At 64.9% G+C, this 41,700-nt stretch carries 63 protein-coding genes and 1 pseudogene (1 of these 64 running past the window's edge); 55 read left to right on the forward strand and 9 right to left on the reverse strand.

Annotation, left to right across the window (positions count from 1 at the left end; all coding sequences use genetic code 11):
* The 8 genes in view from AMO33_RS28995 to AMO33_RS29020 are tightly spaced (at most 15 nt apart) and all read left to right on the forward strand, a layout consistent with a single transcriptional unit that may run on beyond the window.
* A protein-coding gene (locus AMO33_RS28995; protein WP_060594974.1) for a cutinase family protein crosses the window boundary here: on the forward strand, positions 1-301 show its end. It extends 683 nt beyond the left edge of the window; 301 of the gene's 984 nt are visible here — the last part of the coding sequence; its start codon lies beyond the left edge, outside the window; the stop codon is at positions 299-301.
* Positions 298-465, forward strand: coding sequence for a hypothetical protein (locus tag AMO33_RS31890; protein WP_157838415.1), 168 nt, complete (start codon positions 298-300; stop codon positions 463-465). The genes AMO33_RS28995 and AMO33_RS31890 overlap by 4 nt, the downstream gene beginning before the upstream one ends.
* Complete coding sequence (locus AMO33_RS29000) at positions 465-707, forward strand: glutaredoxin family protein (protein WP_060594975.1); 243 nt, start codon at positions 465-467, stop codon at positions 705-707. The genes AMO33_RS31890 and AMO33_RS29000 overlap by 1 nt, the downstream gene beginning before the upstream one ends.
* The gene (locus tag AMO33_RS29005) at positions 704-943 is read left to right on the forward strand and encodes a hypothetical protein (protein ID WP_060594976.1); all 240 of its coding nucleotides are present in this window, start codon (positions 704-706) and stop codon (positions 941-943) included. The genes AMO33_RS29000 and AMO33_RS29005 overlap by 4 nt, the downstream gene beginning before the upstream one ends.
* Before the next feature lie 14 nt (positions 944-957).
* Complete coding sequence (locus AMO33_RS29010) at positions 958-1,179, forward strand: hypothetical protein (protein ID WP_060594977.1); 222 nt, start codon at positions 958-960, stop codon at positions 1,177-1,179.
* Positions 1,163-1,441: a DUF7213 family protein gene (locus AMO33_RS29015; protein WP_011210472.1), complete on the forward strand. Its 279-nt coding sequence runs from the start codon at positions 1,163-1,165 to the stop codon at positions 1,439-1,441. The genes AMO33_RS29010 and AMO33_RS29015 overlap by 17 nt, the downstream gene beginning before the upstream one ends.
* Before the next feature lie 15 nt (positions 1,442-1,456).
* A complete protein-coding gene (locus AMO33_RS31895) occupies positions 1,457-1,615 on the forward strand; it encodes a hypothetical protein (protein WP_159005536.1) in 159 nt (52 codons plus the stop codon).
* Between the two features lies 1 nt (position 1,616).
* On the forward strand, positions 1,617-1,859 hold the full coding sequence (locus AMO33_RS29020; protein ID WP_060594978.1) for a DUF7427 family protein: 243 nt from the start codon (positions 1,617-1,619) through the stop codon (positions 1,857-1,859).
* On the opposite strand, the gene AMO33_RS31900 is transcribed toward AMO33_RS29020, so the two are convergent.
* Positions 1,828-2,058, reverse strand: a complete 231-nt coding sequence (locus tag AMO33_RS31900) for a hypothetical protein (protein WP_159033828.1) — start codon at positions 2,056-2,058, stop codon at positions 1,828-1,830. The genes AMO33_RS29020 and AMO33_RS31900 overlap by 32 nt on opposite strands.
* Positions 2,059-2,183: 125 nt before the next feature.
* Here AMO33_RS31900 and AMO33_RS29025 point away from each other — a divergent pair, with 125 nt between their 5' ends.
* Positions 2,184-2,666 (forward strand): helix-turn-helix domain-containing protein, encoded by a 483-nt coding sequence (locus AMO33_RS29025; protein ID WP_060594979.1) that lies wholly within the window; start codon positions 2,184-2,186, stop codon positions 2,664-2,666.
* The gene (locus AMO33_RS29030; RefSeq protein ID WP_240327350.1) at positions 2,663-3,955 is read left to right on the forward strand and encodes a PBSX family phage terminase large subunit; all 1,293 of its coding nucleotides are present in this window, start codon (positions 2,663-2,665) and stop codon (positions 3,953-3,955) included. Before AMO33_RS29025 ends, AMO33_RS29030 begins: the two co-directional genes overlap by 4 nt.
* 61 nt (positions 3,956-4,016) lie before the next feature.
* Here AMO33_RS29030 and AMO33_RS31905 read toward each other — a convergent pair whose 3' ends face one another.
* Positions 4,017-4,211, reverse strand: coding sequence for a hypothetical protein (locus AMO33_RS31905; RefSeq protein ID WP_139337619.1), 195 nt, complete (start codon positions 4,209-4,211; stop codon positions 4,017-4,019).
* A gap of 44 nt (positions 4,212-4,255) precedes the next feature.
* On the opposite strand from AMO33_RS31905, the gene AMO33_RS29035 reads away from it, so the two are divergent.
* From AMO33_RS29035 to AMO33_RS33050, 16 genes are all read left to right on the forward strand, one after another.
* Positions 4,256-5,377: a hypothetical protein gene (locus tag AMO33_RS29035; RefSeq protein ID WP_060594980.1), complete on the forward strand. Its 1,122-nt coding sequence runs from the start codon at positions 4,256-4,258 to the stop codon at positions 5,375-5,377.
* Positions 5,378-5,456: 79 nt separating this feature from the next.
* Positions 5,457-6,995 (forward strand): phage portal protein, encoded by a 1,539-nt coding sequence (locus AMO33_RS29040; RefSeq protein ID WP_082668835.1) that lies wholly within the window; start codon positions 5,457-5,459, stop codon positions 6,993-6,995.
* Positions 6,996-7,019: 24 nt separating this feature from the next.
* Positions 7,020-8,792 carry a phage minor capsid protein gene (locus AMO33_RS29045; RefSeq protein WP_060594982.1) on the forward strand — a complete coding sequence of 591 codons (1,773 nt, stop codon included), beginning with the start codon at positions 7,020-7,022 and terminating at the stop codon, positions 8,790-8,792.
* Positions 8,789-9,073 carry a hypothetical protein gene (locus tag AMO33_RS29050; protein ID WP_060594983.1) on the forward strand — a complete coding sequence of 95 codons (285 nt, stop codon included), beginning with the start codon at positions 8,789-8,791 and terminating at the stop codon, positions 9,071-9,073. The genes AMO33_RS29045 and AMO33_RS29050 overlap by 4 nt, the downstream gene beginning before the upstream one ends.
* A gap of 147 nt (positions 9,074-9,220) precedes the next feature.
* Complete coding sequence (locus AMO33_RS29055; RefSeq protein WP_139337620.1) at positions 9,221-9,961, forward strand: hypothetical protein; 741 nt, start codon at positions 9,221-9,223, stop codon at positions 9,959-9,961.
* Positions 9,962-9,980: 19 nt separating this feature from the next.
* Entirely contained in the window at positions 9,981-10,901 is a 921-nt protein-coding gene (locus AMO33_RS29060; protein ID WP_060594985.1) for a P22 phage major capsid protein family protein, read from the forward strand.
* A 96-nt stretch (positions 10,902-10,997) separates the two neighbouring features.
* On the forward strand, positions 10,998-11,195 hold the full coding sequence (locus AMO33_RS29065) for a hypothetical protein (protein WP_139337621.1): 198 nt from the start codon (positions 10,998-11,000) through the stop codon (positions 11,193-11,195).
* Positions 11,195-11,614, forward strand: coding sequence for a head-tail connector protein (locus AMO33_RS29070; protein ID WP_060594987.1), 420 nt, complete (start codon positions 11,195-11,197; stop codon positions 11,612-11,614). The genes AMO33_RS29065 and AMO33_RS29070 overlap by 1 nt, the downstream gene beginning before the upstream one ends.
* A complete protein-coding gene (locus AMO33_RS29075) occupies positions 11,608-11,985 on the forward strand; it encodes a hypothetical protein (protein ID WP_060594988.1) in 378 nt (125 codons plus the stop codon). The genes AMO33_RS29070 and AMO33_RS29075 overlap by 7 nt, the downstream gene beginning before the upstream one ends.
* Positions 11,966-12,265, forward strand: a complete 300-nt coding sequence (locus AMO33_RS29080) for a hypothetical protein (RefSeq protein WP_060594989.1) — start codon at positions 11,966-11,968, stop codon at positions 12,263-12,265. The genes AMO33_RS29075 and AMO33_RS29080 overlap by 20 nt, the downstream gene beginning before the upstream one ends.
* Positions 12,266-12,270: 5 nt before the next feature.
* Positions 12,271-12,648 carry a phage tail termination protein gene (locus AMO33_RS29085; RefSeq protein WP_060594990.1) on the forward strand — a complete coding sequence of 126 codons (378 nt, stop codon included), beginning with the start codon at positions 12,271-12,273 and terminating at the stop codon, positions 12,646-12,648.
* 80 nt (positions 12,649-12,728) lie between these two features.
* Positions 12,729-13,649 carry an IPT/TIG domain-containing protein gene (locus tag AMO33_RS29090; RefSeq protein ID WP_060594991.1) on the forward strand — a complete coding sequence of 307 codons (921 nt, stop codon included), beginning with the start codon at positions 12,729-12,731 and terminating at the stop codon, positions 13,647-13,649.
* Positions 13,650-13,745: 96 nt separating this feature from the next.
* Entirely contained in the window at positions 13,746-14,012 is a 267-nt protein-coding gene (locus tag AMO33_RS29095) for a hypothetical protein (RefSeq protein ID WP_060594992.1), read from the forward strand.
* 26 nt (positions 14,013-14,038) lie between these two features.
* Positions 14,039-14,416: a hypothetical protein gene (locus tag AMO33_RS29100; protein ID WP_060594993.1), complete on the forward strand. Its 378-nt coding sequence runs from the start codon at positions 14,039-14,041 to the stop codon at positions 14,414-14,416.
* Positions 14,417-14,583: 167 nt separating this feature from the next.
* On the forward strand, positions 14,584-14,862 hold the full coding sequence (locus AMO33_RS31910; protein WP_139337622.1) for a hypothetical protein: 279 nt from the start codon (positions 14,584-14,586) through the stop codon (positions 14,860-14,862).
* 85 nt (positions 14,863-14,947) lie between these two features.
* Positions 14,948-15,406 (forward strand): DUF2510 domain-containing protein, encoded by a 459-nt coding sequence (locus AMO33_RS33050; RefSeq protein ID WP_082668836.1) that lies wholly within the window; start codon positions 14,948-14,950, stop codon positions 15,404-15,406.
* 2 nt (positions 15,407-15,408) lie between these two features.
* Here AMO33_RS33050 and AMO33_RS29105 read toward each other — a convergent pair whose 3' ends face one another.
* From AMO33_RS29105 to AMO33_RS29115, 3 genes are all read right to left on the reverse strand, one after another.
* On the reverse strand, positions 15,409-15,786 hold the full coding sequence (locus tag AMO33_RS29105; protein WP_060594994.1) for a hypothetical protein: 378 nt from the start codon (positions 15,784-15,786) through the stop codon (positions 15,409-15,411).
* Positions 15,787-15,854: 68 nt separating this feature from the next.
* Entirely contained in the window at positions 15,855-16,616 is a 762-nt protein-coding gene (locus AMO33_RS29110; RefSeq protein ID WP_060594995.1) for a phage antirepressor, read from the reverse strand.
* 123 nt (positions 16,617-16,739) lie between these two features.
* Positions 16,740-17,021 carry a hypothetical protein gene (locus tag AMO33_RS29115; RefSeq protein ID WP_205317781.1) on the reverse strand — a complete coding sequence of 94 codons (282 nt, stop codon included), beginning with the start codon at positions 17,019-17,021 and terminating at the stop codon, positions 16,740-16,742.
* A gap of 282 nt (positions 17,022-17,303) precedes the next feature.
* Here AMO33_RS29115 and AMO33_RS29120 point away from each other — a divergent pair, with 282 nt between their 5' ends.
* The 5 genes from AMO33_RS29120 (at position 17,304) to AMO33_RS29140 (ending at position 26,186) form a co-directional block, all read left to right on the forward strand.
* The gene (locus AMO33_RS29120) at positions 17,304-17,696 is read left to right on the forward strand and encodes a DUF6941 family protein (protein WP_060594996.1); all 393 of its coding nucleotides are present in this window, start codon (positions 17,304-17,306) and stop codon (positions 17,694-17,696) included.
* Positions 17,697-17,940: 244 nt separating this feature from the next.
* Complete coding sequence (locus tag AMO33_RS29125) at positions 17,941-18,276, forward strand: DUF2283 domain-containing protein (RefSeq protein WP_076574217.1); 336 nt, start codon at positions 17,941-17,943, stop codon at positions 18,274-18,276.
* Between the two features lie 166 nt (positions 18,277-18,442).
* Positions 18,443-23,527, forward strand: coding sequence for a transglycosylase SLT domain-containing protein (locus tag AMO33_RS29130; RefSeq protein WP_060594998.1), 5,085 nt, complete (start codon positions 18,443-18,445; stop codon positions 23,525-23,527).
* Positions 23,528-23,535: 8 nt separating this feature from the next.
* Positions 23,536-24,462: a phage tail family protein gene (locus tag AMO33_RS29135; protein WP_098701638.1), complete on the forward strand. Its 927-nt coding sequence runs from the start codon at positions 23,536-23,538 to the stop codon at positions 24,460-24,462.
* Positions 24,459-26,186, forward strand: a complete 1,728-nt coding sequence (locus AMO33_RS29140) for a Gp37-like protein (RefSeq protein ID WP_076574225.1) — start codon at positions 24,459-24,461, stop codon at positions 26,184-26,186. Before AMO33_RS29135 ends, AMO33_RS29140 begins: the two co-directional genes overlap by 4 nt.
* Before the next feature lie 9 nt (positions 26,187-26,195).
* Here the strand turns inward: AMO33_RS29140 and AMO33_RS30780 are convergent, their stop codons facing one another.
* Complete coding sequence (locus tag AMO33_RS30780; protein WP_076574219.1) at positions 26,196-26,840, reverse strand: NUMOD4 domain-containing protein; 645 nt, start codon at positions 26,838-26,840, stop codon at positions 26,196-26,198.
* A 26-nt stretch (positions 26,841-26,866) separates the two neighbouring features.
* Between AMO33_RS30780 and AMO33_RS30785 the strand changes: the two genes are divergently transcribed.
* The 22 genes and pseudogenes from AMO33_RS30785 (at position 26,867) to AMO33_RS29240 (ending at position 39,129) form a co-directional block, all read left to right on the forward strand.
* A complete protein-coding gene (locus AMO33_RS30785; RefSeq protein ID WP_076574221.1) occupies positions 26,867-27,577 on the forward strand; it encodes a phage gene 29 protein family protein in 711 nt (236 codons plus the stop codon).
* Positions 27,577-28,647 carry an N-acetylmuramoyl-L-alanine amidase gene (locus AMO33_RS29155; RefSeq protein ID WP_060595002.1) on the forward strand — a complete coding sequence of 357 codons (1,071 nt, stop codon included), beginning with the start codon at positions 27,577-27,579 and terminating at the stop codon, positions 28,645-28,647. Before AMO33_RS30785 ends, AMO33_RS29155 begins: the two co-directional genes overlap by 1 nt.
* A gap of 31 nt (positions 28,648-28,678) precedes the next feature.
* A complete protein-coding gene (locus AMO33_RS29160; protein ID WP_011210441.1) occupies positions 28,679-29,020 on the forward strand; it encodes a phage holin in 342 nt (113 codons plus the stop codon).
* A 6-nt stretch (positions 29,021-29,026) separates the two neighbouring features.
* Positions 29,027-29,392: a hypothetical protein gene (locus tag AMO33_RS29165; protein WP_060595003.1), complete on the forward strand. Its 366-nt coding sequence runs from the start codon at positions 29,027-29,029 to the stop codon at positions 29,390-29,392.
* Between the two features lie 25 nt (positions 29,393-29,417).
* The gene (locus tag AMO33_RS31915; RefSeq protein WP_139337623.1) at positions 29,418-30,275 is read left to right on the forward strand and encodes a hypothetical protein; all 858 of its coding nucleotides are present in this window, start codon (positions 29,418-29,420) and stop codon (positions 30,273-30,275) included.
* A complete protein-coding gene (locus AMO33_RS29175) occupies positions 30,275-30,718 on the forward strand; it encodes a hypothetical protein (protein ID WP_060595005.1) in 444 nt (147 codons plus the stop codon). The genes AMO33_RS31915 and AMO33_RS29175 overlap by 1 nt, the downstream gene beginning before the upstream one ends.
* Positions 30,719-30,773: 55 nt before the next feature.
* Positions 30,774-31,058 (forward strand): LtfC-like domain-containing protein, encoded by a 285-nt coding sequence (locus AMO33_RS29180; protein WP_060595006.1) that lies wholly within the window; start codon positions 30,774-30,776, stop codon positions 31,056-31,058.
* 50 nt (positions 31,059-31,108) lie between these two features.
* Positions 31,109-31,462, forward strand: a complete 354-nt coding sequence (locus tag AMO33_RS29185; protein ID WP_060595007.1) for a phage tail fiber protein — start codon at positions 31,109-31,111, stop codon at positions 31,460-31,462.
* Positions 31,463-31,754: 292 nt separating this feature from the next.
* Positions 31,755-32,378: a hypothetical protein gene (locus AMO33_RS29190; protein ID WP_139337624.1), complete on the forward strand. Its 624-nt coding sequence runs from the start codon at positions 31,755-31,757 to the stop codon at positions 32,376-32,378.
* Between the two features lie 210 nt (positions 32,379-32,588).
* A complete protein-coding gene (locus tag AMO33_RS29195) occupies positions 32,589-32,924 on the forward strand; it encodes a hypothetical protein (RefSeq protein ID WP_060595009.1) in 336 nt (111 codons plus the stop codon).
* An 84-nt stretch (positions 32,925-33,008) separates the two neighbouring features.
* Positions 33,009-33,662 carry a hypothetical protein gene (locus AMO33_RS29200; RefSeq protein WP_060595010.1) on the forward strand — a complete coding sequence of 218 codons (654 nt, stop codon included), beginning with the start codon at positions 33,009-33,011 and terminating at the stop codon, positions 33,660-33,662.
* Positions 33,655-34,209: a hypothetical protein gene (locus tag AMO33_RS29205; protein ID WP_060595011.1), complete on the forward strand. Its 555-nt coding sequence runs from the start codon at positions 33,655-33,657 to the stop codon at positions 34,207-34,209. Before AMO33_RS29200 ends, AMO33_RS29205 begins: the two co-directional genes overlap by 8 nt.
* A complete protein-coding gene (locus AMO33_RS29210; protein WP_139337554.1) occupies positions 34,202-34,684 on the forward strand; it encodes a hypothetical protein in 483 nt (160 codons plus the stop codon). Before AMO33_RS29205 ends, AMO33_RS29210 begins: the two co-directional genes overlap by 8 nt.
* Positions 34,684-36,045: a DUF6745 domain-containing protein gene (locus tag AMO33_RS31920; protein WP_060595012.1), complete on the forward strand. Its 1,362-nt coding sequence runs from the start codon at positions 34,684-34,686 to the stop codon at positions 36,043-36,045. The genes AMO33_RS29210 and AMO33_RS31920 overlap by 1 nt, the downstream gene beginning before the upstream one ends.
* Positions 36,042-36,515: a hypothetical protein gene (locus tag AMO33_RS29220; protein WP_060595013.1), complete on the forward strand. Its 474-nt coding sequence runs from the start codon at positions 36,042-36,044 to the stop codon at positions 36,513-36,515. Before AMO33_RS31920 ends, AMO33_RS29220 begins: the two co-directional genes overlap by 4 nt.
* Complete coding sequence (locus AMO33_RS29225; protein WP_060595014.1) at positions 36,515-37,447, forward strand: hypothetical protein; 933 nt, start codon at positions 36,515-36,517, stop codon at positions 37,445-37,447. The genes AMO33_RS29220 and AMO33_RS29225 overlap by 1 nt, the downstream gene beginning before the upstream one ends.
* Positions 37,444-37,611 carry a hypothetical protein gene (locus AMO33_RS31925; RefSeq protein WP_159033829.1) on the forward strand — a complete coding sequence of 56 codons (168 nt, stop codon included), beginning with the start codon at positions 37,444-37,446 and terminating at the stop codon, positions 37,609-37,611. The genes AMO33_RS29225 and AMO33_RS31925 overlap by 4 nt, the downstream gene beginning before the upstream one ends.
* Entirely contained in the window at positions 37,608-38,033 is a 426-nt protein-coding gene (locus tag AMO33_RS29230; RefSeq protein ID WP_060595015.1) for a hypothetical protein, read from the forward strand. The genes AMO33_RS31925 and AMO33_RS29230 overlap by 4 nt, the downstream gene beginning before the upstream one ends.
* Positions 38,030-38,341, forward strand: coding sequence for a glutaredoxin family protein (locus tag AMO33_RS29235; RefSeq protein WP_060595016.1), 312 nt, complete (start codon positions 38,030-38,032; stop codon positions 38,339-38,341). The genes AMO33_RS29230 and AMO33_RS29235 overlap by 4 nt, the downstream gene beginning before the upstream one ends.
* Positions 38,342-38,431: 90 nt before the next feature.
* Positions 38,432-38,635, forward strand: a pseudogene (locus AMO33_RS33055) (hypothetical protein); the annotation flags it as partial.
* Positions 38,622-38,738 (forward strand): DUF4326 domain-containing protein, encoded by a 117-nt coding sequence (locus AMO33_RS32765; RefSeq protein ID WP_373862109.1) that lies wholly within the window; start codon positions 38,622-38,624, stop codon positions 38,736-38,738. The pseudogene AMO33_RS33055 and the gene AMO33_RS32765, both read left to right, overlap by 14 nt.
* Positions 38,739-38,790: 52 nt before the next feature.
* Positions 38,791-39,129, forward strand: coding sequence for a hypothetical protein (locus AMO33_RS29240; RefSeq protein WP_139337555.1), 339 nt, complete (start codon positions 38,791-38,793; stop codon positions 39,127-39,129).
* Positions 39,130-39,276: 147 nt separating this feature from the next.
* On the opposite strand, the gene AMO33_RS31930 is transcribed toward AMO33_RS29240, so the two are convergent.
* Genes AMO33_RS31930 through AMO33_RS33060 form a run of 3 tightly spaced genes read right to left on the reverse strand, consistent with a single transcriptional unit; the run spans position 39,277 to position 39,889 of the window.
* On the reverse strand, positions 39,277-39,453 hold the full coding sequence (locus AMO33_RS31930; protein WP_159033830.1) for a hypothetical protein: 177 nt from the start codon (positions 39,451-39,453) through the stop codon (positions 39,277-39,279).
* The gene (locus tag AMO33_RS29245; RefSeq protein ID WP_060595018.1) at positions 39,450-39,650 is read right to left on the reverse strand and encodes a hypothetical protein; all 201 of its coding nucleotides are present in this window, start codon (positions 39,648-39,650) and stop codon (positions 39,450-39,452) included. Before AMO33_RS29245 ends, AMO33_RS31930 begins: the two co-directional genes overlap by 4 nt.
* Positions 39,647-39,889: a helix-turn-helix domain-containing protein gene (locus AMO33_RS33060; protein ID WP_363187820.1), complete on the reverse strand. Its 243-nt coding sequence runs from the start codon at positions 39,887-39,889 to the stop codon at positions 39,647-39,649. Before AMO33_RS33060 ends, AMO33_RS29245 begins: the two co-directional genes overlap by 4 nt.
* Before the next feature lie 601 nt (positions 39,890-40,490).
* On the opposite strand from AMO33_RS33060, the gene AMO33_RS29255 reads away from it, so the two are divergent.
* Together AMO33_RS29255 and AMO33_RS29260 are read left to right on the forward strand one after the other, a co-directional pair.
* On the forward strand, positions 40,491-41,006 hold the full coding sequence (locus tag AMO33_RS29255) for a DUF6879 family protein (protein ID WP_261307348.1): 516 nt from the start codon (positions 40,491-40,493) through the stop codon (positions 41,004-41,006).
* Positions 41,003-41,641, forward strand: a complete 639-nt coding sequence (locus tag AMO33_RS29260) for a Scr1 family TA system antitoxin-like transcriptional regulator (RefSeq protein ID WP_159033831.1) — start codon at positions 41,003-41,005, stop codon at positions 41,639-41,641. Before AMO33_RS29255 ends, AMO33_RS29260 begins: the two co-directional genes overlap by 4 nt.
* The last annotated feature ends 59 nt before the right edge of the window (positions 41,642-41,700 follow it).

Consider the following 41,700-nt stretch of genomic DNA (forward strand, 5'->3'; position numbering starts at 1 on the left):
GTCCCCGAACCCGAACATCCCCCAGAACACGCCCACGGGACTGCCTCCGATCGAAGAGCCGTTGCCGCTGCCGACGTGGGAGCCGGGTCCGCTGCCGTCCATCCAGGACGTCAACCCGATCATCGATGCGTTCACGCCGGAGCCGTACGCGCCGACCCCGATCCGTGACTATGTGCCCGAGTGGGTGGAGCCGGCGCTTCCGCCGGAGGTGCTGGACCACGTGCCCGGCCCGATCGAGTCATACATTCCCGTCTTGCCGCCGCTTCCACCCTTGCCTGATCTTGGAGTCCGCTTTCCATGAGCTTTGACCTCGCCATTGCCGAAATCGGCCTGTTCAGGGCGCAACGCCGTCTCGCTGCCGCCGGAACCGATGCCGAAAGGGATGCCGGCCGACGCGATATCGCGGATGCGTGCGATTCCCTGGCGGAGGCACAGCGACGGTACGCCGAGGCGGGCCGCGGTTGATGGAGATCAAGGTCTACACCCGTCCGAACTGTCAGCCATGCAAGGCGACGAAGAAGAAGCTCGACCAGCTCGGCGCGGTCTACACCCTCGTCGACGTCACCGAAGATGCGGAGGCACGCGACGCGATCCGCGCACTCGGCTACAAGCAGGCACCCGTGGTCGTCGCCGGTGACCAGCATTGGTCCGGGTTCTCACCCGACAACCTCAAATGGGCGGCGGCGGTGCAGAAGGGCGTGGCGTGATCTCGCAGTGGTGGTCTTTCGCGCTGACCATGATCGGCGTGACCGGGTTGGTTTGCGTCTACCGCTACCCGAAGTCGCTGCTCGGCCCCGGCATCGGTCTCGCCGTACAAGCCCTGTGGATCGCCTACGCCGTCTCCACCCAGCAGTGGTGGTTCCTGCTGTCGGCGTTCACATATGGCGCCGCGAACCTGTACGGAATCCGCTCGCGTCGGAAGTCGGAAGCGCAACAGCACTAGCGACAGGGGCGCGCATGACGCAACAGAAACCCTGGGCGATCAGGCAACTCACCGCAGACGAAGTTCACGGCTGGCCATTGGGTGACCTGATCCACCACGAGGCCGTCGATTGCGTCTGCGGCCCTGAGCGGCACGCCATCACCAACCGCGCTACGGGACGTATTGACGGCTGGCTGATCAGGCACCACAGCCTCGACGGCCGCGAACAGGAGACATCGGATGCCGAGGACGCCTGACCAGGTCGCCGCCGACGACGCCCTCACCGAGGCAATCGACACCGTATGGCGCATCTACAGCGAAGACGACGACCCCGGGCTCCTGCTCGACTACGTCGTTGTCGCTACTCGACGCGGCATCGACGACGATGGCGACACCTGGACATCAGTCGGATCGTTCACCCGCGACGACAGCGTCCCCACACACGTCCAAATGGGACTCCTGCAACACCGGCTCACCCGCCTCAAGCAGAGCCTCGCAGAAAACGACGACGAAGCCTGACCACGGGAGGCCCTGATGAAGTTCCGCCTGAAACTGGGCCCATTCGAACTGTCCATCGACACACCCGAACCCGTGCAGGTGTCACCAACCGACCTGGTCACCGCTCTGTGGTCGGCGCAAACCCAGATGATGGGCGACATCGTGCTGGTACGTGAGGACGAAGCCGAGGACTGACATGGACGGCTACCGGTCCCGGCTCCGCGGCGGCCCCACCTGGCTCGCCCTCCTCACCGTCGTCACCATCTACGAAATCGCCGCCCCCGCAGACGAACTGCTCACCGCAGCCTGCGCCCGCGGCATCACCAAACACCCGGTCCTCACCCGTGCAGCGATCATCACCACCGCAGCACACCTCCTCGGCGCCATCCCTCGCCGACTGGACCCGTTCACGCAGGTGTCGAACCTGCTGCGCCGCTGACCCGCTTGAACAATTTGATCACCCCAGTACGGGACAACCGCAACGCGCCCGCCAACTGCTCCCACGTCGGACGACGCCCCTCCCGGGACCGCAACTCGACCAGCAGAACATCCCGCGCACGCGTGTAGTGGTCGATCTGATCCGCGTAATGCGCCAGCAACGCCAACTGGTCATCCATACCAGCCAGCATACCGAGCATGCACCGCATTCAACAGTGTGCACCCTCGACAACACACTTCACCGGCTTGCCCAGGTGGCAGCCGCCCCACCCCCAACAGATCGCGACCGGCCAGGTGTCGCCGCGCATCCTGGAGGTACGCCAGCATGGCACGCAAACACACACTCTCCCCGGAACAGCGCGCGGGAACCCAAGAACGCCGCAACCGGGCACTCGAACTCCGGCTATCGGGCATCTCGCAAGCCGACATCGCCGAACAGATGGGGGTCAGCCGCACCACCGTCTCCAAATGGATCAGCCACGCCATCCGCGACATCACCCGCGAGAACGCCGAAGAGTACATAGAGATCCAACAGCAGCGGTTCGACGCGATGCTGGCGGGCATCTGGAACGACGCCACACACGGCGACACGTGGAAGATCGACCGCGCGCTCGCGATCGAAGACCAGCGAGCCAAACTCCTCGGCCTGTACAAACACGCCGAGTTGAAGGTAGTCGCAGACGCCAAGGGCAACGTCAGCGAAGAATCCAAGTCGATGGTTGGCCAGCTTGTCGAAGCACTGCACACGGCATACACCCTCGACAAGAACGCTGAGAACAGCGACGAAGACGACGGGGGCGACGAGTGACCCTCGACACGGGAAACCTGTCGATGTCGCGCAAGCAGATCGCCTCCATCGTCGAATGCGAACAAGCCGCGATCAACATCTGGAACGGCGCGATCCGCTCAGGCAAGTCGATCGCCAGCATCGTCGCGTTCTTCATCGGCGTTGCCAAAGCCCCTGAGGACGCCATGCTCGTCATCATCGGCCGAACGTTGCAGACGATCGAGCGCAACATTCTCGAACCGATGCAGAAGAAGTCGCTGTTCGGGCCGCTGGCGAAGGAAATCCACCACACCAGAGGCTCGTCCACGGCCGTCATCCTCGGCCGCATCGTTCACTTGATCGGCGCCAACGACGAATCAGCGGAATCCAAGATCCGCGGCTCCACCATCTACCTCGCCCTCGTCGACGAAGCCACACTGCTGCCGGAGAACTTCTGGACCCAGCTTCAGGGCCGCCTTTCAGAACCTGGCGCGCGCTGCCTGGCGACGACCAACCCCGACAATCCCGAGCACTATCTGAAGAAGAAGTTTATCGACCGCGTCGGCGAAGAGGGCATGGATGTCCAGGTCTGGAACTTCTACATGGAGGACAACCCGCAACTGTCAGCGAAGTACATCGCACGCAAGAAGGCCGAGTTCACCGGCGTCTTCTACAAGCGGTTCATCCTGGGGGAGTGGGTGGCCGCCGAGGGCGCGGTGTTCGACATGTTCGACCGCGAAACCCATGTGATTCCGTGGGAAGAACTGCCGGACATGCGGTGGATCCTCGGTGTCGGGATCGACCACGGCACCACCAACCCCACCCATGCTGTCATGGTCGGGCACGGGGTTGACGACGTTTTGTATGTGATGGACGAGTGGCGGTACAAGGCCGACTCGGAGGCGGCGCGCTGGTCCAACGTCGAACTGTCGAAGGGTGTCCGCGCGTGGATCGACAGCGCACACCATCCCAGCGACGACCCCGACAACCCACCGAAACTGACCGCACCTGTTTTCGTGGACTCCTCGGCACTGGATTTCCGGGTCCAGCTCAAGCAAGACGGCCTGACCAACGCGAAAGCGAACAAGGACGTCACCTACGGGATTCGGACGATGGTTGCGCTCATGGGTGCGGGCAAGCTCAAGTTCACCGACCGATGCCCAGAACTTCTCAAAGAGATCCCCGCCTATGTGTGGGATGAGAAGGCCAGCGCGGAAGGCAAGGACCAGGTCGTGAAGCTGAACGACCACGGTATCGACGCTCTTCGCTATCTGATCGTCACTGCTGAACGGAAGTGGCGCCGCTACATCAAACTCGCGGACGCGGCATAAAACCCCTGGTTGCATAGCAGCGATACCATAGTTTTGATCACAAACTATGGAGGCCGGAATGTCATTCGCAGACGAAGTAGCTGCTTTCGAAAAGCCGCGCCCGCCCTGCAAAACAGGGGAATGGCTCAGCGAACTCGACAAACGTGACGCCGCCGCATTCACCGAGTTCCTGGAACGAGGCGGCGCCGTCGCAGACCTCCACACCATCGCGGTCCGCAACGGCTGCCCCGCACGCGAAACCCAGTTCCGTCGCCACTGCCGCCGCCGCTGCTCCTGCTACCCCCGACAGGAGAAAACCGCGTGAGCCTCGCCGACGACCTCTCCAAACAGCCCACCGCGCAAGAGGTCGAATACCGGCCCCGCACCGAGTTCGACGGCCAACAGGGCTACGTCCAGACAGGCGCACTGGCCCAACCGCCCACCTCCTACACCGACCTGCTCGAACAGTTCGGCTACAACCCCGATGAGGTGCAGATCGTCGGCCACCCGCGTGTATCCCGCTGGCAGGGGTTCAACGGCGAATGGCTAGCCGCCTACCGGTTCCACATCGCCCCCAAAACCGCGCCGTCCAACCTCGACGAACTCATCAACCGAGTCAACGAGCACCAACCGCACAACCCAGTCGGCGGCGGCCCACACTTCTTCGTCTACCAAGCCGGAGACCTCCAACTAGGCAAACGCTCCCGCGACGGAAGCACCGAACAGATCGTCGCCCGCTACCTCGACAGTGTCGACGCAGCGGTCACCGAGTTCGGGCATCTGACCCGCCACGGTATCGAGGGCGTCCAAATCTCCATGCCAGGAGACTGCATCGAAGGCTCGGTGTCGCAGAACTCGAAGAACCTGTGGCTGACCCAGGAAACCGTGACCGAGCAAGTCCGGATCCTGCGCCGCCTCATGCTCCACACCGTCGAACAGTTCGCGCCACTGACCAACAAGGTGTATTTGGACGTCGTCAACGGCAACCACGACGAGCACTCCCGCGCCCAGAACTTCTACCCCGGCGACGGATGGGCCACCGAAGCCGCGATCGCGGTATCGGACGCCCTCGAAATGAACCCTGCCGCGTTCGGGCACGTCGAAGTGCGGGTGCCGAACAAGTGGAACGGCAGCATGACCGTCCCCGTCGGCTCCACCACCGTCACCGTCGTCCACGGCCACCAATGGCGCATCGGACAAGGCTTCAAATGGTGGCAGGAACAGTGCTTCGGCAACCAAAACCCCGCCGGCGCACAAGTATTGCAGCACGGACACCAGCACTCCTGGGAGGTCCAGACCAGCGCTCAACGGATCCGCATCTCCTCCTCGACGTTCGATTGCGGATCCGACTGGTACCGCGACGCCCACGGCCAAGACGCCAAACGCGGCGGCCTGACCTACCTACTCCGCGACGGCGAAGTCTCCCGAATGAGCCTCGTCTGATGCGCGGACCCCGAACTTCATAGCGCCACCGGTAGCGGGCGCTTCCCGAGACATTCCCCCTTGGAGGCGCACCGTGCCGATGCCTGACTTTCACGGCGATTGGCCGCCCGAACCGTTCGACATCGCCCAAGACGCCTACGGCGTCTTCAGCGCATGGTGGTCCGGCGACACCGACGTGCTCCAGGCCGTCTACTCCGGACAACACCAACTCCCCGCCCCCCGCACCTCGCAGCTGCGCGGAGGAGTGATCGGCCGCCTGGCACGGTTCTGGTGGGGCCGCCCCGTCCTTCAGGACTCGAAACGCCTGCACGTCCCTGCCGCAGCCGACGTCGCCACCACTTCCGCAGACCTCCTGTTCGGGCAGCCGCCGTCCTGGCTTCTCACCGAAGGCGACGCCACCAATCTGAAGGACGCGCAAGCCCGGTTGAACGAACTGCTGGACGGCGCTGACACCGTCGCCACCCTGCTGGAAGGCGCGGAAGTCCAAGCCGCACTAGGTGGGGTGTTCCTGCGCCTGTGGTGGGACAAATCGTCCACCGACAAGGTGATGCTGTCCGCGGTCGGCCCCGACGCCGCCATCCCGCAATGGCGATACGGCCAGCTCGCTGCCGTCACCTTCTGGACGATCGTCGCCAAGGACAAGCACGGCACCTGGCGACACCTGGAGCACCACGAACCCGGCCGCATCGAACACGCCCTCTACCTCGGCGACGGCGACAACATCGGACGCCGCATGCCCCTGGACTCGCTGGATTCAATGACGTGGGCGGCGGAACTGGTCGACGAAAACTCGTCTGTCGCAACCGGGGTGGAGGGCCTGACCGCAGCGTACGTGCCGAACGTGCGGCCCGCCCGCCGCTGGCGCAACGTACCGCAACTGTCCGCGCTCGGCCGCTCCGACTTCGAAGGCGTCGAACCACTCTTCGACGCCCTCGACGAAGCATGGTCGTCGTGGATGCGGGACCTCGACCTCGCCAAGGCCCGCCTGTTCGTCGCCCAAGAACTTCTTGAAGACAACGGACCCGGCAAGGGCGCCTCCTGGGACCCGGAACAGCAGATCTTCACACCCGTCCCGTCGGACAGCATGTCTGTCAACGACGACACCGGCGCCCGATTGGTGCAGGCGCAGCAGTTCGCGATCCGGGTCGAGGAACACGCGAAGACGTGCGAGCGGCTGGTCAAGGAGATCCTGCGCGCGTGCGGCTACTCGGTCGGCGATTTCGACGACAGCGGCACCGGCACGATGACCGCCACCGAAGTGTCCGCGCGCAAGGACAAAAGCAACACCACCCGGGCGCGGAAGATCTTGTACTGGCAGTCGGCGTTGCAGCCGCTCGCACGCACGATGCTCGAACTCGACCGCATCGTCTACAACCGGCCTGACTACGGGTTGAAAGCCGACCCGGAAATGAAGTTCCCGGTCCGCGTCGACCAAGACCCTATCGCCCTGTCCACTGCGATGGCGAATCTCAAGACAGCGCAGCTGATCTCAACCGAGACCGCGGTGCGGGAACTCCACCCCAACTGGTCCAACCCCGAAGTCGCCGAAGAAGTCGCCCGGATCCTCAAGGAGAACACCTACGAGGTCCCTGACCCCGACCGGCCAGGTCGAGCCTGACGCGGAGGTGAAGGAGGCAGCCTGATGCCTCTCACCCCCTCCTATGGCGACCGCCGCGCCGGACCGGTCGTGCGCCTCTACCGGCGCACCGAACGGAAACTGCTGGAACTGCTGGCGAAAACCCTCGCACCGGGCATCGGGCACCTCGCGATCTGGGCACGACGCCTCCTCATGCGATTGGGCAAGTTCCGCCGCGACGTCGACACCATCATCACCGCCACCGACCGTGAACTACCTGCACGATTGACGACGGCGTTGACCGGTGCCTGGCGGGACGGCGCCACCGCAGCACGCAGCGACCTACCCGGCCGCCACAACCCGCCCGACGAACGGCAGCTACGACGCCTGATCGACGACACTCTGGCCACCGTCCGCGCAACCCACGACCATGTGCCGCGGGTTCTGGAATCGGTGTACCGGCGCACCGTCTACGACGCCCTCCAAGCCGAACAGGCCGGACAAACCGGTGGCCCGGTCGACAGGGCTCGTGTCGTGCAACGCGCCCTGCACGCCTTCGCCCGCCAGGGCATCACCGGGTTCATCGACGCACGTGGACGCCGATACGACCTCGTCTCCTACGTCGAAGTCACCGTCCGATCCGCGATCACCCGCGCCGAAGTCGACGCCTACTGCGCCCAAGCCCAAGCCGACGGCCACGACCTGGTAATCGTCTCCGACGTCAGCGGCGCCTGCGAACGATGCCGCCCATTCGAGGGACAAGTGCTGTCGATCTCCGGCACCACGGTCGGCGCCGTATCACGCGCTGCCAGCAACGGGCGGCCCGTCGCTGTCACCGTGCTGTGCTCGATCGCGGAAGCGCGAGCCCGCGGCCTATGGCATCCCGGCTGCCGCCACACCCTCAGTGTGTGGACACCCGACGACCCTGCCCCGCCCGCAGCGGTGCGTGTCCCCGACGAGGTACGTCAGGCTCGCCGCAGACAGCGGGCGGTCGTCCGCCGGGAGCGGCAGCGGCAGCGGGTCGCGGTGGTCGATTCCGCGATGCGGAACGGTGAAGCCCCCGCGATGGCACGGCAGGGCTCGGGCGAGGACCGACCGAACCGCGACAACCTCCCCGAAGACATCCCGCCGTCACCGTTCGACGACGCGACCAGCCCCGCCGAGGTCGCCGCGATCCTCGAACAGTTGCATCCGGTACGCGTCGAAGGTTTCGACCGACCGGGTGTCTCGCTCACGGTCGCGCAAGAGTACGCACGCGCAGTGCACGACATGATGACCCGCTACCCGCAGATGCAACCGAACGTCATCGCCATCGGCGAGGTTCGCGACCCTCGCGCCCACCGGATCAACGCTCGAACCCCGAGCCGCCGATCCCGCGATGGCGGCGACTGGTACGTCGAACAGCTGCTGATGAACGAGATGTTCGCCGGCGACTATGAGGGTTGGCGCACCTCAGCAGCCCAGGATGTAGCCAGCGGCTTCCATCCGCCCGGGTTCGACCGCCGTCCCGTCTACGCGACGATCGTGCACGAGTTCGGGCACGTCCTCGATGTTGCCGGTAACCACGGGGCCCGCGCCGAAGTGGCCCGGACCCTCGACCGCTACTACCAACAGAACTACCCGCTCCAGCCAGGCGAGAAGCCCCAGGACTGGATGCGGAAATTCAACATCTGGCTGCACCAACTCAGCGAGTACTGCTTCAAGGAAGAAGGCGGGCTGGAACTTCGTGAGGCACTGGCCGAGTCGTTTGCCGAAGTGGAGATCCGCGGCGAAGATGCGTGTGAGCCTGCGAAGGTCCTGTACCAGTTGCTACTCGACAAGGCCAGGAGGCCACAGTGACTCGCCCGACCCGCCCGCTGACCACAGCGGAGAAGCGGCAGCTGTTCGAAGCGGCCCTTCGTGAAGCGGTCGATCGAGGCGTCGTCTACAGCCACAACGGTGTCGACGACGACGTGGATGAGGCGCTGATGGCGATCGCATCCGCCTACCCGCATGTGACCCCTGACCTGATCGACGCGGCTGAACAAGCTTTTGCCGGGCAGCTCGATGGGTCGAACGCCGCGCGCGCCGAGCAGGAAATGCGACGACGATTCGGGATCACCACCGACGACGACGCCTAACCCTATAGTCTTCTCCGCCTTCTGACGCGGAGCCCCAACCCCCACCCTTTAACTCTCGGTTAAAGGTTCTGGGGGTTTCGTCATTTCACCACCCTTTCTGGCCAGGTCGCCGAACGGGTGATTTTCGCGTGTCCAGGAGGCACATTCATGGCCGACGAAGCCACCCACCAGGAAACAACTGAAAACGCTCCGGTTGAGGCTGTTGAAACCGTCGAGGTGGAAACGGTCGAGACTGCGGAAGTCGGTGCCGATGTACAGGGCACCGAATCCGAACCCGCGGCTGATTCCCTCACCGAGGACAAGCCTGCCGAGAAAACCTATGACGAGAAGTACGTCAAGAAACTGCGCGACGAAGCCGCAGCCGCCCGCATCAAGGGCAAAGAAGCAGCGGAACAGGCCGCCCGCGAGGCAGCCGAGAAAGCGCAGCGGGAGCTGTCCGAGCAGATCGGGCGCGCGCTCGGCCTGATCAAGGACGACACCCCACCCGACCCCGCGGAGCTGCTGAAGCAGGCACAGGAACGCGAACAGGCGCTGGCCGCCGAACGCGACGCCGCAGCCGAAAAGCTCCGCAACTATGCACGCAAAGACGCACTCACCGCCGCCGCCTCCAAAGTCGACGGCGACCTGGCGTCTCTCCTCGATTCCCGCTCGGTAAACGCGGCAATCGAATCTCTCGACACTGACGCCGACGATTTCGCTGCCCAGGTGGAAGCGATCGTTTCTGCGGCGGTCGAAAACAACCCGAAGCTGAAGAAGGCGACCGACCGGGTGTCGGCTCCTCGTAGCGGCGGTGACCTGTCCGGCGGCAACGCGGCCCCCAACCCCGCAGCCGAAAAGGACATCGACTACTACCGGCGCACTTTCCGCGGAAACCGCGACAGCGCCTAACGCATTCAAGGAGCCATAAATGGCTAACACTCTGCTCACCCCCAGCGTCATCGCGAAGAAGGCGCTGGCAAACCTGTACGAAAACCTGTGCATGGTCCCGCTCGTCTACACCGATGTTTCCTCGGAGTGGGGCGGCCAGAAGATCGGCTCGACGGTCACCATCCGCAAGCCGGCCACCTTCACCGCACAGACCTTCAACCCGGCCTCGCCGTCGATCACCGTCCAGAACGCGACCGAGACCAGCGTGGCCGTCACCCTCGACAAGCACCGCGACGTCTCCTTCGCGATCACCGCCCAGGACCTCACCCTGCGCCTGGAGGACTTCGACGAGCAGTTCCTGATGCCCGCCTGCGAGGCGCTGGCCCAGGAAGTCGACCGCGCCATCATCGCCCAGGCCAAGGCCGATTTCACCGCCGTCGCCGGCACCGGCACCGGTTTCGAGTGGAACAAGCCCGAAGTGCTCATCGAAGCGGACCGGTTGCTGAACATCCAGAAGGTCCCGACCTCGGAGCGTTCGGCGGTTGTGGGTCCGACCGCGCGGGCGGGCTGGCTGAACAGCGACATCATCAAGCACGCCGACAAGTCCGGTTCGACCGCCGCGCTGCGTGAGGGCTCCATCGGCCGCAACCTGTTCGGTTTCGACGCCTACATGACCCAGAACATCGTGCAGCCCGCCAGCTCCCCGGCCTCGGGTCAGCCGACGACCGAGGTCGGTTTGGCGTTCCACCGGACCGCGCTCGCGCTGGCCTCGGCGCCGCTGGCCCTGCCCCGCTCCAACACCTGGGGCGCGATGGAGTCCTACAAGGGCCTGGCCCTGCGCGTCGTGCAGGACTACGACATGAACCTGAAGTCCGACGTCATCAGCGTCGACATCCTGTTCGGCACCAAGACCCTCGACGCCAACCGCGGCGTGCTGCTGCGCGGCGAACTGGCTGCCTGATCCGCCTCCGCCGCCACCGGGCCACCACACTCAGGTGTGGTGGCCCGACGGCGGTCGACTCTTTGGAGAGTTCTAGTGCCCCACTTCTACAAGTATTTGGGCGATGACCAAGACCTGCTGATCGAGTCCGACGAGCCGCGCCCCGACCTGCTGGAGTGGGCGTACTGGGCCGAGATCAGCGAAACCGACGCCCGCAAGGCCACACCCCAGCCGGAGAAGCCTGCGGAGCCGGTCAAGAAGACGGCCCCGCGTAAGACCGCTCCTCGCAAGGCCGCGGAGGGCGGGGACGAATAATGCTCGTCTACGCCGCCCCCGAAGACCTCGCAGACGGCTGGCTCACCGACCTCCCCGACAACACGACCGCGACACAGCTCATCCGGTACGCCTCGCAACTGGTCAGGGAAGCAACCCGCCTCGACCTCTACGACACCTACCCGTCCGGGCTGCCAGTCGACCTCGACATCGCCGAGGCGATGCGGGAGGCAACCTGCGCCCAGGCGGCGATGTGGCATCTCGCCGGCATCAACCCCGCCGCAGGAACAGTAGGCCGGGAGTTGGCGGTGGCGTCGCAAACCGCAGACGGCGGCAGCGTCGCCTACGGCGACACCATCACCGGCGCCGAGGTCGAACGGTCCCTGTCCACACTGTCGGGGATGGCGTTGCGGATCCTGCGTAATGCGGGGCTGGCGTCGACGAGGCCGTGCACATGGTGAACTACCGGCCGCCCACCTACCCGCACGGTGTGATGTTGACCGTCGTCCGACGCGGAAACACCAACGCCCGCAACTGGGAAGGCGACTACACCAACCCCGCCGAGGCCACACACCAGATCGGGCCGTGCGACCTCAAATGGTCCACCGACAGCGAGGACAACAGCAAGGGCGAGCAGCTGATGCTGTCCGCGCGGGTGACCGCGCCCCACGGCGCCGACGTCTTGGCCTCCGACCGGATTCGCCTACCGGACGGGAGAGAGTTCGTCATCGACGGGCAGGTGCGAGAAACCCCGAATCCCTTCACCGGCTGGTCCACCGGCGTCCGATTCACCATCGCAAAGGACGGCAGCAGTGGAGTACGACGGCAGTGACTTCGACCTCGACAGGACATTCCTGCGCGAGTCGCCTGAGCTGACCGAATTCGTTCACGAGATCGCCGAACAAGGCGCCGATCGGTGGGCGGAGCGCAGCCGGTGGCGTACCGGATTCAACGCAACCCACGTGGAGGCGCTGTCCGGCCCTGGTGAGGACGGCGTCATCGAAGGCGTCACCTACGCCGAAGGGTATTACGCCCGCTTCCGCGAACACGGCACCCGCTGGAACCGGCCCGAGCATGTGATGCACGACTTCATCAAAGACGTGGAGGGGTAGAGCCGATGCCGCTGCCCCCCTACCCCGAGTTCGACGAAGTCATGCGGGCACTGCTCAGCGACATCGCCCCCGTCGTGACGTTCGAATCCGACCAGATCGAACCGCCATACATCTACGTCACTCGCGTCGGCGGGCGCGAAGACGGCGTCGCAGACAACCCCGTCATCGACGTCGAATACGTCGCCGCCACCCGCGCCGAATCCAAGCAGTTGAAAACCGCCGGGCAGGAACGCATCCGCAACGCAGGCAACACAGCCCCCGGCGGGTTCCTGATCGACGTCGCTGAGGAAACCTCCGGCGGCCAGTACATCCCGCCGCAGAACAGGGAACTGCGCGGCGTGACCGCCACCGTGCGCCTCTCCTACCGCAGGCCCCGCGCCTAGCCCTTCACAACCTTCTTCACACCGCCCGCACCGCTCACGGTGACCGGGCTTCTGGGTGTGCCCAACACAAGGAAAACCACATGCCCGCTGCAACTTTCGAGCAGGTCGCGGACTGGAAGCCGTCGCTGATCCGGCGCCCCAACAAGGGCTTCGTCCTCATCGGCGACATGAGCGCGACCATCCCCGCCGCATTCACCTCCGGCGTCTCCGCCGAATTCCAGGACCTCGGCTCGGCCGGCTTCGAAAGCCTCGGCCTGACCGCCAAGGACGCCCCGCCCACCTTCCGCCCCGAGGTCGAGTCCTCGGATGTCGAGGCGTGGGGCGCACTGGAGCCGCCCCGCACCGACATCATCTCCCGCAAGATGAGCGTGTCGACCACCCTGTTGCAGACCCAGCGCCGCAGCCTGGAACTGTACTCGGGCCTGGACCTGTCCACCGTGACCGCTGATGCGACCACGAAGGAAATCCAGTGGAACGACCCGACCGCCCCCGAGACCCGCTACCACCGACTGATCTTCGGAATGGTCGACGGGTCGGGCGCCGACCAGATCTGGATCCTGCGGATCCTGCCGCGCGCCACCGTCACCGAGATCGGTGAGCAGTCGTGGAGCCAGGACGGCTCCCTGTCCTACAACGTCACCTGGTCGGCGAAGATCGATGAGACTCTCGGCTACTCGCTGAAGAACGTCCTCTGCGGTCCGGGCGTCGGCCCGCTGCTCGACGAGATGGGCTTCGAAGCCGTCGCCGCCGTCCCGACCATCTCCTCGCACCTGCCCGCCGGCACGCTCGCCGCGGCCGGTGGCGAATCGGTGGCTCTGCTGGGCCAGCACTTCACCGGCACCAGCGCGGTCACCGTGGGCGGCACCGCCGCGACCGATTACACCGTCGTCGACGACGGCACGCTGGCGATCACCACCCCGGCCAAGACCGCGGGAAGCCACAACATCGTCGTCACCAACGCGACCGGCCCGTCGACCCCCTACCCGGTCACCTACGCCTGACCTCAGGCACCCATGCTGCCGCCCCGCGCGTGATTCCTGGCCGCGCGCGGGGCAGGCACCCCCGTCCTCCCGCCAGGCCCGAGCCAGGAGACACACATGGCTTTCGAACCGATCCGCATGGTCGCCCCCGACGGCCGCACCTTCCTCGCCGGCTCCCCGACCGAGCGTGAACAGCTGCTCAGCAAGGGCTACAAGCTCGCCACCGACCGGGAAAAGCCGTTCGTTTTGTTCAAGGACGGCGAGCACCAGGACCACGTCCACTACGCGCCCGAGAGCGACAACCCTCCCGCGCCAATGCCTGAACCGGCCAAGCCCGCGCTCAAGTTGGCGGCATCCAAGGCCGCCCCCAAGACCGACAAGTAACACCCCCTCTGCCAGGAGAAACGATCATGCCTGCCCCCAAGAAGACCGCCACCGTTGCCCCGGCCAAGAGCCGGTGGGCACAGCTGCGCGACGAAGCCCGCGCCAAGCAGGGCAAGGTCACCCCGTACCTGTTCGACGGCACCGAACCTCCCACCCCGATCTACCCGCCGACCACCGTCGAGCAGGTGACCGCGATGGCCCAGGTCGTCGACAGCAACGGTGACTTCGACGCCGCGAACATTCGCCGCCTGTTCGAGATCATCTGCGGTGACGCCTTCCCCGCCGTGTGGAGCATCGTCCGGGGCGAACCGTTCGACGTCCTGTTCATGCTGGTCGACGACATGAACTCCCACTTCTCCGGCGTCCCCGGTGCAAAGGCCGGTGATCTGCCGGGGGGCGCCTAGCCCTCGTACTCCTCATCGAGGACTACGGGGAAGAGATCGAATACGACCTCCAGCATGTGCTGGGGGTCGACCTCGGCGACTACTTCCGCGGCGACCGACCATGGCCGCAGCTGTATCGGTTCTTGCGGCGGCTCCCGTCCCACGGCTGCTACCACTCAGCGCTCGCCATGAACGAGGAGTTGGGCCGTGAACTGGCCAAACAACCGTTACCGGAGGAGATACCTCCGCCTAGCCCGCTCGGATACACCCTCGAAGCACTACTTCTACTGCGCGTCATCGACCTACTCAAGGAACAGATGCGCGCCTACGCCGCCGGACTCGGCGGCAAACTACCGCCCCCGTTCCCGCCCGAACGACGCCCGATGACCGCCGAACAGCGGATCCGAGACGAGCAAGAAACCCAGAACGTAGTCTCAGCACTCCGCGCGATGGGCATCAGAAGCTAGGGATACAACTCCGATCGGTAGTAACATCTGGCTGGTCGTCACTCGACAACGTCGGTGACACCCACACCAGCCAGGGGGAACCCCGATGACCTACCAGCCACCACAAGGACCGCCGCCGCCCGGGCAGTATCCCCCGCCCGCGCCCGGCCCAGGTAACCCGACGGGGTACCAGCCACCGAGGCCCGGGCTACCGCTTGGCACTCCGATCAATGGCCGCTATCGAACGAACACGAGCATCGGTGATGAGTGGTGGTTCACCCCGCTGCTTGGGGTCGTAGCCATTGTGTTTGTCGTCCTGTGGGCCAATGCCAACGACGTCAGTGGCGGAGGCGTGCTGCTCCTCCTGCTGCTAGCCGCGATCTTTGTGGGTCTCCCGTTCCTGGTCGTACGAGCGCTATGGAGGGTCGGGGAGAAGCGTCCATCGCCCCCGCCGACACCAACACCCCTCTCGCCCCCGCCCGGGTTCTATTCCTCACCAGACGGTGTCACACGCTGGTGGGATGGAACGCGATGGACGGACATCGTTCAGCCACCGCGCTCCTAGCATCACCGCCGAGTCGCTATGTCCACTCCGGAGGGCGTCGAGATGACAGCCTCCCAGTACCTACCGACCCGCTGGCTCCACCGTTCGGTCCACCCGCTTCTGTTGTGCTCTAGGTGCGGGTGATTGATCCACGCATCAACGCTTCGCGCGCGGATCAACTCAAGATCGGATGCGCTGAGATCCGGTCCACCGAAAGGCCACACATCAATCCGTGCGGTCAGCGCGTGCACTGTGATCCGCCCGATATCCTTCCACACGAAGCCGTCATCACTGATCCAGAACGTAACGTCTCTGTCGGCCGGATGGAACGCCGCCATTTCGAGGTCGATGATGCGCCGCAACATCTCATCGAGGTCACACACAACGAACTCCTCAAGCATGAGAAAGCCCCGCGCGACAGCACGACCCGCCACGCGGGGCCTTGAGAGGGTGAGAGAAGGAGACGGGGCTACGCGGCGGGCGCGGGAGGGGTGGCTTCTTTGATCCGCTTGCGAATCAGTTCCACGCCTCGCGGGAGCACGTCAACGGTGTAATGGGTGCAGGTGCCCCACGTGTGCTTGACGAGGGTTTCGCGGGCGCGGAAGTGGTGCGCATGCTCGGCGTAGTGGTCGTACTGGATGTCCCCACACTCGGCGTGCTTGGTGAACAGCAGTCCTTCTTCGACGAGGAACCGCCGCAGGTCGCGTTCCTTCATCCCGAACAGCTTCGCAACCTCACGCACGAGACGCGCGCCACCCTGAGCGACCAGGAATGTGTCCGCGAGATCGGCTTTGGGCTCCAGCTTGGCCACTCTCTCGGTCAACTGCGCCAAGCGGCGGGCCGACACCTCCAGCGCCCGATGGATCAGCTCGTCCTCGGTGAGCGCGGGCTGAACCGAGTAGCCGCCCGTCTTGCGGATCGACGGCAATACCTCAGAGGTGATCCAACGGCGGAAGGCCGCCGCCTCCGGCTTGTCCGACCGGATGACGACCTCGTACATGCCGGACTCGGAGACGATCGTCATCTGCTGCGGTCCGCCCGCGGTTTGAAGGGTGTGCGTCTGACGCACACCCTCATCCAGCCGGGCGGCGACGCGGCCCACAGCCGCGATCTCCAGCACCTTGCACAGATCCGCGAGCACGAACCACGGCTCGCCGTGGATGAGCAGAGTGCGTACGTCGGCGTTGTCGTACTGGAACAGGACGACTTCAGACGTGTTAGCCTGTTTCATGCCGAATCTCCGTTCGGTAGAAGTGGCGACGCCCTGCTCGGCCAAGAGTTGAAGGGCGCCGCCACTGTTCTGCAAGTGGACTACTTGCAGACTACGGCAACGCCTCGAACGGATGCAAGTACTCTACTTGCTTTGGTTCTTCTTCTTGACGATCTGGTACAGGACGTTGCGATGCACCTCCGCCGCCTCTGCGATCGCATCGCGGGGAACGCCGGCCATCATCGCCTTCGCGACTGCCACCCGACGTAACGCCGAATCCTCATCAGCCTTCGCCCTCGACTCCTTCGCTCGCCGCGTCGCATCGCGCACAGCAGCTAGCAATCGCTCGGCCTCCTCTGCGTCAACGTCCATAACGGCAATCATCTCAGACCCTTCGTGTCGACCGTGTTCAACGGCGTCGACCATAGCATGCACACTAAACCACTGCATAGAGACTACGGCGCTTGAGGCGGGAGTCGACCATTCGGTCAGAGCCCATCCGACCGGGCGGCCGCGGCGAGTCGCCCCCTGCCCTTGCACTTGGTTCTCTAGCGGCGTAGAAGCGTCGCTTCGCTGAGGGTCGATGAGAGCGGGCAGGGACGCGGCCGGGGCGCAACACGTGGACGGTGTCGCAATCGTCCTGCGCCATCTTTGGCATCTGCCTGAGTTGGAGCGGCCTGCGTCCGACTGCGATGTAGGGTACCCAGCATGGCTGAGCTGGATTACGCGTTCGTAGCAGACTTCGCGACCGTTGAAGGTGGCAAGTTGACCGCGGTCGGTGCCAGCTACACGATGGTTGCCGTATCCACTTTCCCTGTTCAGCATGCGTTTGCAGTGGCAGGGCGGGTACGCGCGCCAGAAGAGACCGAAACGATCGAAGTGTCGATCACGGTCAAGCCTCCGCGCGAAGCGCCGGAAGTCATCATGCGGGGGACATTGCTATCGCACCGGAACCACGTAACGGTGTACGACGGGAAGATCGGCATCGTATTCGCCGCCCAGAACGTCATCCAGCTCACAGGCCCTGGCCTAGTTGAAGTCTTCGTCGATGTGGACGGCCAGCGTGAGCGGCGGCTGGCGTTCGAGGTGCTCAAGTCGTGATGCGGGTCATATATACCAGGCACGCAACCTCTCAGATGCGGCGCCGAAGCATCACGAAGGTAGATGTAGAGACTGCGCTCTCGAACTGCACCATGCATAGACCTGGTGATCAGGACGGAATCTGCCATCATGGTTACGGGGCCGACGGTCGAGAGCTGAAGGTCTGGACCCTGCCGACCCCAGTACCGCTCGACCACACTGACAAACTCGTCGTCAAGTCAGCGGCTTGGAAGGGAACCACAACATGAGCACGTCCTACCCAGTGAAGGTAACCGTTGACCACGATGCAGGCGCTGCGTACGTGGAGTTTAGTGATCGTAAGGTGGCAAACACCATCGAGGTGACCCCGGACATCCAGGTGGACGTCGACGACATGAACATGGTAGTCGGAATCGAGCTGCTGAGTCTGACCGCTAACATCCCCATCACCGAACTCACCCGACGCTTCCACTTCCACTCAGAGATTCCGGAAAGGCTGCTGCGGCAGATCCGCCCCTCGGTGGGATCCTTCGCCGCAGCGTTCAGCGCCGAGCCAGGGGCAAGCTCAGCAACCATGGGGCAGATCCAGCCGATCGGTTAGCTCCCGCGCCCTCACGGGGCGCTAGCCTCCCACAAACACAACACACCAAGCGAAGGCCGGACCTGATTCAGGTTCGGCCTTCGTCGTGTCCGCGTGACCACGCCGCGGACCCATCTTCCAACGCGCGCACTCGCGCGCCTCCCACACCTTCATAGGCGGTGCCCGCATGGCGAACTGGCCGAGCTATAGCGCTGGGTCGGCGCGGCTGACGCTGCGCCCTCAACTGGCAGCGACCTTCAAAGCCGACGTCAAGACACTGCTGAAGCCGATCAACGAGTCGCTGACGGTCACGGTGAAACCGCAGTTGATGCGGGGTTTCAAGACTGACCTTCGGGAGAAGGTGAAGGCCGGCTCTCTCGGTGTCCGGATGGATGTCGAGGCGCGTGCGACCTTGGCGAAGGGGTTCCGCGCTGATCTGCGGACGAAGGTCAACGCAGCTGCGAAGGGCGTTGACGTGAAGGTCGGCGTGAACGTCGACACTAGCAACATCCGCTCGAAGATCCGGGGTTCGACTACCGGCATCAGGGCTATCAAGGTCCCGGTTGACGTTGATCTTGCCCGCGCTACTTCTCAGTTGGAGGCGTTTCGTGCGGCGCAGGCCGCGGTCCCGTTGACGATGAACGTGAACGTCGACACTGCTGCGGCGGTTGCCCAGCTGATGGCGCTCCGTTCGCTTGCGTCGGCTGTGGGGCAGGAGACTTCCGGTATTGGTGCGGGCGCGGTCGCAAGCGCGCGCCGTCGTCTCACCGGCGGGATCTTCACCCGGCCTATCCGTGCGATCCGCTTGCAGATCGAGATCGACCGGGCCAGCGTCGCACGCGCAGAAGCAGAAGTCGCCAACATCCGAGCACGACTCGAACAGGCACAGCGCAGCCACGGCGACGCCGTGGACCGTGCCCGCCTCGCCGAGGAGAGGTATCAAGAGGTACTTGCGAGGGCGTCGGCGACGGAATCCCAGCGCATGGCTGCTCTCCAAAGGCGAAACCGAGCGCTGAGAGATCAGGCAGACGCTCTCGGCCGCGTGTCCGGGCTGATGAACCAGCAGCGAGAAGCCGACGACAGGCTAGACCGGGCGCGGAGCGATCGGAACTCGTTCAGCCGCTTGTTCTCAGCGGGTATGTCGGGTCTCAACAGCGCGATCCTCGACGCCGCTCGCAACATGCTCTCGTTGAGCAACCTGACGAGCCTTGCCACCGTTGGTTTGGTCGCGCTGGCTGCCGTGTCTTTGGTGCCACTGCTTAGCCAACTGACTCAGGCGGCCGGTGTGATCGCACTGCTGCCTGCTGGTCTCTCCGCTGCGGTTGCCGCAGTCGCGACACTGGTCATCGGATTCCAGGGCGTCGGCGACGCGTTCTCTGCCGCTGGCAAAGCTGCTGATTCCGCAGCCAAGGACGCTGAGTCGCGAGCGAAGAACATCGCCAACGCGCAGAAACAGCAGGCATCAGCCGCGAAGCAAGTGGAGCAGGCGAACCGTGGGATCGTCTCTGCCGAGCGGGGCGTGAAGAACGCCCAGGCCGCTACCTTGAAGGCACAGAAGGACCTCAATCGGGCGCGCAAGCAGGCAAAAGAAGATCTCGAAGACATCAATCGGGAACTCGGGCGGACCGCGTTGACGGAAGAGGCTGCCGCGCTGGCTGTTGCGTCCGCGCAGCAGCGCCTGTGGGAGACCTTCTCGGATCCGAACAGCACGGCGATAGATCGAGCCCAGGCGCAGCACGATGTCAAGCAGGCCCTCGCCGATCAGCAGGACACCATCCGCGAAAACCAGCGACTCGCCGAGAAGGCTGCCGAGGCCAACGCTCTCGGGGTTGAGGGGAGCGACCAAGTTGTTGCGGCGAAGGAAGCTGTAGCGGCGGCAGCTGACGCTGAGATGGATGCACAGCAGGCGCTGGCCGACGCGTACACGACGCTCGCGGACGCGCAAGCGACCTATGCGGAAGCATCTCAGGCTGTCACAGATGCGATGAATGAGTCATCCTCTGCGGCAGACGAATATGAGAAGGCGCTAGGGAAGTTGTCGCCGGCGGCGCGCGCGTTTGTCGAGCAGATGCTTGCGCTTCGCGGGCCCTACGGTGAGCTGCGACAGTTTGTTCAGGAGAAGCTGTTCGACCAGCTTGGTACTTCGATCTCGTCACTGGCAACGAATTACCTTCCCACACTTCGGGAAGGGCTGGGCGGCATCGCGAATGCGATCAACCAGGGGGTCCGTAAGGCTATTGCCGACCTAGACACCGACGCGAACCGCCTGACGCTCGCCAACATCTTCGACAACGTCGAGGCTTCGGTGACCCCGTTCCTGAACGGTCTCAGCAACGTCCTGCAAGCGTTCTTGGCTCTTTCGGAAGTCGGTTCCGAGTTCATGCCTGGAGCCGCGAAGGGCTTTGAGGACGTGACGAAGAAGTTCAAGGACTGGGCAAACTCGGACGAAGGCAAGTCGAAGTTCCGCAACTTCTTGCAGGAGTCGATCAAGACCTTCAAGGATCTCTGGAACATCGGCAAGCAAGTGTTTGCCCTGATTCAGAATATCTTCAGGGGCGCTGACGAGACCGGCGAGTCGTGGCTTACGTCGATTGCCGAAACGTTGAAGCGCTGGAACGAGAGCCTTTCGACGGAGGAGGGCCAGAAGAAGCTTCGGGACTTTTTCGATAATGTCCGCACCACGGTTGGCGCTATCACGACGATGATCTCTGCCGCGGCTGGGCTTATCGACAAGCTGAGCGCTTCGCCGCTGGGCGATGTGATGAGTGTCTTCGATGAGGACAAAAGTGCTGGGGAGAAGGCCAAGTCCGTCGGCGGCGGTCTCCTGCGAGGAGCCATTGGGTACAGCCCTATCGGGCTGGTCTGGAACGCCACGGGCGCATCGGACAAGGTCAAGGAAGCCTGGTCGGGCTTTACGTCCGACTTCGACAAGGGCGCGGGAACCGTTATGGGCCGCCTGTACGAGATGGGGACTGGCTTCGCTGATTGGGCGACCAATGGCGAGGATTCGATCACTACTCGTATCGGTGGCGCGTTCAGCGGGTTTACCAGCAATCTGCCTGGCGTCAGCACGAAACTGGGCGAGTTCAGGGATGACGCGAGCGATAAGTTCAACACTTTCAAAAACACTGTTACGACGGTGTTTTCGACGCTCACAGGTCCGGAGGTGCTCGGGAAGTTCAAGTCCGAGCTAAACACTCTGCCGGGCTTTTTCGATGGTTTGGTGCTCGGTATCGCGCGCGCCTGGTCGAATGTGTCCTCGGCGCTTCAGGGACCGATCAACACGGTGATCGACACCCTGAACAGCTTCGGCGACATCTGGAACCGGGTGGCCAAGAAGTTGGGGCTGCCGGAGTGGGAGCCGATCGACCATGTCGGCGTGACCGGTCAGACCGGCACGTTCGACAAGCCGCTGGTGGGCGCCCGAGCGATGGGCGGTCCTGGTGGCCCGGTTCATGGCCCCGGTAACGGCAAGGACGACCGGGCCGGGCTGTATCGGTTGTCGCGCGGCGAGCATGTGTGGACTGCCGACGAGGTGCGTGCTGCTGGCGGGCACGAGGCGATGTACCGGATGCGTCGGACGGTGCTCAAGGGCGGCGGCACTCAGGCGAAGCCTGATGGTCCGCTCCCCGGTTACCGCGACGGCGGCATCGTCCAAACCAGCGATCCGCTGGACCCGATCCAGGTGCATTTGTGGGATCTGGTGCGCAACGCGATCCCTGGCGCGATCCTCACCTCGGCGAAGCGCTTCGTGGATGTCGGGTCCGGCTACGACCTGCACATGCAGGGCAAGGCCATCGACCTCGGCGGCCCGATGAAGGAGATTGCCCGTTGGATCTACAACACCTACCCCCAGAGCGCGGAGTTGATCCACTGGCCGCTCGACGGCTGGCAGAACCTCGATGAAGGCCGACCCTTCGATTTCGGGTCGGGAACGAACGAACAACACCGCGACCATGTCCATTGGGCCGCAAACGATTTCCTGACCGAAATGTCGGAGGACGACAAGAGGTCGCTGTTCGATCGGGTTCGTGCCGGTATCGGCGGCCTGGTGTCGAGTGGCCGCAGCTTGATGATCGACAACCTGTTGGCGAAGCCGCTGCGCGGCCTGGCCGACCAGGTGCCGGTGTTCGACCAGTTGGGCGAGTTCGGTCAGATGCCGCGGGCTTTCGCACGCAAGATGGCCGACGCTGTCATCGGCTGGGTCACGTCACGGTTGGGCGGCGAGTCCGGCGGCGGCGTGGTCGATTATGACCCGGCGTGGGGTGTTGAGCACTGGCGGGAGATGGCGAAAGAAGCCATGCGCCGGGTCGGATTCAACGCCGACGACGAAAACCAGGTCAACGCCATGCTGGCGCAGATCAAGTCGGAGTCCGGCGGTAACCCAAATATCGCTCAGCAGATCGTGGACGTCAACGGCACCGGCGAAGCCGCGGGTGTCGGCCTGTTGCAGATCATCCCGGGCACGTATGAGGCGTATCGGGATCCTGAGCTGCCGAACAACCGCCGCGACCCTTTCAGCAACATGGTCGCGGCGTTGCGCTACTACAAAGCGCGGTACGGCATGGACCTCACCACCATGTGGGGCAAGGGCCACGGCTACGACCAGGGCGGCATCTTCCCGCACGGCACATGGGGATTCAACGCCTCCGGCCTGCCGGAAGCAGTGCTCACGAACCCGCAGTGGCGCCTGTTCGAGCAGTTCATTCGGCAGATGCCGGGCATGGAGCAGAAGCTGCAAGCCCTGCCGCAGCCGGTACCGGGACAGATGGCGCCGCTGCCGCAGCCGATGGGCGGCGGCACCAGCGCCGACGGCACGCCCGGAACGTACGGGGTTCCGGTCAATCCTGGTGTCGACACCCTGGAAATCGTCGGCAACAAGGCCCGCGAGCGGTACACCAGCGCGCTCAAGACCGGGTTCGATGGCTTGATTTCCTCGACGCTGGATCCGCTCGGCCTTCCCGACCCGCGGAGCCTGATCCCGTCCGAGGTGACTGAGTACGGCAAGACCCTGGATGCCTGGCATCAGGCGCGTATCGCGTCCGCGCAGGCTTCGGGCGCGCTCGCCCAGTCGGGGTACCAGGCGGCGCCGGCACCGGCCGCGACCGCGAATCAGGTGATCCAGTCCGGCGGCTCCGGCACCGAGTTGGCGACCTACGACTACTCCACCCACATCACGATCCAGACGCGCGACGTTGATGAGGGGTACCGGAAGGCGCAGCAAATGGCTGACTTGCGCGCTATCCAGCACACTGGCACTGCAAGGGGCTAATCACGTTGATGTGGGAATCTGCCCGCGTCGAATTCTTCGGTCCTGACGGCTCGCATTTCATCGTCAATGGCGCGGGTGCGTCGCGGAAACTCTTTCTGTCCCCGGACATCAAAGGGATCTACGACGCACCCGTCCAGACGCGACGGAAGTCGAGCGCGTTCCAGAAGGGTTCGACCTACCTGGGCAAATCATACAAAGAGCGGCGCATCACCTTCGGTGTCGACATCAAAGGCGACACGCCGGAGGAATGGCAACAGCTACAGGACGACTGGAATTCTATATGGGATTACGAACCTGACCCGTGGGATCCAGACTCGACGCTGACGAAAATGTCGATCACGACCCCGATCTCGGGGACGCGCAGCCTATGGCTGGCGAAAGACGACACGGTCGAATTCGAGTCGAAACACGATCCACACATCACACGCTCGTCGCGTGTGCCGATGGCCGTCGTAGCGGACCAGCCCTTCTTCTTCGAAGACAAATGGGAGAACAGCCCGTACGACTATTTCGAGACCGGCTCGGCCGGAACCTCGGAAGGGTTCGTCACCATTTCCAACCCCTGCGATCAGCCGATCTGGCTGCAATGGGTGGTCACCCGCGGCAAGTGGACGCTTCCTGACTTCTCCTGGAGAGGGAAGAAGCACCATCGAGTGCCGGGCGGGGAATGGGCAAACCGGAAGATCACCCTGCCTGAATTGACCGCACTGGAAGGCGGCGCCCGGATCACTCTCTACCGGGACAAACTTCAGGTCCGCGACTTCGCGGGCACCAATCTGGCAGGCCGCATGAACGGCATCTCATTCGAGCATGTCGTCCCACCGAAAACCCCGGAAACCAATCTCCCGGTCAAGGTTGAAAACGCGCCGGTCGGCGGCGGCCGTGTCGAAGTCTACTGCCAGCGACGCTGGGGCCACGCATGGGAGAGCCGATGACCGATCTGCTCGAACTCTCCCTCGAAGAACAGTGCCGCGCGATCTGGGAAGCCACTCTCGCCGCGGAAGAAGCCGACCGACGCGCGCGCCTGGTACCGCCGAAGGTCCGTATCTGGAACGGCGACTGGAAGCTGGTCGGCACACTGGATTCGGAGTACTCGGCCAGCTTCACCTGGCTCGACAACGAGGTCGGTCCCGGGCTCACCGAAATACCGATCGACGACCCGCTGGCGAAGTGGATCTGGCAGGTAGCGCCTCGCGTCGGCCGCGGGGAGAAGCTGCACGTTTTCATCACCGTCGACAAAGACGGTGCCCGCTGGTCCGGCAGGCTGCACGACCACACTGTTGAAAAAAGAGACGACGGCACCTGGGTATTGGTTGTGCGTTGGCTGCACGACCTTTCCGCGCTGGAGTACTACCTCGCTTGGTGTAACCCGTTTCTACCGGCCTTCGTGCAATTTCCGCGCGTCTTCTTTCTGGCCGGTCCCTCGATTTGGGGTCTGAAAACAGCGCTGTTTTTGAATCTGATGCGCGAAAATGTCACGAACAATTTCGCGCTGCCAGACGACCCCATGAATCATGTGACGGCGCCGGCGACGCTCATGTCCAACTGGCCTGTCGTGGTCAAACCGACGACCTTCGCCGAGGACATGATGGCCGGCACGATCTGGTCTGTCCCCAACAGCCGCTTCAAGCGCTGGGTCGACATGGCGAAAGACATCCTGGAAGATGCCCAGCTGTCTATCCAGGTCCGACGTTTCATAGCAGGCGAAGACGAACAGCCCATCGAGGGGCAAACACTCCGTAACGGTTGCCTGGTGGTCGACATTGTCGACAAATCCGGCTACTACACCGACACCAGTAATGGCGGTGACCCTTTCCTCGGGTTGAAACGCACGTTCGCGCAGTGGGCCGAAGACTTCATCGACGTTTTCGAAGAAGATGTCGTCTCACCCACCGTACCCGATTCCTACAAGGTTCCCGGTCTACGCCTGACCGACAAGACCTGCCCTTACGTGATCTACCTGGAGGGCGAAGAAACCGGGATCGAGTCGAGCAAGTTCACCTTCACACCGTCCACGGCGCGGCAAATCGTAGCGGGCGGGCACTCATTCCCGTTCGTGAACGAGCTGATCTCCGCGACCATTCAGACGGTGGGCGATCTGATTGCCGCGATGGTTTTCATTCCGCCCATCGGTGGTGCGGTGGACGCCGTCGCTCAGGTTTTCTACTGGGACACCATAGCCGCCTGGTTCAACGTCGAAAGTGGTGGCCGCAAATCAAAAGGCGGATGGGCGGCACCATTCGAAGTGTTGGCTTCCGGGTCGGACCGCGCCTACACGCTGGAAATGCTGCTGTCGATCCGGAAGGCCCTGCACGAAACCCGGTCTTGGTTCAGTCACGAAATCAATATTCGTGACGGTGCCCCGTGGTTCATCGGCGACCAGGGTAAAGGCCACTTTTTCATCGGCGACCGCATTGGTGCACAGGTCATCGGATCGCAGGTGGCAGGCCACGGCCCCACCACCCTGTATGTCGACGACCACACCATCTACGTGGACCGTGTGCGGGAGCTGACGCTGGCGTGGGATCGCGAATCCCCGCCGGAATGGAAGCCGGTCATCGGCGAGAAGGAAAAGAACAAGGACCGCGGTCAGCGCGCTTTGGCAATGGTCGCCGAACTCGGCTCGCTGGTGCAGCAACTCGCTGTGCACGGCCGATAGTCCAGGAGATCAGGCCGCGTCCTTGTGGCTCTCACCGAGGATCGCCAAGCGTGCTGTCGGGGTGCTTACTCCATAACGCTCTGCGATCTCTCGGTAGATCATGCCTTGCGCTCGCAGGTCCCGCATGGCGGCGACGGTCTCTGGGGCGAGCTTCTTGCCCTTGTGGGTGCCGAAGGAATCGCCACGCTGTTCGCGGTACCTCCGGTTGGAATCTGCTTGCTTGCAGGCGATGCAGCGGCGCCCGCCGTTCTTCATGATGCGTGTGTTCTCGGGCGTGTACTCGTGGCCCTGGGCGCAATGGGTCTTGTTGAGCTGCCAGTTGGTGCCGTGAAGAAGCTTGTCGGCCGCATTGCCAGACGGCGTGTCCCACCGAATGTTGCTGACCTGGTTGTTCGACTTGACGCCGTCGTTGTGACACGCGTGATAACTCGGGTCGGTGGGTTCGCCGTGGAAGGCAAGCGCCACAAGACGGTTCACCGTCTGAGTCGTGGCCTTCCCGCCTCGTCTGAGGCTGACGGTCACATAGCCGCCATTGTTGGTCCGCGTACCGAGAATGCGTTGTTTGCCGCTCCGGTTCGATCGAATTCGACCGAACGAGCTTGCTTCGTATCGACCATCGAATCCAGGGATGCACATCCAAATCTCCGCCTGCACGAGACAATTATACGGGGCAATCGCAAATGGGTAAATCCAAGAATCCTATCGAAGCTGAAGCTGAAGCTGAAATCGACCAGTCGCCGCACCTTAAGCCGGGCGAGTTTCCTGAACACCACCTGGTAAACCACAACTGCCCTGAAGAAGCGTTTCTCTGGATGTTCAGTGGACTGCCCGGAATGAAGGGCGCGCCGCTGCCGTTCCCAGTCGAGTACCTGAGAGAGGTCTCACGACGCCTCTGGGACTGCGGTGCCAGGCCGATGGATTCAACCGTTCCGCCCGAACGCAAGATCAAGTACCAGAAGCCGCGGAACACGGACCCGCACTGGCTGGTGTCGCCGGGTGTGTGGGAGCCGATCGACGCCCCTGACCGGTCGGCACTCGACTTGAAAGAGTTCGTCGCATCGCTGCCGCAGGACACCCGCCGTCAGCTGGCCGAGGCGCTCGGCTTCGGTCCGGACGTTGTCCCGTCGAATGAGCAGCTCGTCGACAGCGTGACGGGGGAGGGGCCGCGCGGCCCGAAGACCGGCCCGGTGACCAGTGACGGCGCATACGTGACCAATGTGCCGGTTCGCGATCCTGGCTGGAATCCGTGCGCGCACACCGTCGACGAGGTTCTGGAGTACCTGGAAACCGTCGACGACGCAGAGCGCGAGCGGGTGCTCATGGTCGAGCGGCACCTGTCCAAGAAGCCCCGCAAATCCATTCTTTCCAAGTACCCGGAGGTGGGCGTCTGATGGCAGCCCCGCAGTACACCGAAATCGCCCGCATGGGCAACTCCCGCTCCAAACGCTGGGGCGCCCGCGTCATCAACTTCCTGATCCACACTCAGGAGGGCAACGGCACGGCCGAATCCCTGGCCGCCTATCTGAACAATCCCGCGGCCGGCGTGAGCTACCACTACACGCTGCGGGACGGCATCGTCGTCGACGTCGTCGACACCGACTACGCGAGCTGGTCGGTACTGGACGCCAATGCCTTCACCATCAACTTGTGCTTTGCCGGCTCTCGCGCGGCATGGTCGCGGGAGCAGTGGCTTCAGCGCGACCATGACCTGCGGATCGCGGCATGGCTGGCGGTCCAGGACGCCCGCAAGTACGGCTTCTCCACCGACGTCATCGTCCCGGACTACTACCGCGGCGAAGGCATCTCCGACCACAAGTACGTCACCCGCGAGCTTGGCATCGGGGACCACACCGATGTCGGCTGGAACTTCCCCTGGGACGTCTTCGCCGCTTACGTCCGCGAGTACGCGACCGGCGCACCCGCGCTGCCACCGGTGAACATGATCGACCAGGAAGCCGAGCGCGCGAAGGCGTGGATCGGCGCCCGAAAGACCGTGGGGGAGAACGTTACCCCTGACGGCGAGGGCCGATTTGCCGAGTTCGAGAACGGGCATATCTACTGGCACCCGCGCACCGGAGCGCACGCCGTCCCGGCCGCGATCTTCGAGGCGTGGGCCGAACGCGGCTGGGAGGCCGGGCCGGTCGGCTACCCGATCGGTGACCACACTGTGCTCACCGGCCCTGACGGCGCCCCCTGGGGCGACGTGCAAGGGTTCGAGAACGGCGCCCTCTATCGCCGCTACGGGCAGCCCGGCTACTGGGTGCACGGCGAGATCCGCAACCGCTGGAACCGCAGCGGATTCGAGAACGGCCCCTACGGTTGGCCGACCTCGGACGAGATCCCATTCGACACCGGCAGCTACCAGGATTTCGAGCGCGGCCGCATCTACTTCACCCCCAAGCAGACCCTTGGCCTGCTGCACGGCGACGGCCCCGACACCCCCGTAGCGGACGCCGCCTAATCCAGCCTCCCTCAACGATTCGAGGTACCCCATGTCTTTCGACCGTATCCGTGACCTGACCGCTGACGTGCGTGGCCGCATCTACGCCACCCTCGGCTCGGTTCAGGTTCTGCTTGTCACGCTGGGTCTGCTCAACGACGCCGACGCCGCCCTGTGGGGTGGCGCTGTCGCCGCGCTGGTCGGATTCACCGTCGCCGGCGCGAATTCGACCGCCACCTGGCGCACGTGGCTGTACACCCTGCTGGGTGCGGCGCAGCCGTTGCTGGTCGCTTACAGCGTCGCCACCGATGCGCAGGCGTCGGCGGTCGTGGCTGTTGTGTCTGCTGCGCTCGGTTTGGGTGTGGCTGCGGCCAAGACCCCTAGCATCGGCTGACCCGCGATGTGGGATGTGCTCATCCCGGCTATCTCTGGAGGCGTCGGCATGCTCGTGGGGTACATCTCCCCACGGGCACGCTCGCTGGACTCCCAGCGCGCTGATTTTCAGGCGACGTCCGATCTGCTGATGCGTCAGGTGACCGATCTGCTTGTTCGGGTGAAACATCTGGAGGACCAGCATGTGGAGGATGTCGCTCGGATCGACGCTCTCGAAGATCAGCATGTCGAGGACACCAAGCAGCATCTGCGCGATGTCCGCCGCATCGATGCTCTGACTGCGTATGTGAAGGATCTGCTGGCGTTTATTCGCACACATGTGCCGAGCCCGGAGCCTCCACCGATTCCGCCGGAATTTTCAAACGACATATGACCCGTTTTGTAGGGGGTGATCGCTTGTGACTGCCCCCAATCAGCCGACACCTGACGGCAGTATCGAGTTGGGTGCTTTCCGGGCGTTGCAGACCGCGACGCCCGAGGATGTTCAGGCTTCGTTGAAGGCTGGCGCGAAATTGTCGTTCACGAAGGCGCAGGGGGATCACAAATCGGAAGTGCTGACCCCGATTTCGGAGCGCCCGAAGTTCACGCAAACGCCGGTCAACTCCGCGCTGTGGACGACGATGGACCCGCGCGAGCACGCGACCGTGCCGCGCACGCAACTGATCCACGGCACGGCGTCGGGCACAGCATCGGGCGGATCGGGCGACAGTTCCCATTCTCACAATCTGAACCGAATTCCTGACTATCAGCCTGCGGGAAACAATGCGGATTGGGCAGAAATTGGGTTTATTCGAGTGCAGCGCGATGCCGATCTCCGTTACGTCGGATTCATGACCGGCGACGCGCAAACGTTCTTCGGAATCAACGCCGCCTATTTGGGCGTCTACTCGGTCGACACCGAGACGGGTCTGCTGACGCTTCTGACACCGACGCTGGCGGCCACGAACATCAAGAGCCTCGTGACGGACATCAACACCGAGACCCGGTTCGACATGGGGCTGACGATAGAAGCCGAGCAAGATCAGGTTTTCGCGGTCGCCCTGCTCCAGGACACCAGCTCAATCCAGACTGCGGCGTCGCTGATGTGTGTGCGAATCACCGACCTGAACCGGTTCGAGGGTACGAAATACCCGCGCAGACCTTACTGCTACGCCGGACCGTCGCCACTGTCCGCGCTGCCACAGACAATCACCGCCGCCAATCAGCACTGGGATTCGTCAACGAAGTTGCCGTTCTTCTATCTTCGGGAGGTGTAATGGCCGACAAGCTCCAGCACGTTAAGAACTTCTTTTACGGCGTGGTGATGGATGGATTCGGTCAGCGCCGGCATATCGGAATGGACGAACAGCCGGACGACATAAAGTACATCCACAACAAGCTGGTTCCGGCTCTTTGGCATGCGATAAAAACCGACGACCCTGAGTTCGATCCTCAAGCGATGTGGTTCGATGATCCGCCTGCACCCATGAGTGAGGCGACGAGCACCGGAGCCGTGCGCTGGTTCGTCGAGATACAAGAGGCATTGAAGGCCCAAATGGAGCTGATGCCAGACGGTCGAAGCAGTGCGCTGTACACCCGCCTTTTCAAATCCTCGGCCCAGTATGGGTGTTTTCTCGACGATCTCACGGTCGCACTTATGAAGGACGACCCCGAGTGGCGCGGCCCCTACATCGACACCACCCCGCCGCTTCCCACGTAGCGGGTGGATATTCCCTGCGAGGGGACACGAAATGACAATCGGACACCAGCCGCTCGTGGACAGTCTCGTCCTCGTCAACGGCCAGGACTTCATTCACGAAATCCTCATGCCCGCAGGCGAAACCGTGCCCGCAGGCACCACCTGCAAAATCGTCATCTACGACATGGCGGGCGACGTGGTCACTGAATGGCCCGCAACGGTCGTCTCCAACAGCATCAGCTGGGATGTCGCATCCGAGTCCGCCGACACCATCAATTTGCCAGCAACGTACCGCATTTACGTCCATTACTCCGACGGCGCGGATTTCTGCTGGTACCGCGGGCCGATCGTCCGCTACTGACTTCCTGACTCTCTTACCCGACGTCGGTTCGGGTTGATCGAGGTGAACCAATGGCAATTGCTGTTGCCGCGACCCGGCAAGTGCTCGCCGACGCGTACAAGAATCTGTCCGGTACCGCCCAGGTGTGGGTGTCGCTGCATACTGCCGACCCTGGCACGACTGGTGCGAGTGAGGCGACGGGCGGCGGGTATGTCCGGGTCCAGGGCACGTGGACTTCCGGGTCCGGTGGCGCTCTGTCGATGTCGGAGTTGACATTCACGGCCCCGGCTGGCACGTACACGCATGCAGGGCTGTGGTCGGCGTCGAGCGCGGGCACCTTCTTCGACAAGTGTGCCCTGACCCCCAGCATCACCATCGGCTCCGCTGGCACCATCAAGGTCACGCCCAGCTTCGCGCTGAGCTGAGCGGCGGATGCTTCCCGCACATTCACGCAGGCGCGCCGCCCTGCCGGGGAGGTCGAACAGCAGCGGCGCCCTCCCCGCCGGCACCTGGACGCGCCTGCCGAAGGGCGTGTTGTACGAGCCTCCGCCGATAGTTCCGTTCAACGCTGAGGGCGTTTTGACGGTGTCGGCGGTCCCGCACACTGTGGCTGCCTTCGGGGGAGAGGCGACCTTGCAAGCGTTGGCTGCGGCCGTGGCTGGGGCTGGGTTTACTGCTGAGGGCACGTTTGTGGTGCCGACGAATGAGGCGGACGCCTTGTTCGAGGCGGTGGGTGCACTGTCGGCGTCGGCGGTCCCGCACGCGGTCGCGCAGTTTACGGCGGCTGGGATACTGGCAGCCCTCGGTGTCGCATCGGCCAGTGCCGGTTTCACCGCGGTCGCTGCGCTGGGTGCCTCGGTCACTCCGACCGCAACGGCTGGGTTCAGCGGTGCGGGCACATTGTCGGCGGTGGCGTCGATCTTCAACCCGTCGTCGATGACGAAGTCGGGCACCTTCTCCGGCCTGACGAGCGGGTTCGTCCCGGTGACCGGCTGGGTGGCTGACACGACGAACTATCCCGGCTCGTCGGTCTCGGGCAGTGACCTGGTGGTGCAGTCGACGGGTACGGGTAAGACGGTGTCGGCGTCGGTCGTGTGGACGGCGTCAGGTGCTTTCGCCCGCAATGTGACGATGCGGTTGAAGAACCAGACCACCGGCGCGATCCTCGCCACCGGCGACCCTGTGTCGGTCCCAGGGAATGGCAGCGCGACCGCGACGGTGACCGCGACTGGCGTGTCGGTGACTGCCGGTGATCTGATCCGGCTGGAGGCTGACGGCGGTAACACGACGTCGCGGCCGACGGCGCAGACGAACACGAACAGTTACGTGCGTGTCACGTGATGCTTTGGGCGTCCCATCTTCCAGCGTTGCTGGTGGGTGGGGCGCCCGCTTTTTCGTTTGGGTGTGTTGTGACACGATTCGGTAGTGTTTGTTCGATGAGTCACGGTCTGGTGTCGGGGTGGTGGCTGGTGCGTGACGTGACAGCAAACCCGCGCTAGTATTCGAACACGCGTTCGATCATGGTTTGAAGGAAAGGCAAAGGGGGCACCGGTGCACACGCGACCCGACTACCAGGAATTCGACTGCCGACAAGTCGCCGCGACCGCAACCGGCATCCTCAACGCCTTCGGCATCACCACCCACCCAGCTGACGGGCACCCAAGCATCTGGATCGATCACGGCTGGCAGTGGTGGCGCCAGATCGGTCACCTGTCCGTGCGGGATGAGGCGATCCACATTTGGCCGCATCGCGGCATCAGTGAAGCCGATATGAGTGTGCTGCGCGGTGCGGCCTGCGAAGCGTTCTGCACTCCGCCGGCCGTCACTGCTCATTGGGTGCACACGGGCAGCGAATGGGAATGCGCCATCTCCGTCCGCGCACAGTAGTGCGTAGTATTGGTTGTAGACGTGAGTGTGTGGTGAAAGCTAGTATCGGTGGGTTCCCTTACCCTCTCGTTCGAGGAGCCCACGTTGACCACCCCCACCAGCCCGCCCGGCGGCGACTTCCCCTGCTGCACCACCCCGACCCCGCGTGCCGAGCTGTCCCGTGAACACCTGGCGGTGTTCGCCGTCGACCCCCACGCCGCAGCCGAGTCGGAAGTCGCGGCGATGGCGCAGGAGCTGGTGGCCGCCCGCGCCCGGATCGCGGAGATGGAGAGCGAACGCGCCGCCGCGACCGCCGCGTCCCTGGGCGGCGGCGTTTACAGCTTCGCGTTCGACCGTGCCCGCGCCTCCGTAGAGCACATCGTCACGACCGACGCGTGGCGGGACAAGCTGTCGGCGGCCGACCGCGCCAGCCTGGTCGACCAGCTCGACACGGCCATGCGCGCAGGCATGGAACCCGCCATCGCGAACGCCGTCGTCGCTGGGTCCGTGCTTGCTGGGCGCGCCCGATTCGCCGAGCTGGAGAAGCGCGTCGCCGAGCTGGAGGGCGAGCTTGGGCCACTGCGCACGCAGCGCAGCGCCGCCTACGCGATCCTCGCCAGCATCGCGGCCGAGCTGGGAGCGGAAGAAGAGACCCGGTGGGAGTGCCTGCCGGAGATGGCGCGCGCCCTCGCCACGCGCAAGATCAACCCCGACACCGTCCTGTGGGCTCCCACCGAGGAAGGGCAGGCCGATGCCTGAGCGGACGCCGCGACTGACCGCCGAGGAGCTGGAGGCCCTGCGTGAGGCCACGCTCCAGCACTACGAGGCCGCCGGCTACCCGGACGAGCTGACCGACCGTCTGCGCGCCTACACCGACGAGCCGGACGGCGGGCTGATCAACCTGATCGACATGGCCAGCTCGCTGGCCCGCAGCCACGAGGCCGCGCTGGAACGGATCGCCGAGCTGGAGGCCGAGCGCGCCCGCCTGGTCGAGGGCGTGGCATCGACGGTGCGCAGGTTCAGCGCGACCCTGGATGAGCGGGACGCCCTGCGCGCCCGCCTCGCCGAGCTGGAGACGCAGCAGCAGCCGCGCGTCATCACCGACCTCGCCGAGCTGGACGGGCTGCCGCCCTTCGCGGTCATTCGCGCTGGGAGCGTCATCTATCAGCACGTCGGCTACGGCGTTTGGCTCACGCCAGGCATCCACCCGCGCACCCACAGCGTGTGGCTTCTCCAGCACGCCGCACGCCAGCGCGTGCAGGTCATCGTCCTGTGGACGCCCGAGCAGGAGGCGGCTGATGCCTGACCAGATACCCGCACTGACCATGTCCGGCTACTACCCGCCCGCTGCCCTACGAAAGGAAATTCACCTCATGCAGACTCTCGCCGACGCCGTCGCCTTCACCGGCGTCACCGTCCACGACTGGCTCGACCACACCGCCGAGATCCCGCGCGTGTCCCGTGCCGCCGCGCAGGGCGATGTGCTGATCCTGCGTGTCACGCTCGCCCCGGCCCGCACCGTGATGCCCTCTCGTGTCGTGGTCGTGGCATCGGAGGCCAGCAGCCACACCCACACCCTGCATCCGTCCGGCCCCTGCTTCTACACCCCCCACACCCCGGCCGGGGCCGGGGATGTGCTGCTCGGACTGCTCACTGTGCCGGAGGGCAGCACGGCGGTGCTGATCCATCAGGAGCACGGCGGACTGGAGATCCTGCCCGGCACGTATCAGGTGCGGCGTCAGCGGGAGCTGGCCGACGAGTGGCGGATGGTGGCTGACTGATGCGCATCGATCAGCTGACCGACGAGCAGGCCGCAATGCTGCCTGTGATCCGCGACGAGTGGATTCGGGCAGGGTTGTCTACCGAGCCTGCCGACCGCGCTGCTGCTGAGGCCGGGGTCCGCAAAGCGTACGCGGCGGCCGGTCTGGAGCCGCCCCGGCTGGTGATCTGGCTCGACTCCCCCCTTGCCGGTGCGATCGGCCAGGCCATCGTCCGCACCCCCCCGCGCACCTCGGCCCGCGTGCAGGCCCAGGTGCGGGCCCAGGTGCAGGCCCAGGTGTGGGCCCAGGTGTGGGCCCAGGTGGGGGACCAGGTGTGGGCCCAGGTGGGGGACCAGGTGTGGGCCCAGGTGGGGGACCAGGTGGGGGACCAGGTGTGGGCCCAGGTGGGGGACCAGGTGTGGGCCCAGGTGGGGGACCAGGTGTGGGCCCAGGTGGAGGACCAGGTGGGGGACCAGGTGTGGGCCCAGGTGGGGGACCAGGTGTGGGCCCAGGTGGGGGACCAGGTGCGGGCCCAGGTGGGGGACCAGGTGCGGGCCCAGGTGGGGGACCAGGTGCGGGCCCAGGTGGGGGACCAGGTGCGGGCCCAGGTGGGGGACCAGGTGTGGGCCCAGGTGGAGGACCAGGTGTGGGCCCAGGTGGAGGACCAGGTGGGGGACCAGGTGTGGGCCCAGGTGGGGGACCAGGTGTGGGCCCAGGTGGAGGACTGGTGCACCGGCGCGCTCGGCCGATGGGAATGCGGCTGGCTGTCCTTCTACGCCGCGCTCGGCCGGCTCGGGATCGACGTCTCACGCCTGGACGGACTGGTCGAGATCGAGCGCTCGGCAGGCTGGTGGTGGCCGATGCGCGATGCGGTCGTCCTCACCGACCGCCCGTCCGTCATCAGCCGGGACAAAGACGGACGCCTGCACAGCGCGGCCGGACCGGCCGTGCTGTACCGGGACGGATTCGCCGTGCACGCCTGGCACGGCACCCGCGTGCCCGCCGACCTGATCGAGACCGGATGGGACACCGCGCGGATCCTGCGTGAGCCCAATGCCGAGGTGCGCAGGTGCGCGATCGAGCGCATGGGCTGGGATGTCTTCATCGCCTCATCCGGCATGAGGCAAGTAGGCGACGCCGTACCCGATCCGGGCAATGCCCCGCACACGCTCGCACTCTACGACCTGCCTGACACCCTCTCCGACATGTTCGAGGAGCCCGCCCGGATCCTGCTGTGCACCAACGGGTCACCTGAGCGTGACGGCACCCGCCACCGGTTCGGGCTGGTCGTGCCCGGCCACCACACCGATCCCGTCGCCGCAGCCGCCGACCTCTACGACATCCCCGTGCAGGCGTACAGGCAGCTGGAGGTACGCCGATGAAGATCCGTCAGCTGACCGCCGAGGGACGCCGCCTCTACGCCCGCCTCTACGCCGCGGTCCTCGACAGCGGTGAACGTCGCGTTGTCCTGTCCTCGGAGGGGGACGCCGCACCCACCACCGACCTGCTGGTGTGGGCTGGCAACAACTTTCCTGTGCTGCTCGACGCTCTCGATGAGGCCGAGGAAGCCCGCGCCCGCGCGGCCGAGCTGGAGGCGGCGCTGTCTGAGGCGAACGCTGCACGGATCCGGCACCTCGACGTCAACGGACAGCTGCGCGCCCGCGTCGCCGAGCTGGAGGCACAGCGGGAGCCGATCGGCTACCTGATCGTCACCGAGGCCGAGGGCCGCCGGTTCGTCCACGGCGATCACCGCCAGCTGATGACCTGCGCCGAGGCGATCGAATCTGTGGGCAGGTCGGATCTTCCGCGCGGCATGCGTCACCTGCTGTGCACAGTGCAGGAGGCCGACTGATGAGCGCGCAGATCCGCGACCTGACCACCGACCTCCGCCAGCTCCTGGCCGCGGCCACCCCGGGCCCGTTCACCGTGGCCTCCGACACCGGCGTCTTCGCGAACATGCAGTCCCTGCACCGCCTCGCTCCCGGCAAGGACGGGTGGCGCGAGCGGGTCGCGTCGAACATGCGGTCCGCCGACGCGGCCCTGATCGGTGGGGTGCTCAACGCCTTGCCTGTGCTGCTCGACGCTCTCGATGAGGCCGAGGAGGCCAGCGCCCGCGCGGCCGAGCTGGAGACGCAGCAGCCCCGCACCATTCAGCACCGCCTGGGCGTCGTCGACGCCCTCCCGCCCGGGTCCCAGATCGTCGACGACGACGGCGTGCCCGCCTTGAAGGTCGCGGACTTCGACCCCGGCGTCACCGACGGCGACGGCTACCACTCCGAGTGGATCACCGCCACCGGGATGGTGGGCACCTACGACCTCGCCATGCCGGTGCGGGTCCTGCACATCCCCACCGCGGAGGCCCGCGATGGCGAGCCCGCGATGGCGAGTGACCGCGACACCCCAGCCGCCCTGCCCCGAGTGCTCCACCGCGCCATCGATCAATCGCTGGCTGATCTCTTCACCGACTGGGACCTCAGCCAGGGCCTACCCGCCCCGGTCACAGTGGCCGTCCACATCGAGCGGGACTTGCGCGCCGCTGGCTGGCGTCCACCCGCCCGCGAGATCACCGACCCCGAAGAGTTGGACGCGCTGCCGGTCGGCTCGATCGTCCGCGAGATCGGCGTCGACGCGGGACGCTCCCTGGCGTGGTACAAGTGTGTCAACTCCAGGGCGCGAGCGCCGTTCTGCTGGGAGGAGTTCGGCACCCCGCTCCGCAGCCAGTCGAGTGAGATCAGCCTCCCCGTCATCGTCCTGTGGACGCCCGAGCAGGAGGGCGGGCGATGAGGTGCGCTGCCGAGCTGTGCCACCACTGGACCGGCGAGGGCTGCGCCTGCGAGGTCTTCGACCTCGCCCCCGCGGTCGTGTGCGAGCGGTGCACCGGCACCCGAGACGCGGACGGCACGTGCCCGAACTGCGACACCGACACCGAGGCGGTGGCCGACAGATGAGCGCGCAGATCCGCGACCTGACCACCGACCTCCGCCAGCTCCTGGCCGCGGCCACCCCGGGCCCGTTCACCGTGGCCTCCGACACCGGCGTCTTCGCGAACATGCAGTCCCTGCACCGCCTCACCCCCGGCAAGGACGGGTGGCGGGAGCGGGTCGCGTCGAACATGCGGTCCGCCGACGCGGCCCTGATCGCCGGGGTGCTCAACCACCTGCCGGTGCTGCTCGACGCGCTCGATGAGGCCGAGGCAGCCAGCGCCCGAACAGCAGCACTGGAGGCGGTCATCGACCGCGCACGCACCGCCTTGTCCGGCCACCCACGCTGTGAGGTTCATCCCGCCGACGACCTGGTGTCGTGCGGGTGGAAACGCGCTGTCGCTGACGTGCAGCGCGCACTTGTCACCGACATCGAGGAGACCGAATGACCGCCCCAAAGATCACCGTGTACGGCAAGCCCGCGTGCCCCGGCTGCGCGATGACCACGAAGCGGCTCGACGCCCTGGGTGTCCCCTACACCTACCGGGACATCACCACCGACCCTGCCGCCTACGACACGGTGCGGATGCTCGGCTACCAGGCCGTCCCCGTCGTCGTCGCCGGAGACATCCACTTCGGCGGCGGGTTCCGCAACAACGAGTTGAAGCAACTCGCCTCAACCTTCCACACCGCGCCCGACATCACGGCGTTGGAGCGGGCAGCTGAGAAGTATCTGATGGGGGAGGACGCGGCGTGAACGGTAGCCCGAAGCGCATCCAGCGGAAGCGCACGAAGGGCTGGAAGATGCCGGAGGGCGCCCGTCTACGTCGGGCGGGGCACGAAATGGGGCAACCCATTCGTCGTCGGACAAACTCAAATCCGTGTCCCCGGCGTCGCCGCTGACTGGGAGTACGAAGGCCGCCTGCACAAGACAACGGGGCAGCGAACCTTCTTCTGCACCGGCACGGACGACGCCGAGATGCCTCGACCTGGAGAACCTCGGCCGCGGCGAACCGCTCGCCCATGTCCGCGCCGAGTTGGGTGGGCGTGACCTGGCCTGCTGGTGCCCGCTAGAGGACGAGCACGGCAACCGAATCCCCTGCCACGCGGACGTGCTGCTGGAGATCGCCCACGCCGGGTCGCTCGTTCTGTAAGCGGATGTCGATATTGGTTGACTGATAGCTGGCGCGCGGTAGCATCTCGAACATGCGTTCGAGACCAGAGACGGGGCATGTAGAAGGGTGGGAACCGGCCGTCACCAACGACCTCTGGGGCCACCGCGAACGCCCCAAACTCGTATGGGTACGCCTCGACGCCATCATGGTCCGCAACCCCGGCCTACCCATCCGCAACAACACCGCCGGCATCGACATGTCCGGCGAAGTCCCCGGACTCCTCCACGGCTGGATCCCCACCGCCAAAGGCGACTGGATGGGTCTGGTCAACTTCGACGTCCACTACGCCGACGGCCGCCCGCTGCGACTTCGGCAACAACTCGTCCCCTCGTACGCGCTCCGTGAGCGTGTCGAGCCAGAATCAAAGTGAAGCGCCCGACCCTGATAGCCGCAGGGTCGGGCGCTTCACCTTGTTTTGACCGGTCAGTCCTGACCGTCGTCCGCGGCGTTCGCGGGCTCGTTCCAGTTGTCGTTCGCCGACCCGTCAGGGCCGGGACCAAGCACCTCTACCACTCGTTCACCCCCCTTCCCGATCGCGTCGACCGCCAACCACCTGCAACGGATGCCGAAGCCGCTCATAAATCCGATCCGGCAGCGAACCGTCCGGGCTCTCTTCATCGATCCACCCGTACTCGTCGACCACACCCCACGAACCATCCGCGAGCTGAATCGAGACCCCCGGCTCCTCGCTCACGACCGGACCCGCCCCGAATCCGGCACCAACAGCCCCTCCTCCACGAGGAGGCGATGCGCGGCCGTCTTTGCCCGGCACTCACCCACCACGCAATCCAGGTGCACCTGCATCGCATGATGAGCAGCAGCAACACTCGTCGCCGCCCACAAGCCGTTACCGCAAGCGATCCTGTCCAAAAGCGCGGCGTCCCAACTCATGACGCAACTCCCGTCTGTATCGGCGGCACATCCAACACGGCACGGCCACGTCGGGTCTCAGCCCAGCCCCGGCCGCGGCGAGTGACCTGCCACGCCCGCGGCACCTCCGCCGGTGCGGCAGCCGTCAACCCTCGGCAGGTCAACGCCTGCACCGACCTCCGCACCGTCGATACGCTCAACCGCGTCTTCTCGGCAATCTCCCGCACACTCAATGGACCGACCGAGTGCAGGACCGCCATGACGCGCGCCTCGTTGATGTGCACGCCCACCACCTGGATTCACGTGTAGAGAACAAAGAAAGAGGGACGCCCGAGGCTGTGGAACAGCGAAAGCCGGCCCTCCACAGTGGATGCCTGACCTGCTGACCTCGGGCGCCCCACCTGCGAGGTTAGGGAGCGCGTGCACCAGCACACCAGGATCTTGCAAAAACTTGCACCACTTCGAGACAATCTAGCAAGAACTTGCGACAACCCTGGTGATGGAATAACACGGTCCGCAAACCCACCCCCACCCCTCCAGGAGAACAAACATGCTCCTCACCTTCCTCGGCAAAGGCGGCTCCTCCGACCGCGACTGCCCACCCTCTACGCCACCGACCGCGGCACCTACCTCGTCCAAGGCTGGATCACCGACACTGCCGGTGTCGTCGAAATCCCCCACCTCCCTCCCCCGGGTTCGCCGAACACGACACCTACATTGGTGCGACCATGACCGACACCGGGCGCGGTACTTTCACGCTGTCCGGCCGACCGATCACCGACGCTGAGACACTGGGACAGCTGACGTTGGCGGCGGACGAGACCGCGATCGAGGTGCCGAAGCTAGAGAGGACGTTCTACGGTGCTGCTGTTGACCGGAGACGAAGCCGATGACCCTTTCCGGGAATGCCGACACACGGCTTTCCATCTAGAAGTCCGCGACAGCTACACCACCCCCACCGAATCCGAAGCCTTCCGACGCTTCCTCGACGGCGACCCCGACCCAGACGACTACAGCGACCGCCCCTGGACCCGATTCATGCGCGAAACCACCAGCCGCGGCGTCCATGTCAGCCGGGTCCGGGTCGTCACCGTCCCCCACACCGACTACCACCGCTGGCTACTTCCATCACCGGCAGCAACGTCGACGCCGGCGAAGACATCCGCTATCTCCCGCGCCACCCTCGCAGGCGACATCCCACCCGACGACTGGTGGCTGTTCGACGACACCCGGGTCGGCTTCAATCTCGTCACCTCAGACGGCCGCCCCGCGGGGCTCGCGATCACCAGCGACCCGCACATCGCCGCCTACTGCCGCGGCATCCGCGACCGCCTGTGGTCTACCGCCACCCCGTACCGCGACTATCTGGGCCATTGACCACCAATCCGCACGAGGCTCGCGAGGCGCTGGGACGGCGCCTCCGTGAAATGCGGCGCCGCGCAGGACTGTCCGGCCGCGGCATGGCCGCTCTCGCCGGATGGCATGAATCCAAGGTCTCCAAGATCGAGTACGGGAAGCTGCGCCCCTCCGACGACGACATCCGCGCCTACTGCCTGCACGCTGGCGCACTCGACCAAATCGAAGACCTTCTCGCCACCCTCCACAACCTCGACGGCGCCTACATGGAGATGCGGCGCCTGCTCGCCCGCGGGCAAGGGCGTAGTCAAGCCCAGCTGGTGCGGCTGGCCGAGGAGACCAAGCACACGCGGATCTTCCAGACCCAGGTGATCCCGGGGATTCTGCAAACGTCGGAGTATGCGCGCGCGACGCTCGAATTCTCGGCCGCCCGCCACCGCCTGCCCGTCGACGACGTGGAGGAGGGCGTGGCGCGGCGGATGGAGCGCCAACAGTTCTTGTATCGGGGGGATCGCCGCTTCCACATCTTGATCGCTGAGCAGGCGTTGTGGACGACGGTGGGCAGTGTGGATGTGATGGCGGGGCAGATGGACCGGCTGGTGGCGGTGTCGAGTCTGCCGCGCTTGATCCTCCGGTATCGTCCCGGCGACGGCTGAGATTCCGATGCAGACTACGAATTTCGTCATGTTCGACGACCGGCTGGTGACGGTGGAGA

This window comes from Nocardia farcinica (assembly GCF_001182745.1).
Taxonomy (GTDB): domain Bacteria; phylum Actinomycetota; class Actinomycetes; order Mycobacteriales; family Mycobacteriaceae; genus Nocardia; species Nocardia farcinica.

Excerpts from the sequence above, each read along its gene's own strand:
- AMO33_RS31890 (WP_157838415.1), top strand. The coding sequence starts at position 298 with ATGAGCTTTGACCTCGCCATTGCCGAAATCGGCCTGTTCAGGGCGCAA.
- AMO33_RS29000 (WP_060594975.1), top strand. The coding sequence starts at position 465 with ATGGAGATCAAGGTCTACACCCGTCCGAACTGTCAGCCATGCAAGGCG.
- AMO33_RS29010 (WP_060594977.1), top strand. The coding sequence starts at position 958 with ATGACGCAACAGAAACCCTGGGCGATCAGGCAACTCACCGCAGACGAA.
- AMO33_RS29015 (WP_011210472.1), top strand. The coding sequence starts at position 1,163 with ATGCCGAGGACGCCTGACCAGGTCGCCGCCGACGACGCCCTCACCGAG.
- AMO33_RS31895 (WP_159005536.1), top strand. The coding sequence starts at position 1,457 with ATGAAGTTCCGCCTGAAACTGGGCCCATTCGAACTGTCCATCGACACA.
- AMO33_RS29020 (WP_060594978.1), top strand. The coding sequence starts at position 1,617 with ATGGACGGCTACCGGTCCCGGCTCCGCGGCGGCCCCACCTGGCTCGCC.
- AMO33_RS31900 (WP_159033828.1), bottom strand. The coding sequence starts at position 2,058 with ATGCTCGGTATGCTGGCTGGTATGGATGACCAGTTGGCGTTGCTGGCG.
- AMO33_RS29025 (WP_060594979.1), top strand. The coding sequence starts at position 2,184 with ATGGCACGCAAACACACACTCTCCCCGGAACAGCGCGCGGGAACCCAA.
- AMO33_RS29040 (WP_082668835.1), top strand. The coding sequence starts at position 5,457 with ATGCCTGACTTTCACGGCGATTGGCCGCCCGAACCGTTCGACATCGCC.
- AMO33_RS29045 (WP_060594982.1), top strand. The coding sequence starts at position 7,020 with ATGCCTCTCACCCCCTCCTATGGCGACCGCCGCGCCGGACCGGTCGTG.
- AMO33_RS29055 (WP_139337620.1), top strand. The coding sequence starts at position 9,221 with ATGGCCGACGAAGCCACCCACCAGGAAACAACTGAAAACGCTCCGGTT.
- AMO33_RS29060 (WP_060594985.1), top strand. The coding sequence starts at position 9,981 with ATGGCTAACACTCTGCTCACCCCCAGCGTCATCGCGAAGAAGGCGCTG.
- AMO33_RS29070 (WP_060594987.1), top strand. The coding sequence starts at position 11,195 with ATGCTCGTCTACGCCGCCCCCGAAGACCTCGCAGACGGCTGGCTCACC.
- AMO33_RS29075 (WP_060594988.1), top strand. The coding sequence starts at position 11,608 with ATGGTGAACTACCGGCCGCCCACCTACCCGCACGGTGTGATGTTGACC.
- AMO33_RS29085 (WP_060594990.1), top strand. The coding sequence starts at position 12,271 with ATGCCGCTGCCCCCCTACCCCGAGTTCGACGAAGTCATGCGGGCACTG.
- AMO33_RS29090 (WP_060594991.1), top strand. The coding sequence starts at position 12,729 with ATGCCCGCTGCAACTTTCGAGCAGGTCGCGGACTGGAAGCCGTCGCTG.
- AMO33_RS29095 (WP_060594992.1), top strand. The coding sequence starts at position 13,746 with ATGGCTTTCGAACCGATCCGCATGGTCGCCCCCGACGGCCGCACCTTC.
- AMO33_RS29100 (WP_060594993.1), top strand. The coding sequence starts at position 14,039 with ATGCCTGCCCCCAAGAAGACCGCCACCGTTGCCCCGGCCAAGAGCCGG.
- AMO33_RS31910 (WP_139337622.1), top strand. The coding sequence starts at position 14,584 with ATGAACGAGGAGTTGGGCCGTGAACTGGCCAAACAACCGTTACCGGAG.
- AMO33_RS33050 (WP_082668836.1), top strand. The coding sequence starts at position 14,948 with ATGACCTACCAGCCACCACAAGGACCGCCGCCGCCCGGGCAGTATCCC.
- AMO33_RS29105 (WP_060594994.1), bottom strand. The coding sequence starts at position 15,786 with ATGCTTGAGGAGTTCGTTGTGTGTGACCTCGATGAGATGTTGCGGCGC.
- AMO33_RS29110 (WP_060594995.1), bottom strand. The coding sequence starts at position 16,616 with ATGAAACAGGCTAACACGTCTGAAGTCGTCCTGTTCCAGTACGACAAC.
- AMO33_RS29115 (WP_205317781.1), bottom strand. The coding sequence starts at position 17,021 with ATGGTCGACGCCGTTGAACACGGTCGACACGAAGGGTCTGAGATGATT.
- AMO33_RS29120 (WP_060594996.1), top strand. The coding sequence starts at position 17,304 with ATGGCTGAGCTGGATTACGCGTTCGTAGCAGACTTCGCGACCGTTGAA.
- AMO33_RS29125 (WP_076574217.1), top strand. The coding sequence starts at position 17,941 with ATGAGCACGTCCTACCCAGTGAAGGTAACCGTTGACCACGATGCAGGC.
- AMO33_RS29130 (WP_060594998.1), top strand. The coding sequence starts at position 18,443 with ATGGCGAACTGGCCGAGCTATAGCGCTGGGTCGGCGCGGCTGACGCTG.
- AMO33_RS29135 (WP_098701638.1), top strand. The coding sequence starts at position 23,536 with ATGTGGGAATCTGCCCGCGTCGAATTCTTCGGTCCTGACGGCTCGCAT.
- AMO33_RS29140 (WP_076574225.1), top strand. The coding sequence starts at position 24,459 with ATGACCGATCTGCTCGAACTCTCCCTCGAAGAACAGTGCCGCGCGATC.
- AMO33_RS30785 (WP_076574221.1), top strand. The coding sequence starts at position 26,867 with ATGGGTAAATCCAAGAATCCTATCGAAGCTGAAGCTGAAGCTGAAATC.
- AMO33_RS29155 (WP_060595002.1), top strand. The coding sequence starts at position 27,577 with ATGGCAGCCCCGCAGTACACCGAAATCGCCCGCATGGGCAACTCCCGC.
- AMO33_RS29160 (WP_011210441.1), top strand. The coding sequence starts at position 28,679 with ATGTCTTTCGACCGTATCCGTGACCTGACCGCTGACGTGCGTGGCCGC.
- AMO33_RS29165 (WP_060595003.1), top strand. The coding sequence starts at position 29,027 with ATGTGGGATGTGCTCATCCCGGCTATCTCTGGAGGCGTCGGCATGCTC.
- AMO33_RS29175 (WP_060595005.1), top strand. The coding sequence starts at position 30,275 with ATGGCCGACAAGCTCCAGCACGTTAAGAACTTCTTTTACGGCGTGGTG.
- AMO33_RS29185 (WP_060595007.1), top strand. The coding sequence starts at position 31,109 with ATGGCAATTGCTGTTGCCGCGACCCGGCAAGTGCTCGCCGACGCGTAC.
- AMO33_RS29205 (WP_060595011.1), top strand. The coding sequence starts at position 33,655 with ATGCCTGAGCGGACGCCGCGACTGACCGCCGAGGAGCTGGAGGCCCTG.
- AMO33_RS29210 (WP_139337554.1), top strand. The coding sequence starts at position 34,202 with ATGCCTGACCAGATACCCGCACTGACCATGTCCGGCTACTACCCGCCC.
- AMO33_RS31920 (WP_060595012.1), top strand. The coding sequence starts at position 34,684 with ATGCGCATCGATCAGCTGACCGACGAGCAGGCCGCAATGCTGCCTGTG.
- AMO33_RS29220 (WP_060595013.1), top strand. The coding sequence starts at position 36,042 with ATGAAGATCCGTCAGCTGACCGCCGAGGGACGCCGCCTCTACGCCCGC.
- AMO33_RS29225 (WP_060595014.1), top strand. The coding sequence starts at position 36,515 with ATGAGCGCGCAGATCCGCGACCTGACCACCGACCTCCGCCAGCTCCTG.
- AMO33_RS31925 (WP_159033829.1), top strand. The coding sequence starts at position 37,444 with ATGAGGTGCGCTGCCGAGCTGTGCCACCACTGGACCGGCGAGGGCTGC.
- AMO33_RS29230 (WP_060595015.1), top strand. The coding sequence starts at position 37,608 with ATGAGCGCGCAGATCCGCGACCTGACCACCGACCTCCGCCAGCTCCTG.
- AMO33_RS29235 (WP_060595016.1), top strand. The coding sequence starts at position 38,030 with ATGACCGCCCCAAAGATCACCGTGTACGGCAAGCCCGCGTGCCCCGGC.
- AMO33_RS29240 (WP_139337555.1), top strand. The coding sequence starts at position 38,791 with ATGCGTTCGAGACCAGAGACGGGGCATGTAGAAGGGTGGGAACCGGCC.
- AMO33_RS29245 (WP_060595018.1), bottom strand. The coding sequence starts at position 39,650 with ATGAGTTGGGACGCCGCGCTTTTGGACAGGATCGCTTGCGGTAACGGC.
- AMO33_RS33060 (WP_363187820.1), bottom strand. The coding sequence starts at position 39,889 with ATGGCGGTCCTGCACTCGGTCGGTCCATTGAGTGTGCGGGAGATTGCC.